Raw genomic sequence first — 57,671 nt, 5'->3', positions numbered from 1 at the left:
AATAAATATCGTAAACAAAATTGCATTTCCGATTACTTGTTTGGAGCTTGTAACGTTAAATTTGTATGAAGATTTTGGGCTAATTAAAGTCGCACGCAAAAAACATTACGACAAAGCTAGGAAAATTATGGAAGAAATGGGTATGAAAGAATATATTAATCGTCCTGTAAATGAATTGTCGGGAGGACTTCAACAAAGAGCTATGATTTGCAGGGCGATGATTAACGAGCCGAAACTTTTGATACTCGATGAGCCGACTGCAGGTGTTGACAAAGAAAACAAAGAGAAATTTATAAAAACAATTGCTAAACTCAACAAAGATTACAACATAACTGTAATAATGGTAACTCACGAAATAAAAGAAATAGAAGCTTTGGATATTGAGAGAACACAATACGAAATGATTGAAGGGAGGCTTGTAAAATGCTAGAATTTGCGTTTATGAGAAAAGCATTGGTAGCAGGATTGATGCTTTCGATAATGATTCCGATGATTGGAATAATAATGGTTAATCGTAAAACATCGATGATAGGAGATGCGCTTTCTCATACTGCTCTTAGTGGAGTTGGGCTTGGACTTATTTTAGGATTCGACCCATTAGTAGGCTCTGCAATAGTTTGTGTTGTAGCGGCATTTTTAATAGAATTAATCAGAAAAAAATTCCCACAATACGGAGATATGGCAACTGCTGTCATAATGAGTACGGGACTTGGAATTGCAGCGATATTATCTGATTTTGCTCCAGGAGGAAATTCATTTGAATCGTATCTTTTCGGAAGCATTTCTTCTGTAACAAACAGAGATGTGATAAATATTTCTGTGATTTTCATATTAATTTTAGTGGTGTCTATATCGCAATATTCCGGACTATTGGCTATTTCTATCGACAAAAACATCGCACGTCTTGCTGGGGTGAAAGTAAATCGAATTAATGCAATATTTACTTTTTTATCAGCGATTACTATAGCTCTTGCAGTGAAAATAGTTGGAGCGTTGATGGTGACATCATTGATTGTACTTCCCGTAGCCACAGCGCTCATAATTGCAAAAAGCTACAAGAAAACATACATCATAACGATAATACTTGGTATTTTGTATATGATGTTGGGAATAGTTCAATCTTATCAATTTGATATTAAACCAGGTGGAGCAATCGTAGTAAATGCAGTTATAGGAATGATAGTTTTTGTAGCATATTCAAAAATTAAACAACCAAATAGGAAAAACTTTTCAAATTCACGAAATAATGCTAAAATAAAGTAAACACAACATTACAGAAGAAGGCAGGATAATATGAATTTCGAAGTAGAAAAAGGAAACAAAATTACTATACCAGATATATTAATGAGAAAATACGACCTAAGAGTTGGAGATATATTTGAGTGTGAACTTGAAAATGACAGGATAATATTGATTCCTAAGAAAAATCACGATGCAAACTATGTCGAAAAATTAAAGGGATTGACTGACGACACAATCGATGCATTAAACGAAGAGGAATAAAATCAAAAGGACTATCAAAAAATACGATAGTCTTTTTTTCTTTTTTCTGTGTAAAAAATATGAAAAAAGGGGTATAATGATATTGGATATTAAAAAAAGTATCACATTTAAGGAGGTATGTAATTATGGCATGTACTACATTATTAGTAGGTAAAGAAGCGAGCTTTGACGGCTCCACAATTATTTCAAGAAGTGAAGATTCTCCTTCTGGAATTTTTACAGCTAAGAGATTTATCGTTGTAAAACCAGAAGATCAACCAAGAAAATACGAATCAGTTTTATCTGGATGTAAGGTGGATTTACCTGATAATCCTATGAGATATACAGCACTTCCAAACTCAGACACATCAGAAGGAGATTGGGCGGCATCAGGCGTTAACGAAAAAAACATTTCAATGAGCGCTACTGAAACTATCACTACAAACCCAAGAGTTCAAGGAGCAGATCCTTTGATTCAATCTCCAACAAAAGATGAAAAATTCGGAGGAATTGGAGAAGAAGATTTCGTAACTCTTGTTCTTCCTTACATCAACTCAGCGAGAGAAGGCGTTGAAAGATTAGGAAAATTATTAGAAGAACATGGAACTTATGAATCAAACGGAATCGCATTCCAAGATGTTGATGAAATTTGGTGGTTGGAAACAATCGGTGGACATCACTGGATGGCAAGAAGAGTTCCTGATGATGCATACGTTGTAATGCCAAACCAATTGGGAATTGATTATTTTGATTTCGATGATGCATACGGCGAACAAAAAGAATTCATGTGTTCAAAAGATTTGAAAGAATGGTCCGAAAAACATCACCTATTCTTAGATCAAGAAGATTATGTAAATCCAAGATTAGCATACGGATCTCATGATCATTCAGATCACACATACAACACACCAAGAGCATGGATTATGCTAAGATATTTCAATCCAAACACATTGATTTGGGATGGAGTTGATGCTGATTTTACACCAGAATCTGATGATTTGCCATGGGCAATGGTACCAGAAAGAAAAATCACAGTTGAAGATATGAAGACAATATTGTCCAGCCACTACGAAGGAACACCTTACGATTGCTACGCAAAACATGGAGATCCAAACTACCGTGGAATGTATCGTCCATTGGGAATTAGCCGTGACAATGTAACTCATTTTACACAAATAAGACCTTACGCTCCAGAAGAAATCAGAGCAATTCAATGGTTATCATTCGGTAGCAACGCATTCAACGCAGCAGTTGCATTCTACGCAAACGTAGAAACAACACCAAGCTATGTAGGTGATCAAGTAGTAAGAGCAACATCAGAAAACTTCTACTGGGCTAACAGAATCATAGCTGCACTTTGCGATGCACACTTCAACAAAACAGCAATCTTTATCGAAAGATATCAAGGAGCAATTCAATCTAAATCCAACGAAATCATCAATAAATACGACGAAGAATTTGCTAAAAATTCAGCAAACGCTCACGAATTACTTGAAAAAGCAAACCAAGAAATGTCAGACTTCTTGAAAGAAAAAACAGACAAATTACTTCACGACGTTTTATTCACAGCAAGCTGCGAAATGAAAAACGGATTTGCAAGAAGTGATAACTAATATTTAACGATAACAAATGAATTAATAGCAAAACAAAACACCTCATAAGAGGTGTTTTGTTTTGCTATTAATCATCTGCAACTTCTGTAGCAGGGTCTGAATTTGTTCCAAATCTTGTGATAATTGTCAATATCATCATCGCCAATAATACGTATTGGTTAACCAAGAATGGAATTATATCTGTTGGCGCTACTTTTCCTGCAGAAAGTCCAGAAGCGATTAAGATTTGAGCTCCATAAGGGATAATTCCTTGTACAACACAGCTTGTTGTATCCAAAAGTGATGCAACACGTGATGGTTTTACGTCGTATTCTTTTGTCATTTCTGATGCAACTTGACCAGTTATCAAGATTGAAACTGTGTTGTTTGCTATGGCAACATTTGTAAGTCCAACTAATGTTGCGATTGCAGCTTCGGCACTTTTTGTTCCTTTAACTTTCTTTTTAACTTTCATTATAATCCAATCAATACCACCGTGTTTTCTAACCATGTAAGCAAGTCCACCTGTGAACATTGATAATAGGAATATGTCTAATACTCCTGTGAAGCCTTCGAAAATTTTTTGAGACAACATGATTGTGTCGAATTTTCCGTAAATCATTCCGATTATTCCTGCTAATAATGTACCAGAGAATAATACCAACAATACGTTCATTCCCATCAAAGCAGTTACGATAACTAATAAATAAGGAATTACATAAACTAAGTTGTAGCTTTCTTTTACCATTGTAATTGTCGTTTCTGGTCTTCCTATAATTGCGAAAATAATTGTAGAAATTATAATTGCAGGGAAACCGAATTTTGAGTTCATTACAAATTTTTGTTTCATTCCAATGTTTTGAGTTCTTGTAGCGGCTATTGTTGTATCGGAAATAAGTGACAAGTTATCTCCTGCCATTGCTCCACAAATCAAAGCTGCGAGCATAAGTGCTGGATTGATACCAACTTTTTCTGCAACACCAAATACGATAGGTCCCAATGCTACTACTGATCCTACAGATGAACCAGTTGCAATTGACAAGAATGTAGAAATCAAGAAAATTCCCGGTACCAAGAAGTTTACAGGCACGATTGATAAACTGAAGTTTACAACAGATTCTACAGCGCCACTTGCTTTAGTAACTTGAGCAAATGCTCCAGCTAATAAGTAAATAATACACATGATTATTATGTTTTCATCGCCGCAACCTTTTACGAAGTCGTCGGCTTTTTCGTTGATAGTTCCTTCAAAAATAATGAATGCTACAACAACACCAATCATTATAGAAATAGGTGAAGGAATTTGATAGAATGGCATTTCTACTCCACGAAGTGATAATACTACACCTGATAATACATAGAATAGCACGAACACTACAAGTGGAAGAAGTGCTTTTTTATTTGGTTTCATTTTTTAGCTCCTTTAATCTTTTATAATTTCCAAATTCACGTCCATATTCCATGAACGCATCGATATTTTCTAATTTTGTTCCTTTTGGAATTTGACAACCTGTAGATAACACATATCCGCATGGAGAATCGTAACCGATGTCGATACATTCTTTTACAGATTTTTTAACATCTTCAGTATTTCCCAAATACATAACATCTACTGGAGGAACATTTCCTGTGATAACAATGTCGTTACCAAGAATTTGTTTTGCTTCCAATAAACTTTCACAGTTATCAAGTGAGAAGTTACCAATTCCAGAATCTTTTAATAGTGGCCACAAATCTTTAGAATCACCACAAATATGTAACCCTGCAGAAGAACCACAGTATTTTTTTACATCTGCAATATTTCTCTTCAAATATGGAAGTGAAAATTCTTCGAATTGATTCTTACGAATCAAAGTAGTACTTGAAACTGGATCGGCAAATCCCATTCCAAATCCTCTACTACCAACTTCCTTAATGTATTCTCCGTTATTGATTGTTATGATATCCATAATTTTATGAACGGCATCCTTTTTCTTAACCATCCAACGAAGTAAAGTTTCAGTACCCAAAACACTTGCGGCTACAGAGAATGGTCCAGTCATTGCAGCACCGATTGATGCAACATCTCCGACTTGGTCTCTGATTTTTTCCAATGCTTCGATCAACACTGGTAGCTTTCCATCTTTTAATGGATTGATGATTTTTAATTTTTCGATATCTTCGACCTTTTTCACAACTGGATCTTTTAATTGTGAAATACTATCTTCTGGATACCAAATTTCAGTTCCCATGGCTTCTGCCATTCCTCTTAAAGTAGTGGATACACTGATGGAATCGTGGTAGAACCTTTTGAACAAAGCTACTTCCGTATCGGCGATTACATCAGAATTTGAATAATAATCCCAAGTTTTATATCCCAAATAGTCACTCATAGTAACACCCATATCAGGGACAACTGGAATTCTGTCCATTTCTTCACCTTTTGAGAAGGCCTCCATTCTCTCCTTTGGAGTCATCTCATCTTTGAACATATAAATCCTCCTTTTTAAATTTTAAAAATAATTTAATAAATGTATTGCTATAAATTGCAATATAATTCTATCATAGAAAAATTCAGTCATTTATTGAAATATTTTATAAGTGGTAGTTTTTATTCATTCAAATTAAATAAAAACTTAATAAAATTGATTTGTAGATTAAAAATTTTTAGTTTCGCACAAAAATATTTTTGTGATAATGATTTCTTAATTGGCAAAAAGAAATATAAGACAAAAATAATCATATTAATTTATCACAACAAAGTATATGCTTTAATAAAACCTAAAAGTTGATTTATTTGATTATTCAATAAGTCATTATTATTTGGGCAATATCCAATATCAAATATGTTAAAATAAAAATGGGTGATAATATGAAAACAATAATAGTGTCGGGATTTTTGGGTTCAGGCAAGACAACTTTTATCAATCACATTTTGGGTTTTTCCAAAAATACTTTGGTATTGGAAAATGAATTTGGAGATGTGAGTATTGATTCAATGTTGATTAAAAACGACGATATAATTGAAATCAATTCGGGATGTATTTGTTGTGGGTTGAAGAGCGATTTTAAGGAAATTATTCACAAAATCGACAAAGACCAATTTGAATACATCATAATTGAGCCGACAGGTGTTGCAAAGCTAACGGATATATTGGAAGTTTTGAAAGACGAAGAAAATTTGCAAATCCAAAAATGTGTGACAATTGTCGATTGTGACAGCTACATTTGTTTTCACGATGATTTCGGAGAATTTTTCAATGATCAAATCAAAAATGCTGATATAATATACATAACGAACATTGAAAACTTGTAAGAACAAAAAATCGAAGAAGTGAAGAAGTCAATCGAACAATTTAACAAGCATGCAATTATTCATAAGGAAGATTTCAGAAAGATAAATCCAGCAGATATTGTAAGTGAATTTTATGATAATAAAAAGCAAGACAAACACGAATGTTGTTGTCACGGCGACGGTCACAAATGCTGTGGCAAATACCATCATCATGACCACGACAAGCATTCTCACGAGGATTCTAAGTTTAAGACCAATGTTCAAAAGAAATTGAAATTCAATTCAAAAGAAGATTTGGAAAAATTTTTGGATTCAAAAAGTATCGTGAGAGCGAAGGGAAATGTAGAGATTGCAGATAAGAAAGTTTTCGTTAGCAAAACTTTGAGTGGATTAGAAGTATCAGATTCGTTATCTGATAGCGATGATTTTGTAATAATCGAGGTGAATAATGAGTAAAGTTGGAACTTATGACTGTATTGTAATGGAAACTACACCCATCACTGATCCGGGATTATTTGAAGATGCGGACTGTTTGGTAGAACATTTCAAGGATAAGGACTATGCGAGTATTCCGATGTCTTCTACATTAGAATCAGAAGCTATGGGTGCTGTCGCAGAACTTGGAAAAGTCAGCAAGTACAAGTACGATAATGTGGATGATATTGTGATTGATTTTGATTACAATCAAAAACATGTTAAGGCTTTGTTTGAAGCAATTGACAAAATGAAAGATGAGAAGAGAATTATCGTTGAGGTTGCAGGTCCATTGGTTATATTAGATAACTTAGCAAGCTCTGAGGTGGTTTTCAGATCTTTTAGGAAAAAACACGATAAAATCGTTGAACTTTACGATGAAATCAGAAAAGCTTTGGTGGAATATATCGAAAAATTGGTTGACAGTGGAATACAATTGATTAGTTTTTCCGATAGTTTGGCGGGTGCTGATATTATTGGTCCTAAGCAAATGCAGTTATATGTGGACGAGTTATTGATGAAATTTTTGGAAGATATTCAAAATATCGACAAGCCATTTAATTTTCACTTATGTCCAAAATCAACTATGGCGTTGATAAGCTTGGATAAAGCAGAATTTAAACCTATTGAAAATGACGAAGAACAAAGATACGTAGACTTTTTGTTTGAAGGAGAACACAAGATTTTCGGAGACAGATGTATGAATTTGTCAGATAAGAAATTTAAGAAGATAAATGAGATTTTAATTAGGGGGTAGTATGAATACACAACAAGAATATTTAGATAAAATGGCAGAAATGGTAGTAGAAATGGAAGATGAAGACATCGCTGAGGTGTGCCAAGAATATATAGACAAGGGATTTGATGCTAAACAAGGTATCTTCGACGGACTTATCAAAGGTATGCAACAAGCAAGTAAGCTTTTTGATGAAGAAGAATATTTTATCACAGATATTTTGCTTTGCAGTGATGCAATGTATGCTGGTTTGGACGTTTTACAAAAATATGTAGAAATGAATGACGACGACATACTTGGAGTTGGGGTTATCGGAGTTGTTGAAGGAGATACTCACGATATCGGAAAAAACTTGGTAAAATTGATGATGCAAACTGCAGGATTTAAGATGATTGATTTGGGTCGTGATGTTAAATTACAAAACTTCATCGATGCAGCAGTCGAAAACGATGCTGATTTGATTTGTATGTCAACTTTAATGACAACTACAATGGACAACATGGGCAAAGTTATCGAAATGTTGAAAGAACAAGGTCTTAGAGACAGATTCAAAGTTATGATCGGTGGAGGACCTATATCTCAAGCTTTTGCTGATAAAATCGGCGCAGATTCTTACACTGAAAATGCTGTAGAAGCTGTGGAAGCTGCTAAGAAATTAGTTGGAAAAGATCAGTAGGATAGAAATGATTAACGAAAAAGATAGATTGAAGAATGCTTTAAATCATATTTTCATCGACAGAATTCCTGTGATTTGTCCGGGTGGAATGATGAATATGATATCCAAAGAGCTAATGGAATTGAAAGATATCTATCTTCCAGAAGCTCACTTGGATGCCAGGAAAATGGCTGATTTGGCAAAAGCTATCTACGATGAGAAAATTTTTGAGAATATCGGAGTTCCATTCTGCATGACGATTGAAGCTGAAGATATGGGTTCTGTTGTCGATTTTGGAAATGAAATTTATGAACCACACGTTATTGAATACGCATTCGATAACATTAAAGATTGGGAAAAGATAAAAGATTTCAAGAAGGAAGATTCCAGAAGTGATATCGTGATTGAGGCTATTAAAATCTTGAAGGACGAAGAAAAAAACGCACCAATTATCGGAAACATAACAGGACCTGTTAGCACTGCATCATCAATAATGGATTCTGTAAAATACTACAAGGCTCTTAGAAAAGACCCACAAAGAGTTCACGAATTTATGGATTATGTGACAGATCATTTAATAGAATTTGCGAATAGACAAATAGACGCAGGAGCAGATGTTATCGCAGTTTCAGATCCTTCTGGTACTGGTGAAATTATGGGACCTAAATTCTTCAAAGAATTCACTGTACAATATTTGAATAAGTTTTTGGATGGAATCAAAGACGTTCCAAAAATTGTTCACATATGTGGAAGAATGACTCCTGTACTTGATTTGTGCAACGACATTCACTCTGATTGTTTGAGCTTCGACTCTATAGTATCTTTGAAAGATGCGAAGAAAGTTTTGAAGCATCACGTGTTGATGGGCAATGTGTCGACTTATGCGCTTGAATACTCAGACAGTGAAAAGATCCAAAAATTGGCAAAAATATCAGTAAACAACGGATCAAATATTCTATCTCCAGCTTGTGGAATAGGTATGAGATCACCACTTGAAAATTTGAAATCAATAATAACAGCATCGAAGAATTACGATTATGAAGATAAGAATAAATAATTTAAACAGAACAATTGAATTAGAAGACGACAAAAGCTACAATTTGATGAATGCTTTGCTTGAACATGACGTCTACATCGACAACTCATGCAATGGTAAGCTAACTTGTGGTAAGTGCAAGATTAAAATCATAGAAGGAAATGTCAATGAAATCACTGATACCGAAAAAAGACTTCTTAAAAAAGAAGAAATCGAAAATGGTATTAGGCTTTCTTGTGCAGTTACAATGAGTGGCGATGTCATCGTTGAAACTTTGAGCGAAAACAGCTCCATTGATGTGCTCGATTCAGGGGACATGCCAGAGTTTGAAAAACAATTCAGGGACGGCTACGGGATTTGTGTGGACATTGGTACTACAACTGTGTGCATGAATTTGGTAGATTTGAAAACTGGAGACATCATCGCAAAAAACTCCGCACTTAATGCCCAAACAAAGTACGGATTGGATGTTCTTACGAGAATTACGTTTGAGTTTGAAAATGAAAATGCAGCGAAAATTCTCCAACACAGCATTGTAAGTTCTATGAATAAACTTATTGATAAAATGATTGTCGAATCAAAAATCGACAGAAAAGACATCAAAGAAGTTGATATTGCGGCGAACACTACGATGGTTCACATGCTTTTGGGAGTGGATGCAAGAAGCTTGGGGAAATTCCCGTACAAACCAGTGTTCACTGAAGCAAAGAGTGTGATGTGCGAAGATATTGGACTGAATTTGGACGCAAAATTGTACACTTTACCAAATGTTTCAGCGTATATCGGAGCAGATATTGTAGCAGGTGCTTATGTTACTGATATGAGAAACAGAGAAAACACACTGTTTATAGATATCGGTACAAACGGTGAGATAGTTTTGAAGACTAATGACAAATTGTATTGTTGTTCTTGTGCAGCTGGTCCTGCACTCGAAGGTATGAATATAAAATGTGGAATGAGAGCAGAACAAGGAGCCATCGAAGATGTTGTAATTGATGGGTCAAACGTAAAATTACAAACTATCGGAGACAAACCTGCAAAAGGGATTTGTGGTAGTGGTATTCTTTCTGTAATCAGCGAAATTGTTAGAAATAAAATCGTCAACAAAAGAGGAAGGATAATCGACCCAAACTCTGTCGATGATTTTAGAAAAGATTTGGTAAGAATTGTAGACGATAAAAGAGAGTTCATGATGACTGATGAACTTGTTATCACGCAATCTGACATCAGACAAGTGCAACTTGCAAAAGGAGCGATACTTTCTGGTTTTATAAAACTTTTGGATGAAGAGGGATTGGATATTTCTGATTTGAACGAATGCATCGTAGCAGGTCAATTTGGAAGTCATTTGAAACCATCGTCAATCGTAGGTGTGGGCATTCTACCTTACGAAATTGAATCCAAAATAAGTTATGTAGGTAATTCATCTTTAATAGGAGCGTACATGTGTTTAATGAATGATAAAATAAAAGAAGAAATGTCCACTCTTGCTGAAGATATGAATTATATAGAATTATCAATGACAAAGGACTATGAAAAAATATTCGCTAAGGCGATGGAATTTCCAAAGGAGAGATGATTATGAAGAAAAAATTATTGGTATTGATGATGCTTGTGTTCTCATTGACAGCTTGTAACGCTGACAAAGATAAGGCCCAAGAGCCACAAAAAACAGAACAAACACAAGAACAAGCAAAAACAGATGAAAACAAAACAGAAGAAAAAGCATCTGAGAGTGAAGCTACTAAGGTTTCAATTGTTGTTATGGATGAAGTTAACAACAAGGAAATCTTAAAAGAAGATGCAGAAATTAAAAAAGATGAAAACTTGCAATCTTACCTTGAAAAAAATCACAAAGCAGTTTTTGAAAAAGGTATGATGACTGAATTGGAAGGTGTAAAACAAGATCCAGCTAAGAAACAATACTGGATGTACTATGTTAACGACAAGATGGCAGAAGTAGGAATCGGCGATTACAAAGTTAACGAAAACGACAAGATAGAATTCAAATTTCAAGAAATGAAATAATGAAAACTAGTGATTTGACTAGAATTGCAATATTATCAGCAGTATGCATCCTGACAAGAATTTATTTGAATATAATTCCGAATGTAAAAATCTTGTCGGATGTCATACTGATACTTGCAATTGAAAAAAACCTAAAAGAGTCACTATTTGTAAATGCAGTCACGATGGTAGTCACAAGTTTTGTGCTTGGGTTTGGAATATGGGTTTTGTTCCAAGTGGTAGACTTTTTCATCTTGGCTGTATTTAACTATGCAATTTTTAATGTTTTTAAATTGAAAAAAACATTGGTAACGAAAACTATCGCATTGTCTGTGTCGGGATTTTTGTATGGACTTATAATCACGTTGATGGAATGCATGACTGTTATGGGAATGAATGTATTCATTGCAAGATACATGACATCAATTCCATTTGATATCAACCATATGATTGGAAATGCTGTAATATACATTTTTCTGATATACAAGTTAGAAGATTATATTACCGGCAAGAAAAAAATCATGAATTAAAATTAAAAAAAATATTTCATAGAGTTTAAATTGCAAACAGTATTAAACTTAGATGATATAACAACATCAAATTGATAATGGAGGGATTATTTATGAATTTAAGAAAAAAATTATTGGCTGGATTTTTATGTCTAGCGATAGTAGGATTAGCTGGCTGTTCACAAAAAGCAGACGATAAAAAAGAAGAATCTAACAAAACTGAAACAACTGAACAAGCTAAAACAGAAGAAAACAAAACAGAAGAAAAGAAAGCTGACGAAGTAAACGGTGTTTCTTTGGATAACCCAATCAAAGTTGACAAAGAAGCTAAGAAAATTACAGTATTATCTTCAGTTAACGGAAAATACTTCACAGAAAACACAAGACATGCTTCTGTAAATACTGACGGTAGTAACGGAGCAAAATCAGTTCTTACTGCTTATGCTACTCCAGAAGATTTCTACAACGCATTAATCGAAATTGGTGCAAAACCTGGTGAAAATATGACTCCAGATAATGCAGCTGAAACTCACGTTGAAGGATCTAAAATAGGTGCTACTGTAACTTGGGAAGGCGCTGGAAAAGATTATGACATTAACGAAGTAATCACAGATAGCAATGGAAAGAAAATTGATTTTAGATTTGGTGGAAACTTAGAAAGAGCAAAAAACAAAAAAACAGGTTGCCTAACTTGCTTGGACTCTTGTCCAGTAGGAATTATTTCTAATACAACTTACACTAATGGAGCTGTAGAAAAGAGAAACGAAGTTAAATTTACTGGTAACCCTGATGTACTTCCAGAAGATGGAACTTATGTAGCTGTAACTTATACTCTAGAAGATTAATAGAGGTATCAAGTGAAAAAGTTAAGGGCGATATTTTATTATTTAACTACGGGCGTAGCCATCGGGGTTTTATGTTGTTTACTTTTGTTATTCAACGTAAATTTTGAGATGATGGTTAGCCAGCAGCTAGTAATGTTTATCTTTACGGCTTTTGGATTGATACTAGGAATTGCTTATACAAATATCAACAGATATGTATTCTTTGCTTTGGAAGCGACGATATTCTTAATTGCACTAATAGGTGGGAAAACTCAAAGTCTTATCTACATTGTAAAAGAGTTTATAATGTATCATGGACCAGTTAAGAATATTCTCGTTCCTACAATCGCAGTTATCGTAATTGTTAACTTAATCAACCTCTATATAGTTTTTACTCAGAAGAAATATCAAAAGTATTATAGTAGAGAAGAACGTAAAGCTATGAGAGAAGAAGAAGTTAAACTTAGCGATTTAAGAGAAGAAAAAACACCTGAAGAAATAGCTGAACTTAAACACAAGAGAAAAATCCAAAGAATTATCGCTTTAATTATTCTTGGAGTGTTGTTGGGATTATATTTCTTTGTACCTTCAGTTAAAGCTAAAACTAATGAGGCTTTCTCTACGATTTCAAAATTAGATACTGATGTAGTTGTAGCATATTTGAGATCTTACGGAAAACAAGCAGCAGTTGTATCATTTATTTTGATGGTTCTTCAATCAATTGCGGCCCCTATTCCAGCATTCTTGATTACTTTATCAAATGCTGCAATATTTGGATGGGTTAAGGGAGCTATGCTTTCTTGGTCATCAGCGATGGCAGGAGCTGCACTTTGCTTTTTCTTAGCGAGAGCTTTAGGAAGAGATGCTGTTGAAAGACTAACAAGCAAAGGTGCTATGGAAAGTGTTGACGTATTTTTTGAAAGATACGGAAAATATGCAATATTAATTTGCAGACTTTTACCATTTGTTTCATTCGACTTTGTAAGTTATGGTGCAGGTCTTACTAACATGGGATTCTGGTCATTTTTCATAGCGACTGGAATTGGTCAATTACCTGCAACAATTGTTTATTCATACGTTGGAGGAACATTGACTGGTGGAGCGCAAAAACTTTTCTTGGGTCTTTTGACATTGTTTGCATTATCAATCATGATTGGTATAGCTAAGAAAGTTTACAACGACAAACAAAAGAAAAAGGGCGGAAAAGTAGTAGAATAGAATTATAATCATAGGTCATTGATGTGGCCTATGATTTTTTTGCAAAATTTTATTTGTAAAAATATTACGCTTTATTTTGATAATGGGATAAATAAATTTGACAATAAAACTTTTTAGAATTAAAATTTAATTATGAAATCATTTTCTATAAAGATATAGAAATACATAGGAGGATATTTTGAATAAGAAATTTAAGGACGTCATTATCGTAGGATTTGCGTTATTTGCAATATTCTTTGGCGCAGGAAACCTTATTTTTCCACCTTATTTAGGTGTGCTTTCGGGAACTGAGTACAAAAAGGCAATGCTAGGATTTTTGTTGACAGACCCTGTACTACCTATACTTGGGGTAATCATCACCGCTAAGCTAGGTGGAGGAGCAGAAGATCTTGGAAAAAGAGTTGGGAATAAATTTGCTAAGATTCTTGGAACCGTTACCATATTGACCATTGGACCTCTTTTTGCAATTCCTAGAACTGCAGCGACAACTCACGAAGTTTTCGTGTCTAAAGTTTTTCCGGGAACTCCAGAATGGGTAACAGCGTTAATATTTTTCATGTTAACGGCGATTTTCGTATTCAACGAAACAGGTGTTATCGATAAAATCGGTAAGTATTTGACGCCTGGATTGGTAATTATTTTATTAGTTATTATAGGTAAGTGTATCGTAGATCCTATTGGTGTTATGAATATTGCAACCGAAAATCAGATATTTTTGAAAGGATTTGCAGAAGGATATCAAACCATGGATGCTCTTGGAGCAGCGCTTATGACAGGGATTGTAGTTTCTGATTTGAAAAGAAAGGGATATGTAAACGATGAAGAAAGACTAAAATTAGTTAAGTGGGTCGGACTTGTGGCATTTGTTTTATTGGCGATTATTTACGGTGGATTGATTTATGTTGGAGCGACTGCATCCAAGATTTACACAGTTCAAAACACAAGAGTAGACATACTACTTGGAACGGTTCAAAATATTTTAGGTTCAGCTGGGAAAATAGCCATAGGAATTGCGGTGTCATTGGCATGTTTGACTACTTCTGTTGGGCTCAGTGCGATTGCCGGAGATTTCTTCTCGAATATTACAAAAGACAAATTGGGATACAAACCAATTGTTTTGGCAACAGTTGTGATTTCTGGTGTGCTTTCACTTGTTGGGGTTGAAGCGCTTATTAAAGCAGCAGTTCCAATACTGTCGACAGTTTATCCTATAATTATGGTACTTATATTTTTAGGAATTTTCGAAAAATATATAAAATACGATTTGATATACACAGGGGCAGTGCTTGCGACATTTGTTGTGAGTTTCGTGGAAGTTTTGAATCAAAATTTTAAAATTTTACAAGGTTTTACAGATGCAATCAAAACTCTTCCTCTAAGTTCTGTTGGATTTGAGTGGCTGTTGCCAGCGATTGTTATGGGGGCAGTGTTTGGAGTAATTGCTTATATCCAAGATAAAAAGAAATTAGCATAGACGAAAAAATTCAGCATAAAGTTTTTCTTTGTGCTGACTTTTTTGGCAAATTTAAGGAATTTAGTGGTTTTATAATTAATTTTGCACTTTGTTTACAAACTTTTTACACAATAATGATTGATTAATTATATAATAAAGATAGAAATAAAATTTATGGAGGATTTTATGGAAAACCTTATTGAGGTCAGAGGTCTTGTAAAAAAATACAAGGAACTTACTGCGGTCGACAATTTGGATTTGGACGTGAAAAAAGGAGAAATTCTGGGACTACTTGGTCCAAACGGTAGTGGGAAATCTACAACTATCAATTGCATGTTGTCGCTTTTGAAAAAGGATTCTGGAAGTGTGAAGATTTTCGGAAAAGAAATGTCTGCTGATGCTTATGATATCAAAAAAAGAATTGGCGTGGTGTTTCAAGATGTGGCAGTGTATGATGAGTTGACTGTCTACGAAAACATCGACTATTTCTGTGGATTATACATACAAGACAAATCTGAAAGAAGTAAGCTTGTGAAAAGGGCGTTGGATTTGGTAAGTCTGAATGATTTTGTTAAGTTTAAACCGAAAAAATTATCGGGAGGTTTACTAAGAAGACTTAACATAGCTTGTGGAATTGCACATAAACCTGAGCTAATTATCCTAGATGAGCCGACTGTTGCTGTTGATCCGCAATCTAGAAATAGTATTTTGGAAGGCATAAAAAAACTAAACGAAGATGGCTCAACGATAATTTATACATCGCATTATATGGATGAAGTTGATTTCTTGTGTGATAATATCGTGATAATTGACAAGGGCAAAGTCATTGCAAAGGGCTCATCAGAACAACTCAAAAATATGATTGAAATGAACGAGAAGATAAGCTTCACATCGACAGAATTAAATGAAGATGTGATATCTCAAATCAAAACTCTTCCACACTTGATGAATTTTGAAAATAAGGACGGCAATGTTAAATTGAGTTTTTCTCATAGAGATGGGTATTTAATGAAGTTGATTAAACTTTTGGATGAAAAGAACATTAACTACAGTTCTTTGAATGTCGAAAAGCCAAGTCTTAACGATGTTTTCTTGGAATTAACGGGCAAAGATTTGAGGGATTGATATGTTTCTACATTCATTTAAAAATACTTTTAAGCTGCTTTTGAGACAGAAAGCGATGCTTTTTTGGGCGTTGTTGTTTCCGATTGTTCTGGGGATTTTCTTCAAACTCGCATTTGGAAATATCAATGAAAATAGTAAATTCAAAACCATTGATGTAGCTGTTAATGAAACTCTTATGCAAGATGAAAATTTCAAAAACTTCATGAATGAGATGGAAGATGAGAAATATTTCAAGGTTGTAGAATCAAAAAACGAAGATATATTGAATACTAACGAAGATGTAAAAGCGTACATTGATTCAATGGATAAAATCTACACAAAAAAATCTGGGATTTCTGAGACAATCGTCGAAACTATTATGAATTCATATTCACAAAAAGTATCCATGATAACTAAGATTATGCAGAAAAATCCGACGGCTGATATCGGAAAAATCTTAAATGTTGACGATCACATCAAAGACGTTTCAAGAAAAAACATGAATCCTGTGAATGTGTTTTTCTACACGCTTTTAGGGATGACGACGATTTACGGATACATGTGGGGGCTTTTCGTTAGCTTCCAATACGAAGCAAACTTGTCTACAAATGCGAAACGTAACGCAGTTTCTCCAACTAAAAAAAGCGTCATGCTTTCTGCGTCAGTTCTAGTAAGCTGGATTATCAATTTCGCAATCACAGTATTATTTATCGCATATTTGAAATACGCACTTGGAGTTGGATTCGGAGATAGGATAGGAGCGTTGATAGGACTTGCAAGCATCTCATCTCTTTGTGGAGTTGCGTTTGGAATCTTAATAGGAGTGTCCAACAAAGCAAGTCTTGACACAAAAATCGGAATGGGAATCGCGATAACTATGCTGATGTCATTTTTAGCGGGAATGATGGTTCCAGAAATAAAAGTAATCATCGCAGAGAAACTTCCTGTTATCAACAAAATCAATCCTGTTGCTGTAGTTACAGATGCGGTGTATTCGTTATATTATTACGATTCATTGACACGATTTAACAAAGACGTTATTAATCTTTTGATAATCACAGTTGTATTTGTCGTAGCGTCACTATTTTTCATGAGAGGTAAAGAGTATGAGAGTCTTTAAGAATTATTTTAAAATCACATGGGCACACAAAACTCCTATACTTTTGTACACTATAATTTTCTTCGTGTTGATGAGCTTTGCTATGAAGAATACTACACAAACTTCGTACAAACCAGTTGATGTAAATATTTATGTGCAAGACAAAGCGAATACCAAACTGTCCAAATCTCTGTACGATTATTTGGACAGGAACGCCAAGATAAAAACGATGGATGAAACAATCGTAGACGACAAACTTTTCTACGATATTATCAACGCAGCTGTAATAATTCCAGAGGATTTTGACATAACAAAACAAGTTTTATACAAAGTCGCTCCTAATAATGCTTATGCGATGGATATCAAAGAAAAGATAAATATTTATCTAAGCCAAGTTAGTTACTACGAAAAAAGTGGATTTACTGAAAATGAGGCTATAAAAAACGCGAATGATGATTTAGACAAAAAAATAGATGTTAGCATTAAAGAGGGAAGTGTAAATTCCAAAAAAGATAAATCTAAATTCTACTTTAACTTTTTAAACTACTTACTACTTGCGCAAGTGATATTAGTCGTTTCTAACATCGCTTTGGTCTACAAAAAACAGCCAATTCTTATGAGAAATAACGTGTCACCATGTCCAAGAACTAGAATTAATATGGAGTTGATGCTTGGTCACATCGTCACAGGACTTGTGTTTTGGTTAATTTACATGATACTATTCTGCGTTTTGTACAAATACGATTTTACGAAGACTCACATCAATCTTATGATGCTTAATTCGTTTGTATTTACGATATCTGTGGTGTCGATGGCAGTGATGATATCAAGTGTAATCAAAAATTCTAACACAGTTCAAGGAGTAATGAACATCGTTTCACTTGGATCATCATTTTTGTGTGGGGCATTTGTTCCACAAGAATTACTAGGGAAAACTGCTCTTACAATAGGTAGAATTTTCCCAGGATTTTACTATATTAAAAACAATGAAATTTTAGAAGAATTTCCTGAAATTTCAAAAATATTGCCGAATCTTTTGATAATATTAGGATTTAGTATAGTATTTATAGTGATTTCTGTTTTGGCAAAACCAAAAGGTAACGATAATATCAACAAATAAAAATAAGGCTATGAGTTGTGTGCTCATAGCCTTTACTTTTGAGAAAAATTATTTTGTAATTAAATATACTAATACTGATGCGATTGTAGTCGTCAAACCTACGGCTGCTTCGTAAGGAATGATTTTCAATCTGTCAGCGATAGACATTTTGACAGATCCACCAGTTGCATGGAAGAATGATCCGTGAGGAAGTGAGTCGATAACTGTAGCACCTGCATGAACCATAGCACCAGCATTTAGTGCAGTTACATTTGCATCGATTAATGATTTGGCGAATGTTTGAGATGCTATTGTACTTCCAGCAGTTGTACTTGCTGTTGCACCTCCCATTAAAATACCCGCTACTGGAGCAAGGATAAATGCAGGAAGATTAAATGCAGTAATCAAATTAATCATATCAGTTTGTAGTGTTGAATTTTTGATAATTCCTGCTATTGTTCCTGTACCGATTAAAAGTGCACAAACTCCGATTATTTTTGAGAAACCGTAGTTGACATATTCTTTGGTATTCTTAGTTTCTTTTGTAGCTAATAAGCACACAAATCCTCCCAAAGGAAGTGCGATCAACGGGTCGATTGTGATTTTGGCAAGTGGTCTAAGTGCCAATAAAACAATTACAGTAACAGGACCTATAATTGATGCGAAGAAACTTGGCAAGTTTGTTCTTTCAGAAGATTCCAAATCACTTGAATCTATGACATCAGTTTTTTTCTTTGCTAAAGCCATTGCAATAATAATCGTTACGATTAATGCGCAAATTGCAGGAATGATATTCACATACATCAAAGATGTAAGATTTAGTTTGAATCCTTCAGCAGTTGCAATAGTGTTTGGGTTAGGGCTGATTACATTACCAGCTTTTCCTCCACCAATCATAGCCAATAAAATGCTGGATTTGGAAAGATTTGATTTCTTACCAACTGCAAGGGCGATAGGTGCACAAGTGATAACTGAAATGTCAATGAATACACCGACAGCACAGATAATCATCGTAGAAATCGCAATAGCAATCAAAGCCTTTTGTTCGCCTAATTTTTTGATAATCGTGTCTGCGATTTTTTCTGCAGCGCCTGTTTTAACCAAACAGCCTGCCAAAATACCACTTGTCATAATTCTTAGAACTGAACTCATCATTGATTCAGAACCTTTTACCATGGCAGACACAGTTCCCACAAGTCCGCCTCCACCGATAAGTCCACCAACCAAAGCACCTATGATAAGTGCGTAAGTTGCGTGGAAGTTTTTGATGATTAGAAAAATTGATAACGCTAAGCCAATCAATGCTCCAATCGTTGAAAATGTTACTTTGTCCATACTACCTCCATAAATTTATTAATTTCATTATTTGGTCAACACTTCTGTACAAGTTTTCTTCTGAAACTTTTTTATCCATAGCTTCATTTGTTTGCATACATTTATTTAGAATAGGGAAGAAAGCATCGATTCCTCTATCGTTAACAGAGACTGCATCGTTATCGCAAACGCCGCAAAAAGCGATGACTTTTTTGTTGTATTTCTTTGCGAGCTTTGCAATTCCAACAGGAGTTTTTCCCATGGAAGTTTGGAAATCCATCTTGCCTTCGCCAGTGATAATCAAATCAGAATTTTTGATTAACTCATCTGCACCAAGCATTTCTAGAATAATTTCAATTCCTGGTTTTAATTCTGCATTCAAATAATTTTTGAAGGCATATCCCAAACCACCAGCAGCACCAGCTCCCTCAATCGTATCATTTGCATCAGGAATAACTTTTTTTGTAACTTCGTGATATTTGCCCAAAAGTTTATCCAATTCTTCGACTTGTTTTGGACTTGCGCCTTTTTGTGGTGCAAATACTCTTGCCGATCCACGTTGTCCACACAATGGATTATCGACATCACAAGCTATTTGGAATGTGCATTCCTTAAGTCTTTCATCGAAATTTTCCAAATCAATTGTTTCCAAATCTATAATTCCTATTGGACCGTTTGAGATTTCGATTCCATTTTTGTCAAAAAATCGCGCTCCCAAACTTCTTAGCATTCCCATGCCGCCATCTGTAGTTGCAGAGCCGCCAATACCAATGATAAATTCTCTGATATTTTTATCCAAAGCGTCATTGATCATATCTCCAACTCCGAAAGTCGTAGCATTCATTGGATCCAGGTTATCTTTTATAAGTGTAAGTCCGCTGGATTCACTCATTTCCATAATTGCAAGTTTATCATCTACTATCAAATATCTAGCTGTGTGATGTTCCATCAAAGGATTATGTACATCGACTTCAACTATTTTAGCGTTTTTAATATCCTTTAATGAATCAATAGTTCCTTCTCCACCGTCAGCAACAGGTTTTACGATTACTTTGTTTGAAGGATTTTTTTCACAAGCTTTTTTTATGATTTCTCCTGCTTCCAAAGAACTCAAACTGCCTTTAAAAGAGTCTATCAATACTAATATATTCATAACAACCTCCTATCTCAATTTTATAACAAACGATTGCACAAATGTATGTTTTATGTAATAATAATGTTAAATGAACAAATAAATTTATTATTATGGAGAACAAATGAGAATTTCTGATCACACTGCAAAAATGATAGTCGAAAAATTAAAAGATGTTATTGATTACGATTTGAACTTTTTTGACCAAGAAGGATATATTATTTATTCTACAAATTCAAATAGAATGGGCACTTATCACGAAGCTGCGAAGGAATGCGTAAAGCAAAACAAAACCATTTTTGTTGATAATGAAAAAGAATACGTTGGAGCAAAGAAGGGGATTAATATCCCAGTTACAATCGACGGAGAAATCATAGCCGTTATCGGCATCACTGGAAACAAAGATGAAGTGATGAAATACGGTAATATCATCAAAAAAATGACCGAAATACTTGTCAAAGAACAACTCGTTGAGAAAAACAGATTGAAGAAAAAAGACATGAACAAGTATCTGTTTGAAAGTTTGATAAATGAATTAGATGATTATAGTTTGTACAGGTATTTGGAAAGTGAAGATGAAAAATACGTAATAGTCGGCAAAAACTCTGATAACAGATTTTTGTTGAAAGACTCCGATAAAATTTACAAAATCTTGGAGAATAATCTATCCAATAATTTCGTATACAGCGTTTTTTACGGAGAAATTGTAATTCTTTCAAACAACGTAGATAAGATTATCATAAAGAAAAAACTGGAAAAAATTAGAAACCAAATTCACGATGCAATAGATAGTAGGGTGTATTTTGGCATCAGCGGGTCATTCAAAATGATTAGCCAATTTAAGAAAAACTATGACAATTGCATGGTTGCGTTGGATTGGTTGGATAATTTGCAAAGAAGAGACTGCGTTGTGGATTATTCCACATTGGATTTGGGAATTTTGCTTGGAAGTATCAAAAAAGACAGAATCAAAAAATTCAAGCAAGTCGTATTGAAAGATATTTCCGACGAAGATTACAATATTTACAAAGATTTGATAAAAATTTATGCGACAAATAATCAAAGCATAACAAAATGCGCTGAGGATTTGTTTGTACACAAAAATACCGTTCAGTACAGACTGAATAAACTCAGGGATATTACAGGCCTTGACCCTAGAAATGTAGAAGATTTTATCAGGTTGTATTTGGCTTTTATATTGAATTAGAAAATGTAGTAAAAAGTAGCAAAACCATCACGCACGAATATCTAGACTACAAAAATATGTATAGGTAGTTTTAAGACAATAAAACACAAAAACTCGTAAACCACTTATCTGTCTACAAATATTGCTAAAGATAGCTTCAAGATATATGAAAATAGACACCGATACGAACGAATATCTAGACTACGCAAATAAATAAATTCTAAGCTTGTGAATCTAAAATTGTGAACTCGCCTTCGGCTCAGACAGCACAATTTTTTTACGATTCACTTCGCTTGAATTTATACTTATTTTCTCCGTATGATATTCTAACCGTATCGGTTTGTCTATTTTTATTTCATATATTTCTAAGTCGAATAAATAACGCCTCTTTTAACTTGGTCGTAGTTGGCTGTGATTTCTGCTGAAATCAAAATTATTTGCGAAGATAAATTAATCCACACAAAAAGTGCGAACACGCCTACCAATGGACCGTATGTCAAGGACATATTCGAAATGTTGGAAACGTAGAACGAATACAACACTGTAATTAAAAGCCATCCGATGGTTGCGATAGTTCCTCCTAGCATTGCGGATTTCCATTTGATACTTCTCGTTGAACCAAAATCAGGTGCGAATTTGTATAGCAATGTGAATCCAAAAATCATGGATACAATAGGTATTAAATATCTGAATAATTGTGCGAAGTAAGGTATTCGTATTTTCATATATTGCTCAATTAGATTTAAAATCAAACCACCAAATGCGATAAATACCAATGTCACCATCAACAATAAAAGTAGTACCACGGTGAACAGAATGCTTTTGAGTTGTGTTTTCAAAAATCCATTCTCGCTTCTCACATCAAATGCTTTGTTCATAGCTTTGATTAAAGATTTCAAAGCTTTAGAACTAGACCACAACGCCACCAACAAAGAGATGGAAAGTACAGATGAGGATCTGTTACTTATAATCGTGTTGATTAATGTCATTAGTATATTTCTCGTTTCAGAGGGAATTACTTCCATCCATTTGAAAATCAAATCAAGTTTACTAGCAGCAACCATCAACACAATATTTAATAAAACTATTAGAAATGGCACCAAGCTCATTATAAAATGATAGGTTGTTTGTGCGCTTAATAATGGGATTTGGTCTTCTTTTATTGATTGCAATAATTTTTTGAAGAACAAATTCTTTTTTTCTTTTTTCTGTTTTTTCATCATCTACCTCAAATATTCATCAAACCAATCGCAGATTTCTTTTAATCTTCTGATTCTGTTTTTAGGTTTTCCAGAACGTGAAAGTTCGTGGTTTTCTCCGTAAAACATCACAAACCTTGTTTGTGTGTTGTTAAGTTTCAAAGCTTGAAACATTTGCATTCCTTCAGACACCGGACATCTGTAATCTTTTGTGGAATGAATAAAAAGAGTTGGAGTGTGTGCATTCTTTGCGTATTTTAGCGGAGATTTATCCCACAATTTATCATAATCATCTAACACTGTTTCAGTGTGGTTTTGATCTGTTCCAAAATAATATCCAATATCTGAAATCAAACTGAAAGAAATCCAATTTGAAATCGAACGTTGACTTACAAAACAATCAAACCTGTTAGTGTGGGTCATCATCCAATTTGCCATGAATCCTCCGTAAGATCCTCCGGTGTAGCCAAGTTTGTCGATAGGATATTTGTCAATAACAATATCTGTGAATTTCATCAAATCTGAATAATCCACATCTCCGTATTTTCCTCTTATATCCATAAATTCATTTCCATATCCGTCACTTCCACGTGGATTTGTATAGAAAACAAAATATCCTTTAGAAGACAGTAATTCCATTTCATGGAACAATACTTCACCGAAAACAGTTTTTGGACCGCCATGTACGGACAAAACGCCTGGATATTTTTTATTTTCGTCGTAATCTTTTGGATAAATCACCCAGCCTGTGAATGAATTACCATCATTTTCGAAAGTAAATTTGTCTTTTTTGCTTATATGATATTCGTCATTATTTAAATGAGTTAATTGTTCTCCATTTAATTTGTAAACTTCTTGTCCGTGATTTTCAGTAATCAAGACGTAGTAAACATCATCGTTTTTTACAGAAATCATATTGATAGAATTATTTGTGGAGAAAATCTTATCGAATTTGTAATTCTTATCCATTCTCAAAATCGCACTGCCATATCCTCCTAAAATTACAAAATACATGAAGTCGTCAGTTTTTTCGATTTGACTACCATAAGAATATTTCAAATCACATCCTATGGAATTGTACAAGCAGTAGTGTTCTTCGTTTAGCTTTATAGCTTTATTATCCACAACTTTGTAGATTTCACAGTCTTGGTTGAGCCCATGTTCTTTTCCATCTGTGGCGAGAATCACAATATCGTCATTGAAATATTTCGCAGACATTATCATAAAACCTTGTAAAATCACAGACTCTTTTCCAGATTTCAAATCGTATTCAACTAATTCATCTTCGATTTTCATTACGTTTTCGTAGGAATTTCTCACGAAAATAAGTTTTGATTTGTCATCATTGATGTCTACAGATGAAATATTTGAAAATTCATCTGTTAGTATATCCGTTTTGTCGATGCTTGGAAAATATCTTGCAAGTCTAGTTCTTTTCTTGTCAGTAAACCCAACAGCATTTTCAAAATAAGGTAGTTCTGTGAGAACTTCGACATCATTGTTTTTTTCTTCCTCTGTTATTTTATTCATTTCGTGATGTCTGTCGAATTCGTATTTTACAATAAAAGAATCTTCTAATTCAAAAAGAACGTCCACACTTTTCAAATCTATGTCGAATTCTTTTACAGCCTCTCCACCATCGACGGGAAGTCTGTAAAAAGATGATGTGTCAGAATCTTCTTCTTTTTCTGAATTTCTCATAATCAATAAATCTCCATCATTCAATTCAAAAAAAGAAGAGTCCTTGTTGGAACTTGTGAAGTTTTTATTGCCTCCTACTTTGTGTATGTTAGAATCGTATTTGTTTTCTTCTATATTAGCTGTGGTTGTAACACAGAAAATATCGTCTGAGTTTTTTAAAGCTTTTAACTTTGAAATAAATGTAAAGTCTTTAAATGAATCGTAATCGAAATATTTCATATAACTCTCCTTCATTTATATATTAAGATAATTATAACATAATCGACTGCTACGATATACTTTAGGAAAAGTAATACATTGAAAATGAATTGAATTTTAATGTAAGTATTTTGAAAGTTCGATTATATTTATTAACTGAGTGTTAAATAAATTTATCGAACATACATTTCAAATAAGTTATACAAATTTTTTCCACAAAAATTGACGATAATTTGTGTAAAAAATTTGGCTTATTTCAAGATATCCACAAAGTTATCCACATTATCCACATTTATCCACAAAAACTTACCAACAATTTGGGATAAAATATCGTGAATAATTTTTGAATATCAACTGAATAATTTATAGTTTTTTTATGGTATTATATATGAGAGGTGAAAACGAATGAAATTGGATGAAGATTTTTCAGATATAAAACAAAGAATTTTGATAAACTTGAAGACTAGAAACTTGTATTTTAAGACATTTAGTGGATGTGAGAAACTTTTGGATATTGATTTGATGCAGTTACAAAAAAAGGGCGCATTTCCTACAGAAGAATTGTACAAATCAGAACTTCGAAAGGTGAACAACTACATTGAAGATTTTTCTAATGTGAGTATAGCGAATAAATTAATAGAATTTGTGTATTACTTTTTGTTGATAACTTCTGTTGGACTTTTTACCAATCTAGTTAGAAATTTTTTAGGATTGGAATTTAAACAAATTTCAGTGTCTGCAGTTATACTTTATTTGACGATGTTTGCAGCTGTAATCGCAACTCCGATTATAATCTCCAGAAAAGAAAAGAGATTTCATGACAGTAAATTCAGATACATTTTGATTGCCATATCAGCGATTGGAATTGTTTTGTTTTCATATTTTTCGATTTTTTCAGGACCAGTGAAGCAAAATTTGTTCACACTGAATATTATTATTTACATTTTAATATTGGTAGGATTTTTTGCAATTACAATATTAATGAAAAAATTATCCACAAAATAAATTGGCCGCCTAGTTTGAAATCAGATTGATTTTGGATTTGGCGGTTTGTTTCTTATGTAAAATAATTTAATGTGCTATAATTGTTGTATTGGTTAATTTTAAAAGAAAGGATACAAGTATGAAAAGAAATCTCAATCTGATAAAAAGGGTTATGCCTTATTTTAAAAAATACAAATTCATTTTGATGTTTGATTTGTTCTGTGCTGCTCTTACGACGCTTACAGATATGGTGTTGCCGATGATTTTGAGAAGACTAACAAACGCAGGGCTTGGAACATATTCTTTGACAAGAGAAATGATTTACAGAATGGCGGCTTTGCTTTTGGTCATCAAAATAATAGATTTGTTGGCAGGATACTACATGACAAAAACTGGTCATATAATGGGAGCAAAGATTGAAACGGACATGAGATACGATGTGTTCCAACATTTGCAAAAACTTTCCGATTCGTATTTTAACGAAACAAAAGTCGGACAAATTATGGCAAGAATTACATCTGATTTGTTCGATATAACTGAATTTTCGCATCACTGTCCAGAAGAATATTTCATTGGACTTATCAAAATAATAGTTTCATTTGTAATCTTAGTTAGATTGAATGCATTATTGACGGTGATTTTGTTCTTATCAATTCCTTTAATGATTGTGTTTGCATCCAAATACAACAGAAGAATGCGAAAAGGATTCAAAGAACAAAAACATCACATCGGAGTGTTGAATGCGGACATAGAAGACAGTTTGCTAGGAGTTAAAGTTGTAAAATCATTCGCAAATGAAGATGTCGAAATCGAAAAATTCCAAAAAGGTAACAAGAAATTCTTGGATATAAAATCAGAAACTTACGCATCAATGGCTGGATTTAACACGATAACAAAAGCATTTGATGGAATAATGTACATTATCGTGGTTTTATTCGGTGGACTTTTCCTAGTCGAAGGGAAGATGAGTAGTGGGGACATCGTAGCATTCATCCTTTATGTTCAAACGTTACTTACAACTGTGAGAAGAATTGTAGAATTTACGGAACAATTCCAACGTGGAATGACTGGTATCGAAAGATTTACGGAAATAATGGATCAAGATATCGAGATTTTCGATGACGAAGACGCTGTGGATTTGGAAAACGTCAAAGGTAAAATCGAAATCAAGGATGTTAGCTTTAAATACAATAACAACAGCGAGAATGTGCTTAACAATATTTCATTTACGATAAATCCAGGACAAAAAGTTGCCTTGGTGGGACCTTCAGGCGGCGGAAAAACCACTTTGTGTAATTTGATTCCTAGATTTTACGATGTAGAAGATGGAGAGATTTTGGTGGAAGGAATTGACGTTCGCAAAATCAAACTTCAATCGCTTCGTTCAAACATCGGAATGGTGCAACAAGATGTGTATTTGTTCAGTGGAACTGTCAGAGAAAACATATTGTACGGAAAACCAGATGCAACAGAACAAGAAGTAATCGATGCAGCAAAAGCAGCAGGAGCGTACGATTTTATAATGAACTTGGAAAATGGATTTGACACTTATGTTGGAGAACGTGGAGTAATGTTATCAGGTGGTCAAAAACAAAGAATTTCAATCGCGAGAGTTTTCTTGAAAAATCCACCGATTTTGATATTAGACGAAGCTACATCAGCGCTTGACAATAAGAGCGAATTTATCGTGCAAGAATCATTGGAAAACTTGGCAAAAGGAAGAAGCTCACTTACAATAGCCCACAGACTTACAACGGTTCAAAACGCAGATTTGATTTTGGTGTTGACTGAAGAAGGAATAATCGAACGAGGAACGCACCAACAATTAATGGAACAAAAAGGATATTATTATAATTTGTACACACAAGGTGGCAGATTATTGGTGTAAATATGAAAGATATCAACTGCAATGCAGTTGGTATTTTTTTATTTGTAGATTGATTTTATTATTTTAATGATATAATTAAATTAGATATATACAAGGAGACAACAATGGAAATCAACGATAATATTTTATTTGTAAATTCTATAATTGATGATGCAATCAGAAAAAATTCCAGCGACATTCACATTGAACCATTTGAAGAAAATGTCAGGATTAGATTCAGAATCAATGGAAGTTTGATGGAATACAAAACTGTGGACAAGAGTATGCATTCAAAAATAATTACTAGAATTAAAATAATGAGTGAGCTTGATATTGCAGAAAAGAGACTTCCACAAGATGGAAGAATTACATATACATATGAAAACACAAAAATAGATCTTAGAATTAGCATTATCAACACAATTCACGGTCAAAAATGCGTTATTAGAATTTTGAATCCAGAATCTTTCAAAATCGGTATGCAAAATCTTGGGATTTCTGAATGTGAACAACAAATGATAGAAGGATTTACGAAATTTGAAAACGGAATGGTACTGATTTGTGGGCCAACTGGAAGCGGGAAAACAACAACGCTTTACACAATGCTAGAACGAGAAAATACAATCGATAAAAATATTATCACGATTGAAAATCCAGTTGAGTACAATATTTTTGGTATCAATCAAATTCAAATCAACGAAAAAATCGGGCTGAGATTTGATAATACGTTGAAGTTTGTACTAAGACAAGACCCTTCTGTAATAATGGTTGGAGAAATTAGAGACTTGGAAACTGCGAAGCTTGCGATTAGAGCATCCATCACAGGCCACAAAGTTTACTCTACAATTCACACAGACGATTGCTATCAGTCCATAATCAGACTTATGGATATGGGAATTGAAGATTATATGATAAGAGCATCTCTTAAAGTTGTTATCGCGCAAAGATTGGTGAGAAAATTGTGTCCTCATTGTAAGAAAAAAGTCACGCCAACACCTTCACAAATGGAAGTTTTCAGATCTAACGGATTAAATCCAACTGAAATTTACGAGCCGGGAAATTGCGATGAATGTAGTTCTGGTTACGAGGGAAGAATGGCTGTCATGCAAATACTAAAAATCGACGATGATTTGAGAAGTTTAATCAAAAAAGATATGAACTTGAAATCTTTGAAAAATTACGGTGAAGAAAATAACATCGACAGTTTGTTCAAAAAAGCTTTGATACAAGTAGCACTTGGCAATACTTCATTTGACGAAGCAATGAGGTTGTACAATGAAGATTGACAGTTTATTAAAAGAAGATAGCATCTTAAAAAAAGAAATAAATCTCAAAGTATCGAAGAAAAAACTGTTTTTGTTTTTGAGACAGTTTTCAATTCTTCTGAACGCTAAGATTCCAATCATCGAAATCATAAATCTACTTAAAGAACAAAAAGAATTCAAGCAACTTAAACCGAGCTTGGACAAAGTTTCTGAGAATTTGAATAATGGAATGAGCGTGTCGGAAAGTTTTGCAAATGACAAAAACTTCGATATGTTTTTTACATCAATGATGAAACTCGGAGAAGAAAGTGGGAGGCTCGACAAAGTAGTCTACGATTTGAGTAAATACTATGAGAGAACCTACGATATCAACAAAAAAGTTCAAAACGCTATGATTTATCCTATAATTCTCACTGTTACGGGAATTGTAATGCTGATATTTATGCTCAAAAACGTCATTCCTACATTTGTGGATTTGTTCGAAAGCTCTGACATGGTGCTGCCACTGTCTACAAGAATTTTAATTTCAGTATCAAATGCAATTAACGAGAACGGATTATTAATACTCATTATTTTACTTTTAATAACAGCAGGAGGTATTATAGCTTATCGAAGAACAAAATTTGGATATTATCTGGACAAATTCAAAACGACCAAATCAATTTTTGGTAAACAAAGAAAAATCGTAATTTCATCAGAAATTGCGAGGAGTTTGAGCATAACTCACAAAAATTCCATGACGATTTTGGATGGACTCATCATAATTCAAAAATCCATGAAAAACAAATACTACAAACAACAACTTTCCGATATTTTCAGAGAAATAGAATCCGGAGAGTTTACACTGGAAGAAGCGTTCAATAAAAGAAAAATTACTCCGCAAGTGTTCAACTCTATGCTAAAAGTTGCAGAAAACACTGGAGAACTGGGAGATATTTTCGAAAAATTATCAGAATTTTACGATGGGGAAGTGGAATATGCAATCAAATCATTTATAAGCATATTAGAGCCAATGCTTATAATCTTCATGGCAGTAATCGTAGGATTTATCGTAATATCCATCACTATTCCTATGTTTGACGTGATAAACTCATTCAATTAAAAAACTGTGGTATAAAATATTAAAGCTCATGCACGAATATCTAGACTACAAAAATTGTTGATTTCTAAATCTTAAAATCCTAAAATCGTAAGTACGCTTCGCTTACGCGGTACGAAAGTCAATTTTTTCCGTATGATATTCTTAGCATGAGCGTTGAATATTTTATTAAAAAAGCATTGAATATTATCATCAAAAAAAGAGGGCTGTTGTCACAGTCCTATTTTTTGGTTAGTGGATATTTTATTCTACATTGATTATTTTGTCGAAAAGATTTGCATCTTCGTCGATTTTTGTATCATTTCCTACAACTACTAAGTGGTTTTCTTTCATTGCTTTTTTGATTATCTTAGCAAATTGTTTTAAATCATCCACTGTTGTGTGTAGCATATTTTCAAGATAATTTTCATAATCTTCTATTGTTCTTCCAGACAAATACATGTTAATCGAACGACTTCCTTTTGTGAATGTAGTCATTGGTGGGTTGAATTGGTTCACAGTTCCGATTATGAATTGTTTCATTTCTTTTTCATCAAATCTCATGTTTTCAACAAATTTATCGATTTGATCATAGATGTCGATTGTGTTTTTGATGTTAGGATCTCTGTAGGAATATACATATAATATTCCATTTAAGCTTACGCTCATTCCAACTCCGTAAGCACCGCCTTTTGCTCTGACTTCGTTGTACAAGAATGAAGTGTTCAATATATTTGTCAACACAGTTATTTTGGAATTGTATTCAAACCCGTATTTTTTCAAATCGGCTGATTTTACGACGTAATTAACATTTGAAGAAGTCTTGTATGCTTCTTTTAATTTGAAGAATTTTGTAGGAGAAGATTTGATGTCGATTTCTTCTGTGTTCATTTTAGAAATCAATGATTTTTGCAATTTATCGAAGAATTTATTTGCGGATTCTTGTTCGTTGATTATGCTTACAATCATATCGTTTGAATTTACGATTTTTTCGTAGTAATCTTTTAATTTATTCAAAGTGATGTCTGCTTTTTCATCGAAATCATTCAACACGTCGCACAATTTTTCGTAGTAGCTAATTCCTGAACATTCATCTTCCAACACGCTTTTTTCTGAGAATGATGCCATAGAACGTGTCAATGCGAATTGGTTTCCGGCTTCAAGTATTCTCGTTTTGTATTCTTGTTTTAGGTTTTGAAGTATATTTTTGAATCTATTTTTGTCTTCAAATTTCACATTAAACAAGTATTCTTCCAATATTTTAATACATTCATCTTCTGTTTTTTCTATTGTTTTGAAGCTGAACATAAATTTGGATTTTAAATCTTGGCCGTTTTTTGTATTGTTCAAATGAATTGCCGTGAATATTCCACCTGATGCAAGATATGTTTGAGTGTATAATTTTTTGTAGTCGTAATTTGTAGTGTCGCTTAGTCCGATATAATCGGATAGAAGTGACAAATAGAAGTAATCTTTTTGAGAGAACTTCGACAAATCAAACATAAATGATGCGTAGTGAATGTTTGATGTGAATAGATTTGGATTTAAGAATGTGTAATTGTCGATTTTCTTTTCGATTCTTTCTACATCTTCAAGTTTTGCGTCAATATCGGAAAGTTCCAACGTTGGAATAGTGTCTTTTTGTTCTTTTGTGTCTTCTTCTGATTGGAATTGTTCCAAGTTTTTGTTCAAATCTACTAATTCATTCAATTCTTCATCAGACAAGCTTTCCTTGTATTGTTTTAATTTTTCCTTAACTTCGTTGTCTTTTTTCAAATTAAGACCTGGCGTTGCTTTCAATGATAGAATCAATTTGAAGTTGTTGTTTAACAATTTTTCTTCGATGAATTTTTCGTAGTAATCTGTATCGATTAATTTTCTGCATTCTGCAAGAGTTTCTGAGAATTGCAATTGGTCGTAGTAGCTATCTGAGTACATGAAACTTAGAGCAGATTTTAAGAAATAGATAACTCCTTTTGTGTGGAAACTTCCAGCTTCTTTCAAATCATATTCCAATTTATTGAGAGTAGAAGTAAGTTCGTCCTTGTCGATTCCGTTTTTTACGATGTTTTCTAATTCTCGTTTAATTAATGATTCAAATTTTTCGGTGTTTTTTACATCTGAGTTCTCAGCGATAACACCCATTGTGATTTCTTGGCCGTAAGATGATACGCTCTCTACAGATTCACAGATGTTTTCTTGCAATAATTTTTCTTTGATTATCGCAGATTCGTTGGAGAACAATACGTCACTTAAAATAGTTGATACGAATGCATCTTTTACATTTGTGATGTGTCCGACATTTGCAGCATAAACCAATACATCTTTTCCGTCAGGCTTTTCGTCTTTTGATATATTGTATTCGACTTGGACTTTTTTAGCTTCCTCAAATGGTTTTTGGTAAGGAATGTCTGAGTCGATTTTTTTGTAATCATATTCTTCCAAATATTCTGACAAATGATCCAATTCTTCTTCGATATTTCCGTTTCCGTAGAAATAAATAAACGAATTTGATGGATGGTAGTATTTGTCGTGGAATTCCAAGAATTTTTCGTAAGTTAAATCTGGAATGCTGTAAGGATTTCCGCCCGATGAATGCGCATAAGTTGTATCTGGATACAAATATTTGAACAATTCATCGAAGATAATCGTGTAAATTGAACTGTAAGAACCCTTCATTTCGTTGTATACTACACCATTGTATTTGATATCATCATCGACATTTTTTATTTCGTAATGCCATCCTTCTTGATAGAAAATATTTTTCTTTTCGTAAACAATTGGATTGAAAATTGCATCCAAATAAACGTCCACGAGATTTTTAAAATCTTTGGCGTTACGACTTGCTACAGGATAGCAAGTTTTATCTGGATAAGTTATCGCGTTCAAAAATGTTTGTAGCGATGATTTTACCAAGTCCATAAATGGTTCACGAGTTGTGTATTTTTTGGATCCATTAAGAACTGAATGCTCCATTATGTGAGCGACACCTGTGCTGTCTTGAGGAATTGTCTTAAATGCAATTGAAAAAACTTTGTTTTCGTCATCGTTAGCTAGTTTCAAAACCTTTGCCTTTGTCTTTTCGTGTTCGAAAATATAGGCCGTTGAATTGATATCAGATAATTCTCTCGTATCTATTAATTTAAAATTTTTATAATCTTTCATAAAAATCTCCTTTTTTCTTTTTAATATATTATATCAAATTGCGAAAACTTAACAAAATCACAAATTTATTAAATATTTGTTTATTTGGGTATAAATAATTGTTAGTTACATTCACAAATATCAGTTTTTAAAACTGTATATGATATAATAAATAACAAATAAGAGGTGAGAATATGAAATTAATATCATGGAATGTTAACGGATACAGAGCCGTTATGAAAAAAGGCTTTAAGGAAGCATTTGATAATTTGAATGCGGATATTTTTTGTTTACAAGAAATAAAAATGAAAGAAAATCAAATGACTGAAGAAATGGAATTTGAAGGTTATCACAGATATTCCTATTCAGCTAACAAGGCTGGTTATTCTGGAACTTTGGTTTACACAAAAGTTGAGCCAATTGGAGTAAGTTATGGGATTGGAATTGATGAACACGACACTGAAGGACGTGTGATTACTTGCGAATACGAAGATTTTTTCTTGGTGAATGTCTACACTCCAAACTCTAAACAAAAACTAGAACGCTTGGATTATAGAATGGTGTGGGAAGATGAATTTCACAATTATTTGAATATTTTAAGGGACAGAAAACCTGTAATTGTGTGTGGAGATTTGAATGTCGCTCACAATGAAATTGATTTGAAAAATCCACAATCAAACAGGCGTTCAGCAGGATTTACCGACGAAGAAAGAAATAAAATGTCACTTTTATTGAATGACGGATACATCGACACATTCAGATATTTTTATCCAGATAAAACTGATGAGTATTCTTATTGGTCGTATTTTGCAAAGGCGAGAGAAAGAAACGCTGGTTGGAGAATAGATTATTTCTTGGTTAGCGATGATTTGAAGGACAATCTTGTTGATGCTAAAATTCACCAAAGCATAATGGGATCAGACCATTGCCCAGTTGAATTGGAAATAAATTTTTAAGGAGAGATTATGAGTAGAAATAGAATTTGGATAAGTGGAGCAGATGGAAAAATCGGAAAAGTTTTACAGAAATATTTGGATCCATTTGAAGATGAGGTATTGGCAACAGACAAATACATCGTAGATATTGTAAATTCCGATGAAACTTCTATATTTGCAAGAAGAAACAGACCGAATATAATCATAAATTGTTCTGCATTAACAGATCCTGTATTGTGTCAAGAAAATCCGGACGAGGCTTTCAGAGTAAATGCTTTGGGAGCTAGAAACATGGCGGTTGCAGCGAATACTGTGGATGCAAAAATAATTCACATGTCTGCAGACGATGTTTTCAGTGGACAATCCAGAAGTGCATACAGAGAATACGACACTCCACATCCTACAACAATGTATGGTAAAAGCAAATTGATGGGAGAAAATTTCGTAAGAGAATTCAGCGTGAAACATTTTATTTTGAGAACAAGCTGGTTATTTTCACCAGTAAATCACAGAGTAGAAGACATTATAAAAGAAGCAATTCAAACAGGAAAAGTTTACGTTCCTAAAGCACAATACTCTTCTCCGACAAGTGCATATCAATTAGCTGAGTTTATCGTAAAATTGATGGCTACTTACGATTATGGAATTTATCATGCATCATGCGAAGGAGTTGCTAGTAGAAAAGAATTTGCAGAAGAAATCTTGAAAATAAAAGGAATTAATGCAGAAGTAATAGAAGATGAGAATTTGAGAGTAGAAGGCCACAGACCAGATTTTACAGCTTTGGAAAACTTCTTATTGAATACTTCACAAATTTACAAATTCACAGATTGGCAAACTTCTTTGAAAAAATATATAGAAAAAAACAATTTGTAATGCAAAATGAATTTTAAGAAAAAGGAAAGATATTTATGAAACAAAAGAAAAAAATGGGACTTACAACTCAAATTTTCATAGGATTATTTTTAGGGTTGTTTGTCGGAATAGTTTTTAATCTATTTGTTCCTTCATCATATATAAAAGATACAATTTTGGTAAATGGCGTATTTGATGTATTGGGACAAGGATTTATTAGATTGATGCAAATGCTCGTGGTTCCATTAGTATTCTTCTCACTTGTAACTGGCGCAATGAGCATGGGAGATACTAAAAAACTAGGAAAAATCGGAGTCAAAACACTTGTATTTTATTTGTTCACAACTGCCTTGGCGATAACGTTGGCGCTATTATTGGCATCATTTATCAAGCCTGGAGTTGGAATTGATCTTACCAAAGTAAGTCAAACAGCAGAGGCCAATCCTGCACAAGCTGTTTCACTAAAAGATACTGTATTGAATTTAATTCCTACAAATCCAATTCGAGCGATGTCTGAAGGAAATATGTTGCAAATAATTTTCTTTGCACTCTTAGTTGGAATTATTTTGGCAAATTTGGGAGAAAAAGCACACAACGTAGCAAATATTTTCGAAGAATTCAACGACATAATGATGGATATGACAATGATTGTCATGAAGTTTGCGCCAATAGGTGTATTTGCTCTTATTGCAAAGACATTTGCAACTTTAGGATTATCTGCAATATTCTCTATGTTAAAATACATGCTCACAGTAGTTTTAGGATTGGGATTGCAACTTTTCTTAGTTTATATGGTTTTATTGACTATTTTTGCAAAAGCAAATCCATTCAAATTCTTGAAGAAATTCTTCCCAGTTTTGGGATTTGCGTTCTCCACATCATCTTCAAATGCAACAGTGCCAATGAACATCAACAAATTGGAAGAACTTGGAGTTAGCAGGAAAATTTCTTCATTCACAATTCCACTTGGAGCGACAATCAACATGGACGGAACTGCAATCATGCAGGGAGTTGCGGTAGTATTTGCAGCGAACGCTTACGGAATGCAATTGACTCCACAAAATTTCTTGACAGTAATTGCTGCAGCGACACTTGCATCAGTAGGTACTGCGGGAATTCCATCTGTTGGATTGATAACTTTATCCATGGTATTTAATTCAATTGGACTTCCAATATCTGCGATTGCAATGATAATGGGAATAGACAGAATTTTGGATATGATTAGAACAGCGATAAATATCACAGGAGATGCCGTGTGTACAGTTATCGTCGCTAATAGTTCTGGTGAAGAATATTTTGATAGAAAAAAATTTAATTCGTAAATTATAATAAATGATAAACACTTATAGAATATTTCAATAAGTGTTTATTTTTTTATCTGATATAATGAATATAAGGAGGGATAATTTTGAAATTAGAGAATAAACATATCAAAAAAATCATCGTTATTCTAGTAGTAGTTCTTGCATTTGTTTTTATCAAACCACTAAGAGAAGGAATAACGAACATGTCAAAAGCATTTCAAGACCTTGAAAGTGTAAAAGCGTACATAAGATCTTTCGGGAAAACTGCGGTTATAATTTCATTCTTGATGATGATTCTTCAATCAGTTGCAGCGCCAATCCCAGCCTTTTTAATTACTTTTTCAAACGCCGCTATTTGGGGATGGGTTAAGGGAAGTATATTGTCTTGGACATCTGCAATGGCTGGAGCGGCACTTTGTTTTGGTATTGCTAGATTTTTGGGAAGAGATATTGCGGAAAAATTTGCAACAAAAGGAGCATTAAAAGAAGTAGAAGGATTTTTCGACAGATACGGCAAGAACGCAATTTTGGTTGCAAGATTATTGCCATTTGTTCCATTTGATCCGATAAGTTATGCAGCGGGATTGACTCCGATGGGATTTTGGGAATTTTTTATCGCGACAGGAATTGGACAACTTCCAGCTACTTTGATTTATTCTTATGCAGCAAGTAAATCGACAAATCCATCTACATGGGTAAAAGGACTTATTATTTTGTTTGGAGTGCTTGCGCTTGGAATGTTGATGAAGAGAATTTATAACGATAAACAAGCAAAGAAAAATATATAAAAAAGAAAGCCTCAAACTTTCCTAGAAATAAACAAGCCCTTATGTACAAAAGTACATAAGGGCTTGTTGTTTTTATATTATTTAATATTTTGATGTTAAATTTCTTTTATTTGTTCGACTAATTTATCGAATTGCATTGCATGAGATGCTTTTACTAAAATTAATGTGTAACTTGTATCGAAAAGAACAATTTAAGATAAATTAGAAATTATATTTACAAAGAAGAATCAAAACATTATAATTAAATTGAAATCGATAATAGATTTTAATTTAATTGTCATGGAGGAAATATGAAAGTAAAAAAATTAGCACTAGGAGATACATTGCGAGGCAATTCTTCACAATACAAAAATAGTAAAATTAGAGTTAAAATGCAAAGTCAGTGGAACCAGCCTGTTAATTTTACTGTTAGAGGTCAATGGGAGAGTAATTAAATATGAATAAGAATATTTACAAAAGGACAATTTCACAACTACTAATACCGTTTTTTTTAACAGTATTAGTTGGAGTTGTTTTCACTGTGTTTATGGGTTTTACAGAAGGACAAGTGGCATCTTACAAATATAAAGTTGGAGTGTATTTGTATAGTACTACTTATTTAGATTTTTTAGCACCTATTTTGTTTATTGCACCATTTGTATGGCAAATTTTTTACGAAAAGAAAAATAGGTTTTATGATTTAGAATGTATGAGAATATCTTCTAAGCAATTAGCTATTTCAAAGGTTGCATCAATATTGAGTGTAGTTTTTTTGGCTGTAGTTGCTTCTTATTTTATTTCTGCTTTGATACTTATTAACTTTGTACCAATTAATACCATATCAAAAGAATCTACAATAAATAGCAAAATTTTTATTGATTTGATTATTGGGAAACCAATATTTTTTTCTTTTATTTTGAGTTTATGGAAGGGAGTAATTATGTCGTTAATAGCTTTAATTTCCATTCAATTAAGTTATAGAATAAAAAATATACTACTTATTTCAACTATACCATTTTTTGGAATACTTATTACTGGATTTTTGCTTGGATCATTGAATTTAGGAGCCTTTTCCTATCAAGGATTTTATGTGTTTGAAGCTATTGCGTATGATGGAATATTAAATTACTTAATAGGATTATTTTCGTTAATACTTGTTAATTTTTTTGCATATATTTTCATGATTAGGAGAAAATCTTATGAATAAATTTATAAAGTCTGAGGTATATAGATGTTTAAAAAATCCCGTGGTGATTTTTTTATGTGTTCTATTTACATTTTACTCTTTCTTTATAGTTGATAGTACAAGCTCTTATAACTTGAATTATATAGAATGCATCATAGATATTTTTAATAATCATTATTATTTTAGATTTTTATTTTTTCCGATGATAGTTCTGATATGTATCATTGATAAGAATAAGATTTATAACTATAGTGCTATAAGATTTAGGAACAAAGTAGATTTTATATTATTAAAACATATAGCAAAGATGGTATCTGTTTTAGCTATATTAATATTAAATCTAATTACGGCATTTATAATTTGTGCTATATTCAAACCTGTTAGTTTCAAGTATAGTTATGATGTTTTAAAAGTAGCAGAGGATAAGGAAATTATTTTTAATGTTTTTAGGAATTTTAGCGAGTATCCTGTTATAAGTCTGATTTGTATATGTTTATTTTTGCTTGCAGGGACGAACTTATTAATTTTTATTATATGTTTTCTTGAACAAAAGATGAATAGAATGTATGCTGTTGGGTTTATAGCTTTTTTTTATATAATTCAAGGGATAAATGATTTGTTTTTTGACATTAGTATTCTAAGAAGTCAAGTTTTGTTTGATTTTTACATGTATATTTTATCAGATAATGTTACGAAATTTATTGTGGGATTTTTGATGGTTTTGCCAGTCGTTCTCAGCGTTAATAAATTTTTAGAATATAGGTCAAACTTATCGATATTTAGAATTAATAGGTATAATCATATTATTCCTATGACATTAATAATGGTTTTGATAACTTGTATATATAATTTTTCCAAACTTATTGGTAAAAATAATTCCGTAGCAGATGTCTTGTTCTTGAATGCTTTTCATCCTTATATTAAAGACTCATCAGCTTTTATAATTATGTATAATGAGATTATTTTTCTGTTAGTGGCTTATTCTGTGTTGGCTTCTTTAGAATATATTAAGGAAAATTTATCATCATTTGTAAAGGTTAGATTCAGAGATAAGAGAATATATAATAGGATGCTTTACGCAAGTGCGATTAGATTTAGTTCTATGTATTTTATGGTTTATATGAGCATTATTTTACTTGCATGTACTATTCAATATTTTATTTCAGGGAAAGTAAAGTTAACAGATGAAATAATTCAAGGCTTGATGATAAGAGACTTTAATTATATGAATATATTTGGAATATATGTAATCAATTATTTACAGATTCTTCTTGTGATTACAGTATCTGTATTTTTGTCAAAATATATTAAGCCTGTGATTGCTTCGGGGATAATTTTTGTATTGATATTTTTATCTTACTTTAAGGAGATTAACTTAATTTTTGTTGGGATTCAAGATTTTTTAAATTCTAGTTATAGTGAATTGATATATATAGTTGGATATATTTTAACAATAGGGATTATTAAAAAGGTAATGATAGAGGGAGATTTATGGAAAAGATAATAAAATTATCAAATGTTAGCAAAAAATTTGGATCTAAAGAAATTTTTAGAGATTTAAATTTGGAGATATTTGAAAATGAAATAGTTGGATTTGTAGGGGAAAATGGTATTGGTAAATCTGTATTATTTAAAATTATTGCTGGATTAGAAAATCCTAATGTAGGCAGTGTAGAAGTATTTGGTATTAAGATAGGGAAAGAAAGAGATTTTGCACCTAATACAGGGATATTAGTAGATTCTCCGGGATTTATTGAATATTATGACGGTTTTACAAATTTAAAAATGTTGGCAGAAATAAACGACAAAATTTCGGATAATGATATTAAGTCTATAATGAAAAAATTAGGCTTAGATCCTGAAAATAAAACTAAATTAAAAAATTATTCATTAGGAATGAAACAAAAGTTGGGGATTTGCCAAGCTATTATGGAAAATCAAAAGCTTATTATGCTAGATGAACCATTTAATGCACTAGATGAGGAAACTAATAGAATTATGATTAATTTAATAAAAAGTTTAAAAAAAGAAGGAAAAACGATACTTATAATTAGTCATCAATTGCAATCTTTGAAGGAAATAAGTGATAGGGTGTTTATTATTAAGAATCAAAATATTAGTGATTTTAATTTAAAAAATGTGAACTAAGAAAACTTAGTTCACATTTTTATTTTATAATTCTTTTATTTGTTCGACTAATTTATCGAATTGCATTGCATGAGATGCTTTTACTAAAACTAATGTGTTGTCCACGATTAATTCTTGTAATTTTTCAAGTAATTCTTCTTTTGTTTCAAAGTAGAACACTTTGTCTTCTGCAAAGTTTGTACGTGCTCCTTTGATTATGTTTTCTGCTAATGGTCCAGTTGCCAATACGTAGTCAATTTTTTCTGGGTTGATTGATTTGCCTATGTTTTTGTGAAGGTTGATTTCGTTATCTCCAAGTTCTAACATATCTCCTAACACGGCGATTTTTCTACTATATCCGTGCAATCCGTAAGCAGTTTCAAGGCAGCTTGTAAGTGATTGTGGATTTGATTTGTAGCTGTCGTTTAGGATGTGGAATTTGTCTAGTAGAATAAGTTCGTTTCTCATTCCCGTCAATTCGATATTTTTTAATCCTTTGGCGATATCTGTGTAATCCAATCCCATAAGTTCTGCTACGATTATTGACATTGTAGCGTTGTACATTTGATGATGACCCAACAATTCTATGTTGAACACATGATCGTTGATTGAAAATGTCGATCCTGTTTCATCGGCTTTGATCATTTCCATTCTGTATTCGCTGCCCGGTTTTATTCCGAAAGTGATTGTTTTTTCAGGTAATTTGTATTCTTGTTTTACTTCTCTAAGAACAGGATCATCATTGTTTAAAATGAAAATTCCATCTTCTTTCAATCCTTCAAGGATTTCAAACTTCGCTCTGGCTATGTTTTCTTTTGTTTTTAAATTTAGTAGGTGACTGTCACCGATGTTTGTAATCATCGCGATATCAGGATGAGCGATGTTTGTCAATTGTCTGATTTCACCAAAATTTTCTGTTCCCATTTCAAGAACTGCAACTTCAGTGTCATCGTCAATGTCAAATATCGTTTTGGACAATCCGATTTCGTTGTTGTAATTTTTTTGTGTTTTAACGACTTTGTATTTTTCTTTTAATAGTGAACTCATGATGTCTTTTGTAGTTGTTTTTCCGTTGGAACCAGTTATAGCGATTACTTTACAGTTTAAACTGTTGATGTATCCTCTAGCCAAATCCATCATAAATTCTTTTGTATTGTCTACTTCAATTACGGGATAATCGTTGATATTTCTGTAATCTCTGTTAACTACACAGCAAGATGCGCCTTTTTCAAAAGCCATCTCTATGTAATTTTGTCCATCGAAATTATCTCCTCTAAGAGCGATGAACATGTTGTCTTTTTCGATTGTTCTTGTATCTGTGGAGATACCTTTTACCATTATATCGTGGTATTTTTCGTTTATTATCGTGTTAGTTAGTTCTGTTATTGTTTTTAAATTTCTTGTTAACATTATTACCTCTCTAACTTATATGCTTTATTTTTTTCGTATTCTTCAATTGCCAAATCAATTAAGTTGTCGAATACTTCTGAAACACTCATATCGTTAGTGCATTTCCATAAAACTGGAAACATTGAATGTGGAGTTAGTCCTGGAACTGTGTTGATTTCATTCACCCAAAGCTCATTGTCTTTTACGAACATATCAACTCTTGAAAATCCTGACAAACTCATTAATTTGTACACTTTTTTTGCCAAATGTCTTGCTTTTAATTCTAACTTTTCATCCATTGGAAATGGTGTAAGCATTTCTGTTTTTGAATCGTTGTATTTTGCATCGTAATCGAAAAACTCTACATCGTGTATTTGGTATACACCCGGACGTGATGCAACTGGATTGTCATTGCCCATAACTGCTATCTGAAGTTCAGGACCGATGATTTCTTCTTCGACCAAAATTCTTCTGTCGTATTGGAATGCGTTTTGGATTGCTTGTTCCAATTCTTCTTCTGTTTCTGCTCTCATAACACCAACAGATGAACCAGCGTTACATGGTTTTACATAAACTGCCTTGGATGTTTTGTCGAAAATTTCCTTCAAATTGTATTCATCGTTTTTGCAAAGTACTACGTATTTTGCTTGAGGAATTTTGTTCAATTCGAAAATATCGTTAGTGTATCCCTTGTCCATGCAAAGTGCAGAACCCAACACATTACATCCTACAAATGGCAAATCCAAAACTTTTATGAAACCTTGGATAGTTCCATCTTCACCGTAACTTCCGTGAATTGCAGGAAATATTACAGTGTTTTCTGGATTGATTTTACTGATACAATCGCTGACAGATTCTATTACAGAAAGCTCAGTGTCAAGCACTAATTCGTCGTCGGATTTTATTTCTTCAGTTATGTTTTCTTTCATTATGAATTTTTTATCGCGGCGAACGAAAATCGCACTTACGTTGTATTTTTCTTTTGATAAATTATTTATTAATGTTCTAGCACTTGTGATACTTACTTCGTGTTCAGTACTAGGACCGCCATATAATACATATATATTTTTTTGCATAATTTTTGTCCTTTCTTGTGACTCATTAATATATTACTATAACTAAATCATTATATCAATAAATTAGAAAAATGTATCATTTTTGTTGATTTTAATAAAAAACAATACAAATTTAATAGGACTATTTTACAAATGTGGTAAAATATAGTTGAGCTAAGAAATAGGAGGATTTTATGAAAAAGGAAGAATTTTTGTTGCAATTTGAAAAAAACTTATTTAATTTGTTTGGGAAAGATTTACAAACTTCTACTAAAAAAGAAAAATATATAGCTTTTTCTAAAATAATAATGAACGAATTGGCAGAAGATTGGAAGAAAACTTCTGACAAACACAAAAATTCACGCAATGCCTACTATTTTAGCGCGGAATTTTTGATAGGAAGATCTTTGGGAAATAATTTGTTGAATATGGGTTTGGACGAAGAATATTCACAGATTTTAAAAGGATTGGACATCGACATCAATGAGTTGGAAATTCAAGAAGAAGATGCAGCTTTGGGAAATGGTGGATTAGGTAGACTTGCGGCATGTTTCATGGAAAGTGCAGCGAGTTTGGATTATCCGTTGACAGGTTATGGAGTGAGATATCGCCAAGGACTTTTTAAACAATATTTTCACAACGGATTTCAGATGGAAGTCGGAGATAATTGGACATTGGACAAGGATCCTTGGTCAAGACGTGTAGAATCCGAATCCAAAATCATTAGATACAAAAACCAAGTCGTAAAAGCAGTTCCTTATGATATGCCTGTTGTAGGATACAAAAATCACGTTGTAAACACTTTGAGGCTGTGGCAGGCAGAATGTGATGACGGATTTGATTTTCAAAAATTCAACAATTTTCAATACGATGATTCTGTAAAAGAAAAAAACAGGGCAGAAGATATCACCCGAGTTTTGTATCCTAATGATATACAAAGACCGGGAAAAGTTTTAAGGCTTAAACAACAGTATTTTTTCTGCAGTGCATCAATTCAAGATATAATTGAAAAATACGAGAAAAACTTCCCAAATGATAAGGATTTTGAAGATTTTGCAAAATACAATACTATCCAATTAAACGATACTCATCCTGTTATGGCTATCCCTGAAATGATGAGAGTGTTTATGGATGATAAAAAACTTTCTTGGAAACAAGCTTGGAATGTTACAAGCAATGTGTTCAATTATACTAATCACACGATTTTACAAGAAGCTATGGAAAAATGGAGCGTCGATGTTGTAGAAGAAGTGAGTCCTAGAATTATGGATATTATCGCTGAAATCGACAGGAGATTTGTCAGCGATTTGGTGGGATTGTATTATTCTGTCGATAGGATAGATAATCTCAGAATTGTGAAAGATAATACTGTTAATATGGCTCATTTGGCAATATTAACAGCCGTAAAGATTAACGGCGTTGCAAAAATCCACACAGAAATTTTGAAAAACGAGACATTAAAATCATGGCACGATTTGTATCCGGATAAATTCGTCAACAAAACAAATGGAATTACTCCAAGACGTTGGCTATTTTATTCAAATCCAGAGCTAACGAATTTTATAACAGAACTTTTGGGAGAAGATTGGAAAACTGATCTAACAAAATTAAAAGAGCTTGAAAAATTCCAAGACGATGAGAATGTTTTGGAAAAACTAATGGAAATCAAACTTCACAACAAAATCAGACTCAAAAAATACATCAAAGAGCATGAAAATATCGATGTAGATGAGAACTCGATTTTCGATATACAAGTTAAAAGACTTCACGAATACAAGAGACAATTACTGAATGCTTTTCACATTTTGAATTTGTATTATAAAATCAAAAACAACGAAGTATCCGACATTCCAAAACAAACTTATATATTTGGAGCGAAGGCTGCTCCTGGTTATTTCAGAGCAAAGGCTATTATCAAATTCATAAATGAGGTCAAAAATCTTGTGAATAATGATGAACAGGTTAACAAATATATTAAAGTAGTGTTCTTGGAGAATTTCAACGTATCAATCGGAGAATTGGTGTATCCTGCAGCAGATGTTAGTGAACAGATTTCAACTGCGGGAAAAGAAGCCTCAGGAACTGGAAACATGAAATTTATGTTAAACGGGGCTTTGACTTTGGGAACTTATGACGGTGCTAACATTGAGATTTTCAATCATGCTGGTGAGGATAACAACTTCCCATTTGGAGCAACTGTAGATGTGTTAAATTCGATTAAAGACACATACAATCCTGTGGAGTATTATTATAAGGATGAAAATATAAAACGCGTTGTGGATACTTTGCTAAGCGATTTGATTAATGACAGCGGCTCATTTATGTTCTTGGATATTTACAATTCGCTTGTAAACAGAGATTCTTCATTTAAATTGGACGAATATTTTGTGATAAAAGATTTTAACGATTACGAACGAATTCACGAAAAGATTTTACAAACTTATACTGATGAAAGAAAATGGGCGAAAATGAGTTTGATGAACATCGCTAATTTCGGGGAATTTTCATCGGATAGAACGATAAAAGAATATGCAGAAGAGATTTGGAGGATAAAACCAAATGAAAAAATTTAAAAAGAGTGATATTAACTCAAAGATATTTAATAAAGGAAATAAAGTTTTGTTTTTTCAAGCTGATGGGATTTGTCCATGTGTTCCAGCAAGAAGTGATTTGGAAGATATAGAAAAATCCTTTCAAGACGAAATAGAATTTTACGAATATTCAGCTAAAAATGTTAGACAAATCAACGAGGATGAAATAATCAAACATTTTGAAGCTTTGCCATTTCCAACGACATTGTTCATAAAAGATGGCAACATTATTTACAGATTAGTTGGAGATAATTCAAAATCAACTTACAGAAATTACGCAACCAAATTATTAGAAGAAAAATAGGAGATAATATTGGCTAATTTATTATTTGAGGAAAGGATCAACGAAATACTAGATAATCTTAGGCTTGAAAATGAGCTTGAAAGCACGAAAATTACTTTTTGTACTTTTGACGAACATCATTTTGAAAAACATCAAACCACAGACATCGATGATATCGAATTGAGAGATGACAGGATAAATTGGATATATATCACAGGATTATCAGATACAGATAATTTCATAAAAATGAAAGAAAAATTCAAAATCCATCCTCTTATAATAGAAGACATGTTGGATGTGGAACAAAGGACGAAACTAGAAGCTTATGATGATTATTTGTTCGTGGTAACAGATACTGTGGATTATGATATGTTCAACAGTGTAAAAGAATTGTCGTTTAACCAAGTTTCTTTTGTTTTGAAAGAAAATCTGTTAGTGACTGTAGAGCAAAACAAAACCACATCATTTGACAGGGTTTTGGACAAGTTAGAAAAAATTCCTGTTTTTAGACCGAAAACTACAGATGGACTATTGCTTTTATTAATGGATGCATTTATCGACAACTACTATCAAATTTTTGATATTTTGGGAGAATACATAGATGATTTGGAAGACGTTATGATGACTAATCATGATGACGATATTCTCAGAGAACTTTACACAATGAAGAAAAACCTGATATTTTTGAGGAAGACTTTGTGGCCTTTGCGTTCAGTTATCAATGAAATTTCGAAGTTCAGAGTAAATTTGGTAAGTCACAACACATCTATTTACATGAGAGATTTGTACGATCACATAATCCAAATGCTTGAATTCATAGAAGTGTATCGCGATATGATTAACTCCATGATAGATGCTTTTGACACTAATATCTCCAACAGAACTAACGAAGTAATGATGGTATTGACTGTGTGGTCGACGATATTTTTGCCGTTGACATTCTTAACAGGAGTCTATGGAATGAACTTTAAATATATGCCGGAACTTCAAGGGAAATACGGATATATTTTATTCTGGGTTACTGCTGTTGTGATTACTAGTGTTATGATTTATTATTTTAAAAAGAAAAAATGGATGTAGTATAAAGGAGATTTTATGGAAAACAGTACTTTTTTGGCATCTGATTATGAAAAAGAACAAATTGATGCTATTAAAAAAATACTGCGAGTGTATTTTAGTGGAGATATTGAATTTAGCAAGAATTTTTCTGAGTTGAAACCAAACATAGACAACCAAAATTTGAAAGAAGTTTTGAATGAACTAGATGAAAATATAAACAGAGATGATTTGATAAGATATGTCAATGATATCAACATAATGGCTTATAATGAGGAAAATAGGCTTTGTTTTATGTATGATGCTGACAGGAAATTTACAAAGGAAAGAAAGATTGCACTTGAGAATTATCCACGAGATGAAAACTATGGTTTTTGTATTGAAAAATGGATAAATAAATGCGATAGTATCCTTTCCAATTCGTCGTCTGATTTGCAAAATGCAATCTATAGCACTATGCTTGATATTTGCTGTGAGGAAATGGGTATACTTGTCGTAAGGATATGTGAAGGTGATTTTGATTGGACAGATGATCACGCAATGGAAAAATTGAACGAAATTGTAAGTAATATAAGGAAGGGAGATTTTTGTTAATGAAAGTTATATTAGCAGTAGATAGAAATTTTGCGATAGGAAAAGATGGAGATATGCTTTTTTCAATTCCTGAAGATATGCAAAGGTTCAAAGAATTAACAACTGGAAATATCGTTATAATGGGAAGAAAAACTTTGGAATCTTTGCCGGATTCAAAACCTCTACCAAATAGAACCAACATAATAATTACAAGCAAAGATTTAGACGGTATGCTTTGCGTAAAAAACGAAGAAGAATTGCTACGCACTCTCAAAGAAATCAACCCAGACCACAAAATGACAGAATATTTGATAGGTGGAGCAAACACGATAGAATCATTGATACATTTAGTTGATGAATTCGTAATCACTTATGTTGACGCAGAATTTGAATATGATGCAAAAATCAGAAACTTATTTGAAGATCAAGATTATTATGTAGCGGAGGAATCAGACATCAAAACTTACGAAGGTATGGATTATAGATATATGGTTTTCAAAAGAAAATAAAAAATAAAGCAAACAAACTTCATGCACGAATATCTAGACTACAAAAATTGTTGATTTCTAAATCTTAAAATCCTAAAATCGTAAACCCGCTTCGCTTACGCGATACGATTTGGGACGGATTTTTTCGATTTGAAATCAAAGCAATTTTTTTCGTATGATATTCTTAGCATGAATATGTGTTACTCTTTTGAAATAAACTGGGGATAATTAACCCAGTTTTTTATTGCCCAAATATTAAGATTTGGCAAAGTTATAATTGAGTATAATGTATTGTGATATAATACGGTTACGGAGGTGAGTAAATGCGTTGTCCTAATTGCAATGAAAAAGTGTTAGATACGGTGAATTTTTGTCACAATTGTGGGTTTAATTTGAAAGAATACCGTGAAAGTTTGAATGAACAAAAGGATATAAAAGAACAACCAGAAGATAATCACGCATCTACAGACAAAGATTATTCATATTCAGATGATGTTATGAACATTTTTAATATAAAAAATCGTGAAAAATCAGCTGAAGAACAAAAGGCTGAAGATATCATAAATAAAAATAAAACGGAACACAAGCCTAAAAGGATTGAAGATATTTTTCAAGTGATTAACAAAAACAAATCTCAATATGGAAAGTTCAATCCCGACAAAGAAGTTGAGAAGAAAATAAACCACGAGGAAGAAAAAGAGCCTGAAGAAAATTATGAAAACACGATTTTTATTACCAAAGGTTATGACGAAAAACAAGAAAAAATTAAAAGAGATGAATCGATAAGATTCACTTCGGCAAATGAGTTTACTATTCATAAGTTTGAAGACGAAGATGAAGATGATGACCAATTTATGGATACTTTTGAGGTTAAAAGTAAACAAGTTTTTGACAAAATCAATTTGTTCTTTACTAAAATATTGAAGAAAATGATGGGAGGCACACAACCTTACAGGTTCTCAATGAGACTTGCGGTTGTAGTGTTATCTGCGTTGCCGCTTTTATTCTTTTACATGAATTCTACAAATCACTGGACATTTACTCAAAAATCAAAAGCAATCGTAGTTATGGTTTCGGTGTTGGTTTTGGATGTTTTCCAAAAACTTTTATCCTACAGTCTGGGACTTAAACTAGCAGGAACGAAATTATATCAACCAATCGACAAGGATTTGAGATATAATATCTCAGTTTTACTTTCGGTTATAGAATCTCTAATATTTAGCTTATTTGGTGTTTTAACTGCAGGAGGACTTGTTGGTTTTAGTTCGTCTGTTTTCACGTTCACATTTTTGGGTGCACACGCTTTTATATATCTAATTTCATTGGTAATATTGATATTATTTGCAACAATTATTTTAGTAGATAGATTTGATTACAAAAATCTGTGGAAAGTTTACGGACTTAATGCAGCTGGAATTGTGATAACAAGACTTGTTGTGTTTATGGTCGTTATGACACTTCTTCAAAAAATATTTTTTGGACTTGCTCCGGGATTAATGTAGGTGATTAAATGATTTACACAGTTACTATGAATCCAGCACTTGAATTTGTAAGTGAAGTTTCGGATTTTGAATTTGACAAAAACAATATATCGGATTTTGATTTGATGCTTCCAGCTGGAAAAGGAATAAATGTTTCGAGAGTTTTAAAACAACTTGGACTTCCGACTGTTGCAACTGGATTTGCAGGAGGTTTTACTGGAGAATTTGTAGAAGATTGGCTAAGAAGAGAAGATATCAAATCTGAGTTCATAAGAATTGATGATAATACTAGAATTAATATCAAAATCACAGGTTCTTCGAAAACCGTAATCGAATCAAAAGGACCTAGCATTTCTCATCAAGAACTACAGGAATTGTTATACTATCTATCAAGAGTTAAAGAAGGAGATACTGTGTTTTTGTCCACAGCTTTTCCGAAAAATATAACAGAAACTGTAATCGAAAGAATGATTGCAATTTGCAAAGCCAACAAAGCACAATTCGTACTTGATATAGATGAGTATTATTTGGAGAGATTTGCTAACGAGGGATCATTACTTGAAAAAATAAGTGTAAAATGCTTGGAACATCTCTTTAAAACAAAAATAGATTCAGAATCAGATTTGCTTAAATGGAAAAATGAAATATCTGGTTTAAAATCTAAATTTGTAATAGTGCCTTTTGTAGATAATAAAGTATATTTGTTCCAAAAGAATTCAATCTATGCTTTTGACATAGAACAGATGTTAAACCAAAAAAGAGATTTTGTTATTGACTCAATAATCGCGGGATTTATCGCGACATTTATCAGAACTTCAGATTATGAAAAGTCTTTTGAAATGGCAAATGCCTGTGCGCTAGCTTCGTTGAAGACCAAGGATTTGCCGAAAAAATTCCAAATAGATGATTGCTTTAAAGATATTAATATAATAAAAATAGACTAAAATAAAAAAACAAGGCGTTGAATTTAATTCATACCTTGTTTTTTTATGTTGTAATAAATTAAGAAATGGAGATTTAATTGAAAATGAAAAAGTTTTCAATAATTAAATATATTTTACCATTTCAATATAACGAATGCAAGCTTTTTGTTACATTTTTTAAAAATTAATAAATTTGTAAATAGGCTCATGATTATCATTACTTTATCATAATAAAGGAAATAAGTCAAGTCATTTTTATGCAAAAATTGATTTTATTTTCTTCTTGAAACCAACTTTAGAAATGAATAAAAATAATTTGATTTTATTTTCATAATAAGCATAAAACGGCATAGAGTCAATACGATAACGAAATCACAAATTTTATTTTTGTGAGCAAAAAGTGTAATTTAATTCGAAAAAGCACGAAAAAACTGTATTTTATACTGAAATTTTAAATTTAAAAATAAATAATAATTGACAAATCCATTTTATGTCACTATAATGAGATAAAGTATTATTTATTATTCATACATAAATCATACGAAAAATAAACTGAAAGGAGAATAAGATGTCTGCTAATAAGAAAATATTGGAAGTTAATAATATGCATACAGCTTTTAGAATAAAAGACGATTATTATGACGCCGTAGACGATGTTTCATTTGAATTGTATGAAAATGAAGTGTTAGCTATGGTTGGCGAATCTGGTTGTGGCAAATCTACACTTGCTACTACAATTATGGGTTTACATAATATGAATTACACTCAAATTAGCGGTGAAGTTATATATAACGGCGAAAATATTTTGAATTATACAGAAGCTCAATTCAATGAGTTGAGAGGTGGAGAAATTGGTATGATATTCCAAGATCCATTGGCATCTCTTAACCCATTAATGAGAATTGGCGAACAAATTGAAGAAGCTTTGTTGTATCACACTGATTTGGACAAAAAACAACGTCAAGCAAAAGCTATTGATCTTCTAAAAAAAGTAGGGATTGAAAATGCTGAAGTTATAGCAAGACAATTTCCTCATCAATTATCAGGAGGTATGAGACAAAGAGTAATCATTGCGATTGCTTTGAGTTGTAAGCCTCATGTTTTGATAGCTGATGAGCCAACTACTGCACTTGATGTTACAATTCAAGCACAAATTCTAGATTTAATAAAAGAATTACAAAATCAAATGAATTCAGGAATTATATTGATAACCCATGATTTAGGAGTTGTAGCACAGACCGCTGATAGAGTTTGCGTAATGTATGCAGGTCAGATCGTTGAGATTGCACCTGTGGATGAGTTGTTCAGTAACCCACTTCACCCATATACTAGAAGCTTATTAAATTCCATTCCGCAAGCAGATAATGAATCTGATCAGTTACACGTAATAGAAGGTATGGTTCCTTCATTAAAAGATTTACCAAGAAAAGGATGCAGATTTGCACCTCGTATTCCTTGGATAGACGATTCAGAACATGAAGAAAACCCAGTATTACATGATGTTGGCAATGGACACTTAGTTCGTTGTACATGCTGGAAGAACTTCCATTTTAAAGACGAATAGGAGGAAAATATGGGATTTTTAGAAGTTAAAAATTTGAAAGTTCATTATCCAATTCGTGGTGGATTTTTTAATACAATTCAAGACTATATTAAAGCCGTTGATGGAGTTGATATGGATATTGAACAAGGAAAAACTTATGGATTGATTGGAGAGTCAGGTTCTGGGAAGTCAACTATCGGAAAAGCTATAGTAGGACTCGAAAAGATTACAGATGGACACATTTTGTACGAAGGAAAAGATGTTACAAGTAGATCTTACAGAAAAAAGATTAACTACAATCAAGATGTTCAAATGATTTTCCAAGACTCAATGAGTTCGCTTGATCCTAAAAAAAGAATTTTGGATATAATCGCTGAACCAATCAGAAATTTTGAAAAACTTACACCTAAAGAAGAAAAAGAAAAGGTGTTTAAATTATTAGACATAGTTGGACTTAACGAAAGTGCAATTTACAAATATCCATTTGAATTCTCAGGTGGTCAAAGACAAAGAATTGGTGTTGCAAGAGCTGTTGCATGTAACCCAAGATTGATAGTTGCAGACGAACCAGTTAGTGCACTTGACTTATCAGTTCAAGCGCAAGTATTAAACTACATGAAGTTGATTCAACAAGAGTTTAATCTAAGCTACATTTTCATCTCTCACGATTTGGGGGTTGTAAGACACATGTGTGATTACATTTATATTATGCATAACGGCAAATTTGTGGAAACTGGTAATCGTGAAGAGTTATACTCTGATCCTCAACATATTTACACAAAAAGACTTATCGCAGCGATTCCTCAAATCGAACCAAATAGAAGAAAAGAGCTTAGAGATGCTAGACAAGCTATTGAAAAGAAGTTTGATGAACAAAAAAATGTCTACTACGATGAAAATGGATCGGTGTACGATTTGACGAAATACAAAGATTCTCATTATGTAGCAGCTAGAAAGGGGGAAATATAATATGACTAAAACAATAATCAGAAGATTTTTAATAATGATTCCTCAATTGATAGTGTTAAGTTTATTTATATTCTTTGTAGCTCAAAAGATGCCAGGGGATCCTTTTACAGGGAAAATCACACCAAGTACTGGTAACTCAAAGGTTGAAGAAGAACTTAAAATAAAATCTGGATTTTACGATCCATGGTATGTGAAATATAAGAGATGGGTTGGAAATGCACTTCAAGGAGATTTTGGAGATTCTTATACTCAAAAGCTACCAGTGAAAGACGTTATTGGTCAAAGAGCTAAGAATACATTCTTCTTATCATTGTTTTCATTAATAATAATGTATGCAATTGCTATTCCTCTAGGAATAAACGCAGGTAGATACAGTGGATCGGCATTCGATCAGGGGGTTAACTTATATAACTTCTTGGCATTAGCTACCCCAGGGTTCGTATTTTACTTGATAATGCTTTTAATATTCGGATACAAGTTAGGATGGTTTCCAACAAGTGGTATCATAAGTCTTGAAGCATCAGCAAAAGGTGGCATGGCAGCGGTATTAAGTAGATTTTATCATATGCTACTTCCTGCAATATCATATGCACTTCTTACAACTATTGGAACTATTCAATATTTGAGAAATGAAGTTGTAGATGCAAAAAGTCAAGACTACGTAAGAACTGCAAGAGCAAAAGGGGTTCCTATTAAAAAAGTTTATAGTAAACACATTTTTAGAAACTCACTTTTACCAATAGCTGCATTCTTCGGATTCCAAATCACAGGTTTGTTAGCTGGTTCTATCATGATTGAAACAATTTTCGGATATCAAGGAATGGGTTCATTATTCGTTGACTGTATTAACCAAAGGGACTACTCAGTTATGACAGCTCTTGTAATGATTTATGGTTTCTTGACACTTTGCGGTTCATTATTAAGTGATATTATCATGAGTATAGTGGACCCTAGAATAAGGATAGATTAGGAGGTTTTTATGAAAGAAGTAAAAGTAACAGAAGAAAAGCTTGAAGAATATAAAGACCTTGCAAAAGATAATCCTACTGGATTTAAAGTAATTGTTAATGAATTCAAAAAAGATAAACTAGCTATAGTGTCATTGGTGGTATTAGCAGTTTTGTGGATAGGAATTTTCGTGGGAGCGATGTTACTTGATAAGGAACAAGTAATGAAAGTTGACATACTTAATTCATACGTAAGACCTGGAGAAGCTGGACACATACTAGGAACTGACCAAGGTGGTAGGGATTTATTTGGACAATTAATTATTGGAGCGAGAAACTCAATTGTAATAGGAATCGCCGTGACAATACTTACATCTGTAATAGGAATAGTTGTAGGTTTATTGATAGGATATTACGGAGGATGGTTGGACAATATTATAATGAGAATTATAGACTTCATACAAATTCTTCCAACAATGATGATTATTATAGTTTTCGTAACAATTGTTCCAAAATATTCGATGTTTACATTCGTAATGATATTTACGGTGTTCTACTGGACAGGGATGGCAAGACTTGTCAGATCGAAAGCTCTTGCGGAAAGTAAAAAAGACTACGTAAATGCTTCTAAAACAATGGGAACTAGCGATTTGAAGACGATGTTTACAGGAATTTTGCCAAATATTTCTTCAATATTAATTGTAGACATGACATTAAGTTTCGCCGGTAACATCGGTATTGAAACAGGACTTAGCTTTCTAGGTTTCGGGCTTCCACCATCAGATCCATCACTTGGAACTTTGGTATCATTAGCCAGAAAGCCAGAAGTTATTCAAGATAAATTATATGTATGGTTACCTGCATCATTATTGATATTAGTAATGATGTTGTGTATAAATTATATCGGTCAAGCATTAAGAAGAGCTTCCGATGCAAAACAAAGGAAAGGATAAGGGTGAAAATAATGAAAAAGAAGTTTAAATCATTATTGGCAATCTTTTTAGTATTGGCATTCGTACTTACTGGATGTGGAAATTCTAAGAAAGATAGCGGAAAATCGTCAGATTCTGGTTCAAAACAAGAATCTAGTACAGGCAAAAATGAAAACGCAGAAAACAAAGGCAACATAGTCGGAGAACAAATGGGCGGCGGTGTTCTTGTTGAAAATGAAGGCGAACCAATTAAAGGTGGTACATTTAGAGTAGGTATTCCTACAGATTCACCATTTAAAGGTATATTCAATAATACACTACAAGACGATAACATCGACTGGACAATCATTGGACCTACAATGTACGGTTCAGCAAATAATGGAGAAAGTTTGGAATTGAGAGATTCTGGAGCTGAAAAATTTGAATGGGATGAAAAAGCAAAAACTGCTACTATCAAATTATCAGACTCATTCAAATGGAATGATGGGAAACCAGTTACTGCAAAAGACATTATCATCAACTACTTAATCATTGGACACAAGGATTATCCTGGTGTACGTTATGATGATGATATGATGAACATCGTTGGTATGGAAGAATATCACGCTGGAAAAACACAAGACATCGCTGGTGTTAAAGAAATTGATGAAAAAACAGTTCAAATTTCATTTAAAGAATGGAAACCTTCAATTAAATGGGGTGCTGGTATTTGGGCTGAACCAACTAATTATGAACAAGTAAAAGACATAGCTATAAAAGACATAATTTCTTCTGATCCAATCAGAAAGAACCCTAAATCAGCTGGACCTTTCTACATTTCAAATGTAGTTCCAGGACAATCAGTTGAATTTAGTGCTAACGAACACTTCTGGGGTGGAAAACCTAAAATCGATAAAGTTGTAATGGAAGTAGTTCCAACATCACAAATTTTAGCATCATTAAAATCTGGTAAATACGACTATATCGCAGGTGGAGCACCTTCAGATACATTCAAAGAAATATCAGAATTAAAAGGATACAAAGTTGCAAGAATGCAAGACATGGCATACACTTACCTAGGATTTAAATTAGGTAAATGGGACAAAGCTAAAGGCGAAGTTGTTGTAGATCCTAATGCTAAGATGGCAGATGTAAACCTACGTAAAGCAATGGGTTACGCAATCGACAACAACGCAGTTGGTGAAAAATTCTATCAAGGATACAGATCACAAGCGACATCAGTTGTTCTTCCTATATTTAAAGATTACTTTAACACTGAATTAAAAGGATACAATTTTGACCAAGAAAAAGCTAAAAAATTGTTAGATGAAGCTGGATACAAAGACGTAGACAATGATGGAATAAGAGAAGACAAAAACGGTAAACCATTTGTAATTAAATTCGCATCAATGTCAGGTGGAGAAATCGCAGAACCATTGTCAGCATACTATATCCAATGCTGGAAAGAAATTGGATTGAATGTTGAGTTGACAGGCGGAAGATTGATAGAATTCAACGCATTCTACGACAAGCTTAAAAATGATGACCCTGAAGTTGACGTATTCCAAGGAGCTTGGGCTGTAGGTACTAACCCTGACCCATCAGGATTATTCAGTAAGAATGCATCATTTAACTACTACAGATATACTAATCCAGAAATGCAACAAGCATTGGATAAGATAGCTGATGGTAAATCATCTGATGAAGAAAGAGCACAAGCTTACAAAGATTTTGCAAAAGTTATGGAAGACAATGTACCATTGATTCCAACACTTTACAGAGAATCATTGACTCCAATCAACAAGAGAGTTAAAAAGTTTGATACAAGATATGTTCAAGATATGAACAAAGACGACTTCAGATGGAATGAAATCGAACTTACAGCAGACCAACCAATGAAAGAATAATAGTTTTAAATTAGTGGGGTGTAAATTTGCGCTCCACTTTTTTCTATGTAAAATATGTAAAAATACGTAAAATATAACGTTTTCGTTTATTGACTTATTCTAGCTTATTCATTAGAATATTAGAGAGGTGTAATGAATGAAGCAGAAAAATATTATTGCTGTAGTTTTGGTAACTGTAGTAATATTTGTTGGAGCTTTTGTAGGATTAAATATTTTAAATTCATCAAAGGCAGAAAAATTAGATAAATTGGCTCACCAATGTATAGTAGATGGCGAATACCAAAAAGCTGTAGATTATTATAGTGAGTTATACGATAGAACAAACGATGGATCTTATATAGATAAAAAACGTGAAGCTGTTGAACTTTTGTCTTCTAAGAATAATTACGATTATGGTGTGAATTATTTAAAGGAAATGAAGTATGTCGATGCAGCAAAAAGTTTCTTGAAAGTAAGCAACAAAGATAGCGTCAATTATCAAAAAGCGCAACAAAGATTGCAAGAAAGCACACAAGCTGTGATAATTGCAAGTGATTCATTTGTAGAAGATGACAACTTTGATGCAAGTTTGAATATGTTAAACTCATACGCACGTGTAATGCCACACGAAACTATTGTTATCGACAAGATAAAAGAAGTTGAAAAAGCAAAAAATCAATACAACGAGAAAAAGCAAGAAGAAGAAAAGCAACGTGCATTGTCTGAGAAAAAAGAAAAAGAAGCCAGAGAAAAAGCTGAAAAACTTGCAAAT

At 32.8% G+C, this 57,671-nt stretch carries 53 protein-coding genes (2 of these 53 only partly in view); 44 read left to right on the top strand and 9 right to left on the bottom strand.

The window, feature by feature from the left end:
* From GKG00_RS01630 to GKG00_RS01615, 4 genes are all read left to right on the top strand, one after another.
* A protein-coding gene (locus GKG00_RS01630; protein WP_154253940.1) for an ATP-binding cassette domain-containing protein crosses the window boundary here: on the top strand, positions 1–430 show its 3' portion. Its footprint begins 242 nt before the window's first position; 430 of the gene's 672 nt are visible here — the last part of the coding sequence; its start codon lies off the left edge, out of view; the stop codon is at positions 428–430.
* Positions 424–1,263 carry a metal ABC transporter permease gene (locus GKG00_RS01625; protein WP_094206741.1) on the top strand — a complete coding sequence of 280 codons (840 nt, stop codon included), beginning with the start codon at positions 424–426 and terminating at the stop codon, positions 1,261–1,263. Before GKG00_RS01630 ends, GKG00_RS01625 begins: the two co-directional genes overlap by 7 nt.
* Before the next feature lie 30 nt (positions 1,264–1,293).
* Complete coding sequence (locus GKG00_RS01620) at positions 1,294–1,503, top strand: AbrB/MazE/SpoVT family DNA-binding domain-containing protein (protein WP_002834937.1); 210 nt, start codon at positions 1,294–1,296, stop codon at positions 1,501–1,503.
* A 125-nt stretch (positions 1,504–1,628) separates the two neighbouring features.
* Positions 1,629–3,095 (top strand): C69 family dipeptidase, encoded by a 1,467-nt coding sequence (locus GKG00_RS01615; protein ID WP_154253938.1) that lies wholly within the window; start codon positions 1,629–1,631, stop codon positions 3,093–3,095.
* 67 nt (positions 3,096–3,162) lie between these two features.
* On the opposite strand, the gene GKG00_RS01610 is transcribed toward GKG00_RS01615, so the two are convergent.
* A complete protein-coding gene (locus GKG00_RS01610) occupies positions 3,163–4,485 on the bottom strand; it encodes a Na+/H+ antiporter NhaC family protein (protein WP_154253937.1) in 1,323 nt (440 codons plus the stop codon).
* Positions 4,472–5,545, bottom strand: coding sequence for a uroporphyrinogen decarboxylase family protein (locus GKG00_RS01605; RefSeq protein ID WP_154253935.1), 1,074 nt, complete (start codon positions 5,543–5,545; stop codon positions 4,472–4,474). The genes GKG00_RS01610 and GKG00_RS01605 overlap by 14 nt, the downstream gene beginning before the upstream one ends.
* 380 nt (positions 5,546–5,925) lie before the next feature.
* Between GKG00_RS01605 and GKG00_RS08930 the strand changes: the two genes are divergently transcribed.
* From GKG00_RS08930 to GKG00_RS01540, 14 genes are all read left to right on the top strand, one after another.
* Complete coding sequence (locus GKG00_RS08930; protein WP_241673633.1) at positions 5,926–6,369, top strand: GTP-binding protein; 444 nt, start codon at positions 5,926–5,928, stop codon at positions 6,367–6,369.
* Between the two features lie 18 nt (positions 6,370–6,387).
* The gene (locus GKG00_RS08925) at positions 6,388–6,804 is read left to right on the top strand and encodes a hypothetical protein (protein WP_241673632.1); all 417 of its coding nucleotides are present in this window, start codon (positions 6,388–6,390) and stop codon (positions 6,802–6,804) included.
* On the top strand, positions 6,797–7,579 hold the full coding sequence (locus GKG00_RS01595; RefSeq protein WP_154253933.1) for a uroporphyrinogen decarboxylase family protein: 783 nt from the start codon (positions 6,797–6,799) through the stop codon (positions 7,577–7,579). Before GKG00_RS08925 ends, GKG00_RS01595 begins: the two co-directional genes overlap by 8 nt.
* Before the next feature lies 1 nt (position 7,580).
* Positions 7,581–8,234 (top strand): corrinoid protein, encoded by a 654-nt coding sequence (locus GKG00_RS01590; protein ID WP_154253932.1) that lies wholly within the window; start codon positions 7,581–7,583, stop codon positions 8,232–8,234.
* 7 nt (positions 8,235–8,241) lie between these two features.
* Positions 8,242–9,270, top strand: coding sequence for an MtaA/CmuA family methyltransferase (locus GKG00_RS01585; protein WP_154253930.1), 1,029 nt, complete (start codon positions 8,242–8,244; stop codon positions 9,268–9,270).
* The gene (locus tag GKG00_RS01580) at positions 9,251–10,828 is read left to right on the top strand and encodes an ASKHA domain-containing protein (protein ID WP_154253929.1); all 1,578 of its coding nucleotides are present in this window, start codon (positions 9,251–9,253) and stop codon (positions 10,826–10,828) included. The genes GKG00_RS01585 and GKG00_RS01580 overlap by 20 nt, the downstream gene beginning before the upstream one ends.
* Positions 10,829–10,830: 2 nt before the next feature.
* Positions 10,831–11,277, top strand: coding sequence for a DUF4430 domain-containing protein (locus tag GKG00_RS01575; RefSeq protein ID WP_225559912.1), 447 nt, complete (start codon positions 10,831–10,833; stop codon positions 11,275–11,277).
* A complete protein-coding gene (locus GKG00_RS01570) occupies positions 11,277–11,786 on the top strand; it encodes a hypothetical protein (protein WP_002835680.1) in 510 nt (169 codons plus the stop codon). Before GKG00_RS01575 ends, GKG00_RS01570 begins: the two co-directional genes overlap by 1 nt.
* A gap of 92 nt (positions 11,787–11,878) precedes the next feature.
* Positions 11,879–12,610 (top strand): YdjY domain-containing protein, encoded by a 732-nt coding sequence (locus GKG00_RS01565; RefSeq protein WP_154253927.1) that lies wholly within the window; start codon positions 11,879–11,881, stop codon positions 12,608–12,610.
* A 12-nt stretch (positions 12,611–12,622) separates the two neighbouring features.
* Complete coding sequence (locus GKG00_RS09085; RefSeq protein ID WP_346962822.1) at positions 12,623–13,807, top strand: TVP38/TMEM64 family protein; 1,185 nt, start codon at positions 12,623–12,625, stop codon at positions 13,805–13,807.
* Positions 13,808–13,985: 178 nt separating this feature from the next.
* Entirely contained in the window at positions 13,986–15,281 is a 1,296-nt protein-coding gene (brnQ, locus tag GKG00_RS01555; protein WP_154253926.1) for a branched-chain amino acid transport system II carrier protein, read from the top strand.
* Between the two features lie 165 nt (positions 15,282–15,446).
* The gene (locus GKG00_RS01550) at positions 15,447–16,385 is read left to right on the top strand and encodes an ABC transporter ATP-binding protein (RefSeq protein WP_154253924.1); all 939 of its coding nucleotides are present in this window, start codon (positions 15,447–15,449) and stop codon (positions 16,383–16,385) included.
* A gap of 1 nt (position 16,386) precedes the next feature.
* Positions 16,387–17,484, top strand: coding sequence for an ABC transporter permease (locus GKG00_RS01545; RefSeq protein ID WP_154253923.1), 1,098 nt, complete (start codon positions 16,387–16,389; stop codon positions 17,482–17,484).
* Positions 17,471–18,583: an ABC transporter permease gene (locus GKG00_RS01540; protein ID WP_154253921.1), complete on the top strand. Its 1,113-nt coding sequence runs from the start codon at positions 17,471–17,473 to the stop codon at positions 18,581–18,583. Before GKG00_RS01545 ends, GKG00_RS01540 begins: the two co-directional genes overlap by 14 nt.
* 48 nt (positions 18,584–18,631) lie before the next feature.
* On the opposite strand, the gene GKG00_RS01535 is transcribed toward GKG00_RS01540, so the two are convergent.
* Positions 18,632–19,897, bottom strand: coding sequence for a GntP family permease (locus tag GKG00_RS01535; RefSeq protein ID WP_154253920.1), 1,266 nt, complete (start codon positions 19,895–19,897; stop codon positions 18,632–18,634).
* Position 19,898: 1 nt separating this feature from the next.
* Positions 19,899–21,029, bottom strand: coding sequence for a glycerate kinase (locus GKG00_RS01530; RefSeq protein ID WP_154253919.1), 1,131 nt, complete (start codon positions 21,027–21,029; stop codon positions 19,899–19,901).
* Between the two features lie 103 nt (positions 21,030–21,132).
* On the opposite strand from GKG00_RS01530, the gene GKG00_RS01525 reads away from it, so the two are divergent.
* The gene (locus tag GKG00_RS01525; RefSeq protein WP_154253917.1) at positions 21,133–22,215 is read left to right on the top strand and encodes a sugar diacid recognition domain-containing protein; all 1,083 of its coding nucleotides are present in this window, start codon (positions 21,133–21,135) and stop codon (positions 22,213–22,215) included.
* 344 nt (positions 22,216–22,559) lie between these two features.
* Here the strand turns inward: GKG00_RS01525 and GKG00_RS01520 are convergent, their stop codons facing one another.
* Together GKG00_RS01520 and GKG00_RS01515 are read right to left on the bottom strand one after the other, a co-directional pair.
* Positions 22,560–23,414, bottom strand: a complete 855-nt coding sequence (locus GKG00_RS01520; RefSeq protein WP_154253916.1) for a YihY/virulence factor BrkB family protein — start codon at positions 23,412–23,414, stop codon at positions 22,560–22,562.
* Positions 23,415–23,417: 3 nt separating this feature from the next.
* Positions 23,418–25,313 (bottom strand): S9 family peptidase, encoded by a 1,896-nt coding sequence (locus tag GKG00_RS01515; protein WP_154253915.1) that lies wholly within the window; start codon positions 25,311–25,313, stop codon positions 23,418–23,420.
* Positions 25,314–25,697: 384 nt separating this feature from the next.
* Between GKG00_RS01515 and GKG00_RS01510 the strand changes: the two genes are divergently transcribed.
* From GKG00_RS01510 to GKG00_RS01495, 4 genes are all read left to right on the top strand, one after another.
* The gene (locus GKG00_RS01510; protein WP_154253914.1) at positions 25,698–26,297 is read left to right on the top strand and encodes a hypothetical protein; all 600 of its coding nucleotides are present in this window, start codon (positions 25,698–25,700) and stop codon (positions 26,295–26,297) included.
* Between the two features lie 118 nt (positions 26,298–26,415).
* Positions 26,416–28,164 carry an ABC transporter ATP-binding protein gene (locus GKG00_RS01505; protein ID WP_154253913.1) on the top strand — a complete coding sequence of 583 codons (1,749 nt, stop codon included), beginning with the start codon at positions 26,416–26,418 and terminating at the stop codon, positions 28,162–28,164.
* Positions 28,165–28,268: 104 nt separating this feature from the next.
* Complete coding sequence (locus GKG00_RS01500) at positions 28,269–29,429, top strand: GspE/PulE family protein (RefSeq protein WP_154253912.1); 1,161 nt, start codon at positions 28,269–28,271, stop codon at positions 29,427–29,429.
* Positions 29,419–30,510, top strand: coding sequence for a type II secretion system F family protein (locus tag GKG00_RS01495; RefSeq protein WP_154253911.1), 1,092 nt, complete (start codon positions 29,419–29,421; stop codon positions 30,508–30,510). The genes GKG00_RS01500 and GKG00_RS01495 overlap by 11 nt, the downstream gene beginning before the upstream one ends.
* A 240-nt stretch (positions 30,511–30,750) precedes the next feature.
* On the opposite strand, the gene GKG00_RS01490 is transcribed toward GKG00_RS01495, so the two are convergent.
* The gene (locus tag GKG00_RS01490) at positions 30,751–33,651 is read right to left on the bottom strand and encodes an insulinase family protein (protein WP_154253910.1); all 2,901 of its coding nucleotides are present in this window, start codon (positions 33,649–33,651) and stop codon (positions 30,751–30,753) included.
* A gap of 173 nt (positions 33,652–33,824) precedes the next feature.
* Here GKG00_RS01490 and GKG00_RS01485 point away from each other — a divergent pair, with 173 nt between their 5' ends.
* The 8 genes from GKG00_RS01485 to GKG00_RS01450 all read left to right on the top strand — a co-directional run bounded on the left by GKG00_RS01485 (position 33,825) and on the right by GKG00_RS01450 (position 40,825).
* Entirely contained in the window at positions 33,825–34,586 is a 762-nt protein-coding gene (locus tag GKG00_RS01485) for an exodeoxyribonuclease III (RefSeq protein WP_154253909.1), read from the top strand.
* A gap of 9 nt (positions 34,587–34,595) precedes the next feature.
* Complete coding sequence (locus GKG00_RS01480; RefSeq protein ID WP_154253907.1) at positions 34,596–35,441, top strand: NAD(P)-dependent oxidoreductase; 846 nt, start codon at positions 34,596–34,598, stop codon at positions 35,439–35,441.
* Between the two features lie 35 nt (positions 35,442–35,476).
* Positions 35,477–36,742: a dicarboxylate/amino acid:cation symporter gene (locus GKG00_RS01475; protein WP_154253906.1), complete on the top strand. Its 1,266-nt coding sequence runs from the start codon at positions 35,477–35,479 to the stop codon at positions 36,740–36,742.
* 86 nt (positions 36,743–36,828) lie between these two features.
* Positions 36,829–37,512 carry a TVP38/TMEM64 family protein gene (locus tag GKG00_RS01470; protein WP_154253904.1) on the top strand — a complete coding sequence of 228 codons (684 nt, stop codon included), beginning with the start codon at positions 36,829–36,831 and terminating at the stop codon, positions 37,510–37,512.
* A 290-nt stretch (positions 37,513–37,802) separates the two neighbouring features.
* Positions 37,803–37,946 carry a hypothetical protein gene (locus tag GKG00_RS01465; protein ID WP_154253903.1) on the top strand — a complete coding sequence of 48 codons (144 nt, stop codon included), beginning with the start codon at positions 37,803–37,805 and terminating at the stop codon, positions 37,944–37,946.
* Positions 37,947–37,948: 2 nt separating this feature from the next.
* Positions 37,949–38,698, top strand: a complete 750-nt coding sequence (locus tag GKG00_RS01460; protein WP_154253902.1) for a hypothetical protein — start codon at positions 37,949–37,951, stop codon at positions 38,696–38,698.
* A 532-nt stretch (positions 38,699–39,230) separates the two neighbouring features.
* Positions 39,231–40,181: a hypothetical protein gene (locus GKG00_RS08865; protein WP_172976486.1), complete on the top strand. Its 951-nt coding sequence runs from the start codon at positions 39,231–39,233 to the stop codon at positions 40,179–40,181.
* Complete coding sequence (locus GKG00_RS01450; protein WP_154253900.1) at positions 40,169–40,825, top strand: ATP-binding cassette domain-containing protein; 657 nt, start codon at positions 40,169–40,171, stop codon at positions 40,823–40,825. The genes GKG00_RS08865 and GKG00_RS01450 overlap by 13 nt, the downstream gene beginning before the upstream one ends.
* A 24-nt stretch (positions 40,826–40,849) precedes the next feature.
* Here the strand turns inward: GKG00_RS01450 and murF are convergent, their stop codons facing one another.
* Entirely contained in the window at positions 40,850–42,214 is a 1,365-nt protein-coding gene (gene murF, locus GKG00_RS01445; RefSeq protein ID WP_102164216.1) for a UDP-N-acetylmuramoyl-tripeptide--D-alanyl-D-alanine ligase, read from the bottom strand.
* A gap of 2 nt (positions 42,215–42,216) precedes the next feature.
* Positions 42,217–43,269 (bottom strand): D-alanine--D-alanine ligase family protein, encoded by a 1,053-nt coding sequence (locus tag GKG00_RS01440; RefSeq protein ID WP_154253898.1) that lies wholly within the window; start codon positions 43,267–43,269, stop codon positions 42,217–42,219.
* 173 nt (positions 43,270–43,442) lie between these two features.
* Between GKG00_RS01440 and GKG00_RS01435 the strand changes: the two genes are divergently transcribed.
* The 13 genes from GKG00_RS01435 to GKG00_RS01375 all read left to right on the top strand — a co-directional run.
* Positions 43,443–45,821: a glycogen/starch/alpha-glucan phosphorylase gene (locus GKG00_RS01435; protein ID WP_154253896.1), complete on the top strand. Its 2,379-nt coding sequence runs from the start codon at positions 43,443–43,445 to the stop codon at positions 45,819–45,821.
* A complete protein-coding gene (locus tag GKG00_RS01430) occupies positions 45,808–46,143 on the top strand; it encodes a thioredoxin family protein (RefSeq protein ID WP_102164219.1) in 336 nt (111 codons plus the stop codon). Before GKG00_RS01435 ends, GKG00_RS01430 begins: the two co-directional genes overlap by 14 nt.
* A 9-nt stretch (positions 46,144–46,152) precedes the next feature.
* Positions 46,153–47,202, top strand: a complete 1,050-nt coding sequence (corA, locus tag GKG00_RS01425) for a magnesium/cobalt transporter CorA (RefSeq protein ID WP_154253894.1) — start codon at positions 46,153–46,155, stop codon at positions 47,200–47,202.
* Positions 47,203–47,217: 15 nt separating this feature from the next.
* Complete coding sequence (locus tag GKG00_RS01420; RefSeq protein WP_154253892.1) at positions 47,218–47,772, top strand: hypothetical protein; 555 nt, start codon at positions 47,218–47,220, stop codon at positions 47,770–47,772.
* Positions 47,772–48,260 (top strand): dihydrofolate reductase, encoded by a 489-nt coding sequence (locus tag GKG00_RS01415; protein WP_241673631.1) that lies wholly within the window; start codon positions 47,772–47,774, stop codon positions 48,258–48,260. Before GKG00_RS01420 ends, GKG00_RS01415 begins: the two co-directional genes overlap by 1 nt.
* A gap of 302 nt (positions 48,261–48,562) precedes the next feature.
* The gene (locus tag GKG00_RS01410) at positions 48,563–49,741 is read left to right on the top strand and encodes a zinc ribbon domain-containing protein (protein ID WP_154253889.1); all 1,179 of its coding nucleotides are present in this window, start codon (positions 48,563–48,565) and stop codon (positions 49,739–49,741) included.
* 8 nt (positions 49,742–49,749) lie between these two features.
* On the top strand, positions 49,750–50,664 hold the full coding sequence (locus tag GKG00_RS01405) for a PfkB family carbohydrate kinase (RefSeq protein WP_154253887.1): 915 nt from the start codon (positions 49,750–49,752) through the stop codon (positions 50,662–50,664).
* 547 nt (positions 50,665–51,211) lie between these two features.
* Entirely contained in the window at positions 51,212–52,207 is a 996-nt protein-coding gene (locus GKG00_RS01400) for an ABC transporter ATP-binding protein (protein ID WP_154253885.1), read from the top strand.
* A gap of 9 nt (positions 52,208–52,216) precedes the next feature.
* Positions 52,217–53,155, top strand: a complete 939-nt coding sequence (locus GKG00_RS01395; protein WP_154253883.1) for an ATP-binding cassette domain-containing protein — start codon at positions 52,217–52,219, stop codon at positions 53,153–53,155.
* A 1-nt stretch (position 53,156) separates the two neighbouring features.
* Entirely contained in the window at positions 53,157–54,125 is a 969-nt protein-coding gene (locus GKG00_RS01390) for an ABC transporter permease (protein ID WP_094207571.1), read from the top strand.
* 9 nt (positions 54,126–54,134) lie between these two features.
* Positions 54,135–55,055, top strand: a complete 921-nt coding sequence (locus GKG00_RS01385; protein ID WP_094210215.1) for an ABC transporter permease — start codon at positions 54,135–54,137, stop codon at positions 55,053–55,055.
* 11 nt (positions 55,056–55,066) lie between these two features.
* Positions 55,067–56,920, top strand: a complete 1,854-nt coding sequence (locus tag GKG00_RS01380) for an oligopeptide ABC transporter substrate-binding protein (RefSeq protein ID WP_154253882.1) — start codon at positions 55,067–55,069, stop codon at positions 56,918–56,920.
* A gap of 136 nt (positions 56,921–57,056) precedes the next feature.
* Positions 57,057–57,671 carry the 5' portion of an SH3 domain-containing protein gene (locus tag GKG00_RS01375; RefSeq protein ID WP_154253881.1) on the top strand. The gene runs 342 nt beyond the window's last position, so the window shows 615 of its 957 coding nt (coding positions 1–615); it begins with the start codon at positions 57,057–57,059; its stop codon lies off the right edge, out of view.

Source organism: Finegoldia sp. BIOML-A1, assembly GCF_009678325.1.
Classification (GTDB): domain Bacteria; phylum Bacillota; class Clostridia; order Tissierellales; family Peptoniphilaceae; genus Finegoldia; species Finegoldia magna.
This window is presented reverse-complemented; position numbering and strand designations above follow the sequence as displayed.

Bases quoted from the DNA above. Each gene is read 5' to 3' on its own strand.
- GKG00_RS01625 (WP_094206741.1), top strand. From the start codon at position 424: ATGCTAGAATTTGCGTTTATGAGAAAAGCATTGGTAGCAGGATTGATG.
- GKG00_RS01620 (WP_002834937.1), top strand. From the start codon at position 1,294: ATGAATTTCGAAGTAGAAAAAGGAAACAAAATTACTATACCAGATATA.
- GKG00_RS01615 (WP_154253938.1), top strand. From the start codon at position 1,629: ATGGCATGTACTACATTATTAGTAGGTAAAGAAGCGAGCTTTGACGGC.
- GKG00_RS01610 (WP_154253937.1), bottom strand. From the start codon at position 4,485: ATGAAACCAAATAAAAAAGCACTTCTTCCACTTGTAGTGTTCGTGCTA.
- GKG00_RS01605 (WP_154253935.1), bottom strand. From the start codon at position 5,545: ATGTTCAAAGATGAGATGACTCCAAAGGAGAGAATGGAGGCCTTCTCA.
- GKG00_RS08930 (WP_241673633.1), top strand. From the start codon at position 5,926: ATGAAAACAATAATAGTGTCGGGATTTTTGGGTTCAGGCAAGACAACT.
- GKG00_RS01595 (WP_154253933.1), top strand. From the start codon at position 6,797: ATGAGTAAAGTTGGAACTTATGACTGTATTGTAATGGAAACTACACCC.
- GKG00_RS01590 (WP_154253932.1), top strand. From the start codon at position 7,581: ATGAATACACAACAAGAATATTTAGATAAAATGGCAGAAATGGTAGTA.
- GKG00_RS01585 (WP_154253930.1), top strand. From the start codon at position 8,242: ATGATTAACGAAAAAGATAGATTGAAGAATGCTTTAAATCATATTTTC.
- GKG00_RS01580 (WP_154253929.1), top strand. From the start codon at position 9,251: ATGAAGATAAGAATAAATAATTTAAACAGAACAATTGAATTAGAAGAC.
- GKG00_RS01575 (WP_225559912.1), top strand. From the start codon at position 10,831: ATGAAGAAAAAATTATTGGTATTGATGATGCTTGTGTTCTCATTGACA.
- GKG00_RS01570 (WP_002835680.1), top strand. From the start codon at position 11,277: ATGAAAACTAGTGATTTGACTAGAATTGCAATATTATCAGCAGTATGC.
- GKG00_RS01565 (WP_154253927.1), top strand. From the start codon at position 11,879: ATGAATTTAAGAAAAAAATTATTGGCTGGATTTTTATGTCTAGCGATA.
- GKG00_RS01550 (WP_154253924.1), top strand. From the start codon at position 15,447: ATGGAAAACCTTATTGAGGTCAGAGGTCTTGTAAAAAAATACAAGGAA.
- GKG00_RS01545 (WP_154253923.1), top strand. From the start codon at position 16,387: ATGTTTCTACATTCATTTAAAAATACTTTTAAGCTGCTTTTGAGACAG.
- GKG00_RS01540 (WP_154253921.1), top strand. From the start codon at position 17,471: ATGAGAGTCTTTAAGAATTATTTTAAAATCACATGGGCACACAAAACT.
- GKG00_RS01535 (WP_154253920.1), bottom strand. From the start codon at position 19,897: ATGGACAAAGTAACATTTTCAACGATTGGAGCATTGATTGGCTTAGCG.
- GKG00_RS01530 (WP_154253919.1), bottom strand. From the start codon at position 21,029: ATGAATATATTAGTATTGATAGACTCTTTTAAAGGCAGTTTGAGTTCT.
- GKG00_RS01525 (WP_154253917.1), top strand. From the start codon at position 21,133: ATGAGAATTTCTGATCACACTGCAAAAATGATAGTCGAAAAATTAAAA.
- GKG00_RS01520 (WP_154253916.1), bottom strand. From the start codon at position 23,414: ATGAAAAAACAGAAAAAAGAAAAAAAGAATTTGTTCTTCAAAAAATTA.
- GKG00_RS01515 (WP_154253915.1), bottom strand. From the start codon at position 25,313: ATGAAATATTTCGATTACGATTCATTTAAAGACTTTACATTTATTTCA.
- GKG00_RS01510 (WP_154253914.1), top strand. From the start codon at position 25,698: ATGAAATTGGATGAAGATTTTTCAGATATAAAACAAAGAATTTTGATA.
- GKG00_RS01505 (WP_154253913.1), top strand. From the start codon at position 26,416: ATGAAAAGAAATCTCAATCTGATAAAAAGGGTTATGCCTTATTTTAAA.
- GKG00_RS01500 (WP_154253912.1), top strand. From the start codon at position 28,269: ATGGAAATCAACGATAATATTTTATTTGTAAATTCTATAATTGATGAT.
- GKG00_RS01495 (WP_154253911.1), top strand. From the start codon at position 29,419: ATGAAGATTGACAGTTTATTAAAAGAAGATAGCATCTTAAAAAAAGAA.
- GKG00_RS01490 (WP_154253910.1), bottom strand. From the start codon at position 33,651: ATGAAAGATTATAAAAATTTTAAATTAATAGATACGAGAGAATTATCT.
- GKG00_RS01485 (WP_154253909.1), top strand. From the start codon at position 33,825: ATGAAATTAATATCATGGAATGTTAACGGATACAGAGCCGTTATGAAA.
- GKG00_RS01480 (WP_154253907.1), top strand. From the start codon at position 34,596: ATGAGTAGAAATAGAATTTGGATAAGTGGAGCAGATGGAAAAATCGGA.
- GKG00_RS01475 (WP_154253906.1), top strand. From the start codon at position 35,477: ATGAAACAAAAGAAAAAAATGGGACTTACAACTCAAATTTTCATAGGA.
- GKG00_RS01465 (WP_154253903.1), top strand. From the start codon at position 37,803: ATGAAAGTAAAAAAATTAGCACTAGGAGATACATTGCGAGGCAATTCT.
- GKG00_RS01460 (WP_154253902.1), top strand. From the start codon at position 37,949: ATGAATAAGAATATTTACAAAAGGACAATTTCACAACTACTAATACCG.
- GKG00_RS08865 (WP_172976486.1), top strand. From the start codon at position 39,231: ATGAATAGAATGTATGCTGTTGGGTTTATAGCTTTTTTTTATATAATT.
- GKG00_RS01450 (WP_154253900.1), top strand. From the start codon at position 40,169: ATGGAAAAGATAATAAAATTATCAAATGTTAGCAAAAAATTTGGATCT.
- murF (WP_102164216.1), bottom strand. From the start codon at position 42,214: ATGTTAACAAGAAATTTAAAAACAATAACAGAACTAACTAACACGATA.
- GKG00_RS01440 (WP_154253898.1), bottom strand. From the start codon at position 43,269: ATGCAAAAAAATATATATGTATTATATGGCGGTCCTAGTACTGAACAC.
- GKG00_RS01435 (WP_154253896.1), top strand. From the start codon at position 43,443: ATGAAAAAGGAAGAATTTTTGTTGCAATTTGAAAAAAACTTATTTAAT.
- GKG00_RS01430 (WP_102164219.1), top strand. From the start codon at position 45,808: ATGAAAAAATTTAAAAAGAGTGATATTAACTCAAAGATATTTAATAAA.
- GKG00_RS01420 (WP_154253892.1), top strand. From the start codon at position 47,218: ATGGAAAACAGTACTTTTTTGGCATCTGATTATGAAAAAGAACAAATT.
- GKG00_RS01415 (WP_241673631.1), top strand. From the start codon at position 47,772: ATGAAAGTTATATTAGCAGTAGATAGAAATTTTGCGATAGGAAAAGAT.
- GKG00_RS01410 (WP_154253889.1), top strand. From the start codon at position 48,563: ATGCGTTGTCCTAATTGCAATGAAAAAGTGTTAGATACGGTGAATTTT.
- GKG00_RS01405 (WP_154253887.1), top strand. From the start codon at position 49,750: ATGATTTACACAGTTACTATGAATCCAGCACTTGAATTTGTAAGTGAA.
- GKG00_RS01400 (WP_154253885.1), top strand. From the start codon at position 51,212: ATGTCTGCTAATAAGAAAATATTGGAAGTTAATAATATGCATACAGCT.
- GKG00_RS01395 (WP_154253883.1), top strand. From the start codon at position 52,217: ATGGGATTTTTAGAAGTTAAAAATTTGAAAGTTCATTATCCAATTCGT.
- GKG00_RS01390 (WP_094207571.1), top strand. From the start codon at position 53,157: ATGACTAAAACAATAATCAGAAGATTTTTAATAATGATTCCTCAATTG.
- GKG00_RS01385 (WP_094210215.1), top strand. From the start codon at position 54,135: ATGAAAGAAGTAAAAGTAACAGAAGAAAAGCTTGAAGAATATAAAGAC.
- GKG00_RS01380 (WP_154253882.1), top strand. From the start codon at position 55,067: ATGAAAAAGAAGTTTAAATCATTATTGGCAATCTTTTTAGTATTGGCA.